The organism is Elioraea sp. (genome assembly GCF_022842375.1).
Classification (GTDB): Bacteria; Pseudomonadota; Alphaproteobacteria; order Acetobacterales; family Acetobacteraceae; genus Elioraea_A.
Window position 1 is genome coordinate 1 of sequence record NZ_JALHPR010000021.1, and the last position, 56817, is coordinate 56817.

Here is a 56817-nt window from a genome sequence, read left to right on the forward strand (position 1 = left end):
CTGGTGCTCCTTCAACACGCCAATGATCTGCTCCTGCGTGAACCGCGATCGCCGCATCGTCCGTCTCCCTTTCGACGGACCCTACTTCAAACCGAGGGCACCCCAGGGGGCAGGGTCACACGCCACTTTCCCTATTCCGCACAGTTCCATGAATTCGCTGCATGATTCGTCTTGTGCCTGCCGCGCCCGGGAATGCCGACAGCATCAAGCGGCGTGCGTGGGCTGACGCCGAGCGCTGCTTCATCGCTCGCGTGGGCGCTGCCCTAGGCCCCGGCCGGGCCGCGCATCCGCTCGAAGACCATGCGGTCCTTGTTCTCCTGCATCAGCATCCTGATGCTGGGGATCGCCTCGAGGCCGAGGCCGCGTGGAAGGCCCGTCTCCTCATCGGGCTCGACTGCGCCATACGGGGCACCGGCGACCTTCTCCCACTTCCCCGCCGGTTTCTTGACCTCGACGGTCACGACCGTCGCCTTGAACACCATGCGAACGATCGCCTCCTTCGGTGACGAAGGCTTGGTCAGGCTCGGGTGACCGGCGACGATCCGCCATCCGTTCGAGATCGCCCACGCGGCCAGCGCATCCTTGTCCATTCCTGATCCCTCTCTCACGCTGACAGGAGCCCCTGGGCCCGTCTCCGCTCCATATAGCCGGAACCCGGGACGGTGGCCCCAACGCGTTCGTTGGGCGTCGCGCCACGATCCTCGGCCGCGACGGTCGCCCACGGGCGGCGGAGGCGAGGATCGGCCACAGCGTGACCCGAACGTGCTATCAACGAGCCTGGACGCGCGTACGCCGTCCCACACAGCCGCGTGTCCGGTCCAGCGGGGGCTGCTCCAGGCTGCCGTATGGAGCGACCGTCATCCCCATCCTCGCCATCCGACACCTGACAATCTATCGCTACCGCCAGCCGGTCGCGTTCGGCGAACACCGCATGATGCTCCGCCCCCGCGAGGGCCACGACCAGCGCATCCTCGAGGAGCGGCTCGACATCGATCCAATGCCCGTGGACATGCGCTGGCTGCATGACGTGTTCGGCAACAGCGTTGGGATCGCCCGCTTCGAGGGCCGCGCGCGCGAGCTCCGCGTCGCCAGCACCATCAGGCTGGACCATACGCCGACCAATGCCCTCGAATACCCCATGGAGCGGGATGCCGAGACCTATCCCTTCTCCTACGATCTCGATGACCTGGCCGATCTGGCCCGCTCCATCGAGCGCCAATACCCTGATCCGGACCGCGAGGTGGATCGCTGGGCCAGGCAGTTCGTGAGGCGGGATGGCCCGACGGGCACGCGCGAGCTGTTGACCGGCATGACCAACGCCATTCGCCAGCGTTTCGCCTACATCGTCCGCCCGGAACGCGGCGTGCAGATGCCCGCGCAGACGCTGGCGATGAACAGCGGCACCTGCCGCGACTTCGCGGTGCTGATGATCGAGGCTGTTCGCTCGCTCGGCATCGCCGCCCGCTTCGTGTCGGGCTATCTGCACGTGCCGAGGGGGGGCTCGCGTCTCGGTGGTGGTGCAACCCATGCCTGGCTGCGCGTTTATCTTCCGGGTGCCGGCTGGGTCGAGCTTGATCCGACCAACGGCATCATCGGCAACCGCGACCTCATACGGGTGGCGGTCGCGCGCGACCATCGCCACGTCCTGCCGCTGCACGGCACCTGGATTGGTTTTCCGTCCGACAGCCTCGGCATGACCGTCGAGGTCGACGTCACGGCCGCCGAGTGACCGTGCAGCCGACCTCTACGTCAAGGAACTCGTCATGCTGATCACCGCCGGCTGCCAGATCATCTACGACTGCCCACAACCGACGCCGATGCTACTCGTGCTCAGCCCCCATCCCTCGCGCATGCCCGACCTCATCGGCCCGGCGGAGCTTGCCCTCGATCCGCCCATTCCCGTCCGCGGCTACACCGACGGCTTTGGCAACCACTGCTCCCGCATCGTCGCACCCGCCGGACGGGTGACCATCTCGACGCGGCTGACCGTGATGGACCCGGGCACCGTCGACGTGCAGGCGCCTGCCGCCTGGCAGCGCCCGGTCGAGGAACTGCCCGACGAGATGCTGATCTACCTGCTCGGCAGCCGCTACTGCGACACCGACCGGCTCTCCGACATGGCCTGGTCGCTGTTCGGCCAGGGGCCGAAGGGCTGGGCGATGGTGCAGGCAATCTGCGACTTCGTGCATGAGCGCATCGCGTTCGGCTACGAGCATGCGCGCGCGACGCGCACTGCATCGGAGGCGTTCGAGGAGCGGCGCGGCGTCTGCCGCGACTATGCGCACCTCGCCGTCACGCTCTGCCGCTGCCTCAACATCCCCGCGCGCTACTGCACCGGCTACCTCGGCGACATCGGCATGCCGCCGCCGTATGGCCCGATGGATTTCGCCGCCTGGTTCGAGGTCTATCTCGACGACCGCTGGCACACGTTCGACGCCCGCAACAACACGCCGCGCATCGGCCGCATCCTGATGGCGCGCGGGCGGGATGCGACCGATGTCGCGATCGTGACGACCTTCGGCCCCTGCACGCTGTCGGGCTTCAGCGTCTTCACCGACGAGGTGGTCGGCTGACGGTGATGCACCCGCCGCCCGTGACCGTGGTGAACGCGGGCGGGCGTTCGCCGGTCGTGCTGATCTGCGAGCACGCGTCCAACCACATCCCCGACAGCCATGCCGGGCTGGGCCTGGACCCGGCGGACCTGCTGCGCCACATCGCGTGGGACATCGGCGCGGCGGCGTTGGCGCGGCGGCTGTCGGCGCTGCTGGACGCGCCGCTCTTCCTGTCCGGCTATTCCAGGCTGCTGATCGACTGCAACCGGCCGCCAGGCGCTGCGACCAGCATCCCTTTGCGGAGCGAGGACACGTTGATTCCCGGCAACCAGGCGCTGTCGCGCGACGAGATCACGCGTCGGGAAGCCGCGTACTTCGCGCCGTTCCAGGACCGGATCGCCGGCTTCCTCGACGCGCGCGTCGCGGCGGGCCAGCGCACCACGATCCTCGGTGTGCACAGCTTCACGCCGGTGTTCCGCGGCGTGCGCCGAAGTTGGCACGCCGGCGTGCTTTATCGCGACGCCACCACGCTGGGAGCGCGCCTGCGCGACGCGCTGCGCGCCGACCCGGCCCTCGTGGTCGGAGACAATGAGCCCTACCGGATCGCGCTGGACGAGGACTACACCGTGCCGGTTCACGGGGACCAGCGCGGCATCCCGGCAGCGCTGATCGAGGTGCGGCAGGACCTGCTTGCCACCGGCGATGGTGTCGAGGCCTGGGCGGATCGTCTCGCTGCCATCCTCGGGCACGCCGACATGCCGTAGCGCGCCGCCCGCTCAAGCGTGCGGGCACTCTCGCCTCAGAACGTCACGTCGCGGTTCACGTCCTTGTACAGCAGGTATTCCACCGTCTCGGTGCCGGTCGCGTAGATCTGCTGCGGCAGGTAGGGCCCATCCAGACGAAATCGCCGGTCCAGAGCTCGTGCCAGTCTCGGCCGAGCAGCTGCAACGCCTGGCCCTGCAACATCACCATGCCGTGCTCCATGATGTGCGTCTCGATGCACCAGAAATGCGCGCCGGGCGCGTAGCACATGATGTTCATCTCGAAATCCATCGCCATGTCCTTGAAGCCGATCAGGAAATGGCGCCAGCGCGGGCCACTGTCCTCGCGCGGGGCCTGGTCGCGATGGCCGGTGCGAAGGCCGGGGCGTGCGACGCCTGGAACGCCGACATAGGGGCGCTTCACCCAGATCGCGCGCGCCTCGCCGCCCTCGGTTGCAGTGAGCGCATACGCCATGCCGGCGGGAATGTAGGCGAAGCTGCCTGGAATCAGTGCGGTCGTGGAACCATCGGCCGCCAGCGTGAAGCCACCTTGCTGCACATAGAAGAAGTGCTCGAGCCCATCATCGAGCGCTCCCGCGCTGCCGTGCCCCGCTGGCGCGATGAGCAGCGCCTGTGCGAAGCGTGCGCCCATGGCCGGCGAGGTCTGAAAGCGGATGATGCAGCCGGGCCACCCGGGCAGCAGGCTGTCCATGATGCCTTCGGGCGGGAACACGCAGTAATGCGGCGTCAGCATGGTGCGGTTGTGGCCGATGATACCGGGGGCCGGGTGGGCGGTGGGCGTGCGCATTCGGCAGGGTCCTGGGAAGGGGCGTTGAGCGGGCGGAAAGCGAGGCGTGGTCAGGCGGAGATGGTCTCGGGGAACGACACGCCCTCGCGCGTGTGCCACCAGCGGCCGCCGAGCACGACGGCATCGGAGATGATGCGCCGATCCCCCTCGAGATGCTCGCCGACGACGTCGACATAGTCGAACCGCCCCTCGGCGATCGTCAGGATCGTCGCGTCGCCCGGGCTGCCTGGCCTCAGGGAGCCGAGCTCGGTGCGCCTCAGCGCCTTCGCGGCATTCACCGTGGTGGCGGCGATGACCTCGGGAAGCGGCACGCCGAGGCAGAGGAACTTCGACAGCGTCGTCACCTGGTCGAAGGCAGGGCCGTTGATGCAGAGCGTGTGCACGTCCGACGAGATCGTATCGGCCATGAAACCGTTGGCCAGCATCGCGCGCGCCACCTTGAACGAGAACGAGCCCTTGCCGTGGCCGATGTCGAACAGCACGCCGCGGTCACGGGCCGCCAGCACCACCTGCTTCACCGTGCCCTGCGGCGTGACGGGCGCGTTGGGGAAGGGGCGGAACGCGTGCGTCAGGATGTCGCCGGGGCGAAGACGGCTCACGACCTCCTCGTAGGACGGCGGGGGATGGTCGATATGCGCCATCAGCGGCATGGCGACCTCCTCGGCGACCTGCAGCGCGATGTCGAGCGGCGCGACACCTGATGTGCCGGACGAGTGCTTGCCCACGCGCACCTTGATGCCAACGATGACGTCGCGGTTGGCATCTGCCACCTCGACCGCCTCGATCGGGTTCATCAGGCGCATCTCCTCGCTCTCGCCGACCATCACGCGCTCTGAGAAGCCGTAGATGCCGGCATGCGAGACGTGGAGATAGGCGAGGATGCGCGACTGGGCGTGCTCGATCACGTGCTTGCGGAAGCCGGCGAAGTTGCCCGGGCCGGCGCTGCCGGTATCGACCGCCGTGGTCACGCCGGAGGTCCGGCAGAACTCATCGGCGTCGATGCCGAGCGAGGTGCCGTGGACATAGACATGGGTGTGCAGATCGATCAGCCCGGGCGTGACGATGTGGCCCGTGACATCGCGGACGGAGGCCGCATTGGCGCGCTGCAGGTTGCGCCCGACCGCTGCCACCTTGCCGCCGGCGAAGGCGACGTCGGCGATGCCGTCGATGTTCTGCGAGGGGTCGATCACATGCCCGCCCGCGAGGATCAGATCAAACGCCATGGAAGTCCTTCCTGTTCTCGTGTCGTATCGATCCGACCAACGTGATCATGGCCGCACCGCGACGATCGCCTCGATTTCGACGCTGATGTTGTTCGGCAGCGAGGCCATGCCCACGGCGGAGCGCGCATGCATCCCCGCCTCGCCGAACACATCGGCGAAAAGGTCGGAGCAGCCGTTGATGACGGCTGGATGGTCGCGGAACCCGGGTGCTGCGTTCACCATGCCGAGAAGCTTCACGATCGCGGCGACATTGTCGAGCGAGCCGAGTGCGGCGCGCATGACGGCGAGCAGGTTGAGCCCCGTCAGGCGCGCATGCGCATAGGCCTCGGCGACCGTCACCTCGCTTCCGACCTGGCCTTCGTGGAACCTGCCGTCAGGCCCGAGCGGCCCCTGGCCCGAGAGGAACAGGAGATCACCGGCGCGGCGATGCGTCAGGAACCGGGCGATCGGCGGCGGCGGCGGCGGCAGCGCCAGCCCGAGGCGGGCAAGCCGTGCCTCGGCGCCTTCACGCGCGCTCACGCTGCCTGGTCCCTGGCCAGGGCGCGTGGGGAGGCGAACACCGGATGGTGCCAGCCCATGGCGAGCTCGACCTCCGACGCTGCACGCCGTACGGCCTCGGCCAGCGCATCGACACGCTCATCCGCCCGCGTACCGGGAACAACGATGCTGATCGTGGCCGGGCAGGCGCCGGCCGCATCGCGCACGGGTGCGGCGATGCAGGCGACGTCCTCGTCCGCCTCGCTGACCTGGATGGCGAGCCTGGTGCGCCAGGCAGCCTCCGCCGCCTCGCCAAGCCGTCTTGGGTCGGTCTCGGCCCTTCCGGTGGGCGAGGGGCGGGCGCGGGCGAGAAGGGCCGCACGCTCCGCCTCCCCGAGCGGGGCGAGCAGCAGCCTTCCCGATGCCGTCCAGTTCAGCGGCACGCGCGTGCCGATATCCGAGCCGATGCGGAATACCCGCGTGCCGGCCGCCATCATCTGCACCACCATCATGTCGCCATCGCGCACGCAGACCTGCACCGTTTCGCCCGTTTCACGGCTCAGCGCCCGGATCGCATCGGCGAGAACGCCGCTCAGGCTCAGTTCGCGTGCATAGGCGAGGCCGTAGAAATGCAGCCGAGGCCCGAGGAAGACGCGGCCGTCGTCATCGCCGCGCACCAGCGCCCCCTTGGCGAGCAGTGTGTCGATCACGTCGTACACGGTCGAGGTGGGCGCGCCGATGGCGCGCGCGATGTCATAGGCGGTGGCCGGAGCGCCGCACTGGGTCAGATGGTCGAGCACCTGGAAGGCGCGGTCGATGCCGCTCGTCCGCCTGCGCAGCGGCGCGTGGCCGGCTCTGGCAGCCATGGATCCCCTCCCCGATGCTTCCGCAGTTGCGGAATATGCTCCGCTATTGCGGGTGAGGCTAGTGGCATGTGAACATCGTCGCAACGACTGAACCGACAAACATGTGGCCGCGTCCATCGCGGCCCCGCAATGGACCGGGGCCAGAAGCAATTCAGTGATCATCGCGACGCGGGGGTAGGGCCGTTGCCATGGTGGCGCGGCCGGAACGGGAGCGGGGAAACAGGACATGACCGACAGCAACGATCGTATGGACGCCGCGGCACCGGGCGGAGAGGCAATTCCTGGCCGACGCGGCGCCTTCACGGCCCTCGGCGCGGCGACGCTTGGCGCTGCCGCCTTCGCCGGCATGGCAGCGACGGCGGAACGCGCCGCTGCGCAGGCCCCGCGCGAGAGCCTGCTGCGCACGGTGATCAGCCGCGGGCGACTGATCGTCGGCACGGGCAGCACGAATGCGCCCTGGCATTTCGAGGATGACAGGGGCCAGCTCAGCGGCATGGACATCGCCATGGCGCGCATCCTCGCCGCCGGCCTGTTCGACGATCCGGCGAAGGTCGAGTTCGTGCGGCAGGACCCTGCCCAGCGCATTCCCAACATCAACACCGGCCGCGTCGACATCGTCATCCAGTTCATGACGATGAACCCGCAGCGCGCGCAGCTCGTCGCCTTCAGCAGGCCCTACTACGCCGAAGGCGTTGCGCTGCTGACAAGCGCGCGCAGCCGCTTCAAGACCTTCGCCGAGCTTCGCGCCGCGGGCAGCACGGCGCGCGCAAGCGTGCTGCAGAATGCCGGCGCGGATGCGCTGGTGAAGGACGCACTGCCCCAGGCGCAGGTAATGCAGCTCGACACCCAGGCGAACGTGATCCAGGCGATGGAGGCAGGGCGCGCCGACACGGCGGTGGTCGATCTCTCCACCGTCCGCTGGCTCGTCAAGCGCACGCCCGATCGCTACATCGATGCCGGGCACTCGTTCCGCAGCCAGCTCTATGGGGCGGCGATGCGCCAGTCCGACCCCGACTGGCTGAACTTCGTCAATGCCGTGTTCAACGTGAACATGTTCGGCCATGTCAGCGAGGCCTACGACGCTGCGATGAGCGATTTCTTCGGCATCGAGCCGCGGCGCCGCACGCCCGGTTTCCCGCCGATCTAGCCTCGGGGCGCGGGACCAACCGGAGCAGTGGACTACCACTTCAATTTCACGATCGTGTGGCGGCATGCCTGGCGCCTCTGGTGGGGCCTTGGCCTGTCGCTGCAGATCGCACTGGCAAGCCTTGGCATCGGCATGCTCATCGGTGTCGTGCTCGCCGTCGCCTACACCGATGGGCGGCGCATCACGCGCATGGCGATCGCTGGCTATGTCGAGTTCATCCGCAACACGCCGCTCCTGCTGCTCGTCTATCTCGTGTTCTACGGAATCCCGTCCGTCGGCGGCTTCGCCTATGACGCGACGACGAGCTTCATCGGCACGCTCGCCCTCTATGCCGGTGCGCAGCTCGTCGAGGTGTTCCGCGCCGGCCTTGATGCCGTGCCGCCGGGCGTTGTCGATGCCGGCCGCGCGATCGGGCTCACGCCCATGCGCAACCTCATCCACGTGCGGTTGCCGACGGCATTCCGCGTCAGCCTTCCGGCCCTTTCCAACGCCTATGTCTCGCTGTTCAAGGACACGGCGCTGGGCAGCGTCATTGCCGTGCCGGAACTGACGCACGGGGCGCAGTGGATCAACTTCAACACCTTCCGCATCCTCGAGATCTACGCACTGCTGACGCCGATCTATCTCGTCACCGGCTGGATCATCCTTGCCGCCCTCAGGCTGGTCGAACGGCGCTATGCCATCGTGAGGCCGAATTGATGGAGCTGGCCCGATGATCGCGGCGATGGTCTACGCGCTGCCGTTCCTCTGGCAGGGCTTCGTGCTGACGCTCGCCGTCTCCGGCCTCGTGGTTGCCGGGTCCCTCGTCATTGGCCTGCTGCTCGGCACGGCACTCGCCTTCGGACCGCGCTGGCTCGGCCTGCCGATCCGTGTCTTCGCCGATACCGCGCGCGCCATCCCGCTCATCGTCCTGATCTTCACCGTGTACTACGGCCTGCCGGCGCTCGGCCTCTCCCTCTCGCCGTTCTGGGCGGCCGTCGCGGCGCTCACGCTGTTCAAGACGGGGCACGTGATCGAGATCGTGCGCGGGGCGATCGGCTCGATCCATCCGGGCCAGATGGAAGCGGCCAAGACGATCGGGCTCACCTTCGCCAACCGCCTCCGCTACGTGATCTTTCCCCAGGCGGTACGACGCTTCCTGCCGCCCTGGATCAACGCCGTGACCGACAGCGTGAAGGGAAGCGCGCTCGTCAGCCTCGTCGGCGTGGTTGACCTCATGATGGCGATCCAGCAGGTGATCGGACGGACCTTCGAGCCCATGCCCCTCTACATCCTCGGTGCGGCGATCTACATCGCCGTCAACGCCACGCTCTCGATCGCGAGCCGCAGGCTCGAGGCGCGCTTCGCCGCCACGGTGGCGGCATGAGCCCCCCCGTCGAGGCACCGCCCGTCCTCGCGATCCGCGGCCTCGTCAAGCGCTTCGGTGAAACAACCGTGCTTGACGGCATCGACCTCGATGTCGCGCGTGGCGAGGTGCTTGTCGTCATCGGTGCGTCGGGATCGGGCAAGACGACGCTGCTGCGCTGCGTCAACGCACTCGTGCCGTACGAGACGGGCTCGATCGTGCTCGACGGCACTGAGGTCGCGTACACCGCGCCGAACAGTGGCGTGCGGCGGTCCGATCACGCGCTGTCGGCGATCCGCGCCGACATCGGCATGGTGTTCCAGCTGTTCAACCTGTTCCCGCACCTGACGGCGCGCGAGAACGTCGCCCTCGGGCTTCGCGTCACGCGCGGGCTGGGCAAGCAGGAGGCGCGGGCAAGGGCCGAACACTGGCTCACGCGCGTCGGCCTCGCCGACAGGATGGACCATCTGCCGAGCCAGCTTTCCGGCGGGCAGCAGCAGCGCGTCGGCATCGCCCGCGCCGTGGCGATGGAGCCGAAGCTGCTGCTGCTCGACGAGATCACCTCGGCACTCGACCCGGAGCTCGTGGGCGAGGTTCTCGATGTCGTCCGCGGCTTGGCGCGCGAGGGGATGACGATGTTGATGGTCACCCACGAGATGAGCTTCGCGCGTGATGCCGGACACCGCGTGGTGTTCATGGATGCCGGGCGGATCGCCGAATCCGGCAATCCACGCGAGGTGCTCGCCAACCCGCAATCGGATCGCCTGCGGCGCTTCCTGCGCCGGATCGAGCTCAGAACGGAGTAGCCCATGAACGAGATCGCGCCGCGCAGCGGCATCCGCGAACGCATCGGGCTGCGCCCGATCATCAACGTCTCGGGGACCATGACGGCGCTCGGCGCCTCCATCGTCGTGCCGGAGGCGGTGGCCGCGACCACCGCGATCCTGCCCGAGTTCGTCGAGATCAACGACCTGCACCGCCACGCCTCGCGCGCGATCGCGCGGCTCACGGGCGCCGAGGCAGGCTTCGTCACCGCAAGCTGCTCGGCCGGCGTCTCGCTCACGGTCGCCGCGGCGATGACGGGGGCCGATCTGGCGCGCATCGAGCAGCTGCCGAACCCAGCCGGCATGCGCCACCGCGTGCCGATCATGCTCGGCCACATGGTGGGTTACGGCGCGCCGGTGGAGCAGGCGATCAGGCTCGCTGGCGCCACGGTGGTTCCCTTCGGCCAGGCGACGGATGTGCGCCCCTACCAGCTCCGCGCCGCGCTCGACGATGCCACCGCCGCGGCGATGTTTGTCGTGAGCCACCATTGCGTCGGCTACGGCCAGCTGCCGCTCGCCGAGTTCGCGGCAATCTGCCATGAGCGGAACGTTCCGGTGATCGTCGATGCCGCGAGCGAGTATGACCTGCGCGGCTTCCTCGCCGCCGGCGCCGATCTCGTCTGCTATTCGGCGCACAAGTTCATGGGCGGGCCGACGGCGGGCATCGTCGCCGGCCGGAAGGACCTGGTGCGCGCGACGTTCCTGCAGAACATGGGAATCGGCCGCGGCATGAAGGTGGGCAAGGAGAGCATCCTCGGTACCATCGCCGCCCTCGAGGCGTGGGAACGGCGCGACCATGCCGGCGTGCGGCGGACCGAGCAGGCAGCGCTCGATCATTGGCGCGCGCGGTTCGGCGCGCTGCCGGGCGTGCATGTCGCGCTCGAACCAGACCCGACGCACAACCCGCTCGACCGCCTGAAGCTGTCCGTCGATCCGTCCACGGCGCGCATCACTGCCTGGGAACTCGCCGACCGCTTGGCCTCCGGTGCGCCCCCGGTGATCGTGCGCGACCATGAGGTCGAGCACGGCTACTTCTTCCTCGATCCGTGCAACCTGCACCCTGGCGAGGCGGCGGTCGTGGCGGACAGGATCGTGGCGGAACTCGATGCCGCGCGCTCGGGGCCAGGCAGCAACCGCGAGCCTGCCTCCGCGCGCCGCGAGCGTCGCTTCTCGCGCCTGCTCTCCTGGCCAGACTAGACACGGTCTAGTCGCCGAGCGCGACGCCCTCGCGGCGGGGGTCCGCCCCGCCGATCCAGCCCGTTGGCGTGCGGGCGATCGCCTGCAGGCCGCTCGTCATCTCGCGGACCGCAACGCGGTGGCCACGTGCGGCGAGGGCGGGTGCGAGGGCGGCCGCGTCGGTGCCGGCCTCGAGCTCGGTGTCGCCACCGACCGTGCCGATGCGCGGCAGGGCGATCGCCGCCTGCGGGTCCATCCGCCAGTCGAGGATGGCGATGAGCGTCTGGGCGACATAGCCGATGATCCTCGCCCCGCCGGGCGAGCCGACGATGGCCACGAGTGCGCCCGATGCATCGAACACCAGCGTCGGCGCCATCGAGCTCCGTGGTCGCTTGCCCGGTGCGACCCGGTTGGCGACGGGCCTGCCGTCGATCTCGGGGCGGAACGAGAAATCGGTGAGCTGGTTGTTCAGCAGGAACCCGGCTGCCATCACCCGCGCGCCGAAGGCATCCTCCACCGTCGTGGTCATCGACACGGCGTTGCCGGCAGCGTCGACGATGGCGATGTGGCTCGTGCCATGCGCGCTGACCTGCGCATCGGGTGCGGCGTGCCCGGCATCGCGCCAGGGTGGGTTGCCGGCGGCAGGCGCCATCGTCGCACGATCACGGTCGATGCCCTGGGCGCGGGCGGTGAGGTAGGCAGGGTCGAGCAGCCCGCGCACCGGCACGCGCACGTGATCAGCATCGGCGACGTAGTGGTTGCGGTCGGCGAAGGCACGGCGCGAGGCTTCGGCGATCAGGTGCGCGGCATCGGCGCCGCGTGGATCGAGGCTTGCCATATCGAAATGACCCAGCAGGCCCAGGATCTGCCCGACCGCGATGCCGCCCGAGGATGGCGGCCCCATGCCGCAGATGCGCCACACGCGGTAGGCGTGGCACACCGCTTCGCGCCGCACCGCGCGATAGGCGGCAAGATCGGCATCAGACATCACGCCCGGGTTCCACGCAGCACCCTGCACGGCCGTGATGATCGCGAGGGCGACGGGACCGGACGACAGCGCCGCGGCGCCGCGCGCCGCGATCGCCTCCAGCGTCTCGGCGTAGGCCGGGTTGCGCAGGACATGCCCCGGCGGCCAGGGCGCGCCGGCGGGATCGAGGAAGTATGCCCGCGCTGCGGTATCGCGCGACAGGCGCTCGCGGTCAGCCGCGATCGCCGCAGCAAGTCGCGGCGAGACGGGGAAGCCGACGGTGGCGAGCGCAATGGCATCGCGAAAAAGATCGGCCCACGGCAACCGTCCATGCGCGCGATGCGCTGCTTCCAGTGCCGCGACGGCCCCTGGTACACCGACCGCACGGCCGCCGACGGCAGCCTCGTGGAACGCCATGACGGTTCCATCGGGGCGGAGGAACAGGCCAGGCGTGGCGAGGGCAGGTGCGGTCTCCCGCCCGTCCCATGCCGCGATGTCCCGCGTCGCTGCCGTCCAGTGCAGGATGAACGCCCCGCCACCGATGCCGGACGATTGCGGCTCGACAAGTCCTAGCACCGCCTGTGCCGCGACGGCGGCGTCGATGGCAGAGCCACCCTGGCGCAGCACCGCGCGGCCAGCCTCGGCCGCAAGCGGGTGGGCGGCAGCGACCATCTGCCGCGCTGCGTGAACAGGCTCGCGCGCACCGGATGGCGCGGCAAGGAGGAGCGTTAGGAGCAGGATGAGGATGCGCACGCGGTCATGCTGCGCCCTGGCGCACCCGCTTGCCAAGCGGCACGGCGATACGGGAAGGCTCGACCGCACGGGCGATCGCGTGGCATGAGGGAGGGGGTGACGCGCGTCGCCCCTCTCGCCACAGCGGAGTTGAGGCCCGCGATGCCGCTCGACCTCGAGGAGACCGACCAGGCCACGGCCGCGCAGAAACTCGGCGCCGTCGGCCAGAAGCTGCGCTGGCGGCGTAAGATCCGCGCCTTCTCGTTGCAGCGCGTGGCGGAACGTTCCGGAATCTCGATCGGCCTGCTCAGCGAGATCGAGCGCGGACTCTCCACACCCTCGCCGCAGGTGCTGAAGCAGATCTGCCGTGCGCTCGAGATGCCGATCGGCTGGCTGTTCGATGGCGAGGCGAGCGGGGATGGGGAGGAGGGGCCGATCGTGCGCGCCGGTGCGCGGCGCGGGCTCGATTTCGGCGCCAAGGGCATGTCGAAGGAGCTGATGACGCCCGACAGCGTTCCCGGCATCCAGATGATGCGCATCGTGCTTGAGCCCGGTGGCGGCTCCGGCCCGCTCGGGACAGATGCGCCAGACGGGGCAAAATGCGGCACGGTGCTCGCTGGCCGCTTCGGGTTGTCGCTCGGGGGGCGCGAGCATGAACTCGGCCCCGGCGACAGTTTCGCATTCCACTCGCGCGCGCCGCATCGCTTTTGGTGCATCGGCGATGCACCGTGCGAGGTGCTCTGGGTCGTCACGCCAGCCGTCTACTGACCGGGGACGGCCTGAAAATCCTTGCACGCGTTTTCACGCCCCGTCAGACTTGCCACGCGCGGCCGGAACGGTCCGCGCGGGGGCAATGCAACGGGAGACGTGGGATGCGGAAGCTCATGGGCGCGGCGCTGGTTGCCGCTGGATTGTTCTCAGCCGCCGGCCCCGCCGCGGCGCAGACAGAGATCATCGGATCGATCTGGTTCCCCGACAGCCACCCGCTGACGCGCCAGGGCTATCTCGACCTCGTCAAGCCGCTCGAGGCCGCTTCGAACGGCCAGCTCAGGCTTCGCGTCTTCACCGGCACGGCGCTGCTGCCGCCCGGCGCGCATCTCTCCGGCCTGCGCGACGGCATCGCGCAGATGACCTACCACGCCGGCACCTACACGCCGTCCGACCTGCCGGAGGACAATGTCCTCGCCGTCCTCGGCATCGCGCTGCAGGACAACATGGTGATCTCGGCAGCGGTGAGCGATTTCTACCTGAACGATCCGGCGATGAAGGAGATGTTCAAGCGCCACCGCATCGTGTTCCTCGGCGGCTATGCCACGCCTCCCTACATCCTGATGTGCCGCACCAAGGTGGAAAGCCTCGCCGACATCCGCGGCAAGCGCATCCGCATGCCCGGCGCGATCCATGCCGAGTGGGCGCGCAGCGTCGGCGCGGTGCCGGTGAACGTTCCCTCGACAGAGATGTTCACGGGGCTGGAGAAGGGCCAGCTCGACTGCGCGGCCAATGCGGGCAACGACCTCCGCTCACGCTCGCTCTGGGATGTCGCCAAGCACGTGACGATGATCGACCTCGGCTCGTACTTCGCCGGCTGGCAGTATGCGATGAACGGCCAGGCGTGGCAGAGGCTGAGCGCTGCCAACCGCCGCGCGCTGCTCGACAGCATCTCGGATGCGATCGTCGACACCGCCATCGCCTACCAGACCGAGAGCGACGGGGCGATCGCCGAGGCCCCGGCCAAGGGCGTTGCCGTCATCCGCCCGGGCGCGGACCTGCAGCAGCACCTCACCACCTTCAACACCACGATCGCGCGCGACACCGCGATCCGCGAGGGAACGGAACGCTTCCGCCTGCGCGATCCGCAGGGCCTCGTGCAGCGCTTCGAGGCGACGGTTGCGAAGTGGCAGGGCCTGATGCAGGGCGTTGACCGGAAGGACGCCGCCGCGCTCAAGCGCATCCTGCGCGAGAACCTCTACAGCCGCGTCGACGTCGCGACCCACGGGTCGTGACGGCGATCAGCTCCTGAGGCGCAGCCCCTCGGGGTCGTGGAAGGGGCGGGGCGAGGTCGCGGCGCGCACGGGCACGCAGGCGACCTCGACCGCCCAGCCTTCGCCGCCGAGTGCTGACTCCGTCTCCGCCGTCCAGTCGATCCAGCCGAGTGCCGCGGCAGCACCCAGCGTGTGGCCATAGGCGCCTGAGCTGACCCGTCCGACGATCCGATCACGCAACAGGATCGGTTCGTCGTGGTAGAGCAGCGGTGCTGCATCGGCCAGGCGGAGGTGGATCAGCTTCCGCTGCGGCCTCTCGCCCTTGCGTGCGAGCAACGCCTCGCGCCCGATGAATCCCCCAGGCTTGGCGAAGCGGCAGAGCATGCCCAGACCGGCTTCGGCCGGCGTGTCGAGCGGCCCCATGTCGGCGCCTGCGTGGCGGAAGCCCTTCTCCAGCCGCAACGAATCGAGGGCGTGGAACCCTGCGAGCCGCAGCCCGTGCGGCGCGCCTGCCTCGCGCAGCGCGGCGAGCAGGGAGGGCGCATCGGCGGGGGCGGCATAGAGCTCCCAGCCGAGCTCTCCGGTGTAGCTGAGCCGCGCCGCCAGCGCGGGCCTGTTGGCGACGGTGATGGTGCGGCAGGCCCCGAAGGGGAAGGCGGGCGCCGTGAGGTCGGCATCTGTCAGCGCGCCGAGGATCGCGCGGCTCGCGGGTCCCGCGAGGCCGAGGACGGCGTGAGCATCGGTTTCATCAGTGACCGTCACGCGCGCGCCCTCGGGCATGTGCCGGCGCAGCCAGGCGGTGTCGCGCACCCGATGCGCGGCGGCGGTGATGACCAGGAACGCATCCTCCGCCAGCCGCATGATGGTGAGGTCAGTCTCGATGCCGCCGCGTTCGTTGAGCCAAAGCGTGTAGCGCGACGTGCCGATGGGTCCTGCGATGTCGGCGCTCGACACATGTTGCAGCAGCGCGCAGGCGTCGGGGCCGGCGACGCGAAGCTTGGTGAAGGAGGAGAGGTCGAACAACGCTGCCGCCTCGCGCGCGGCGCGATGCTCCTCCGCCGCGCGGGGGAACCAGTTCTGCCGCCCCCAGGAATAGGCGTAGGCCGGGTTCTCGCCAGGTGCTGCGAACCAGTTGGGCCGCTCCCACAACGCCACCTCGCCGAAGCAGGCCCCCGCCGCGCCCAACGCATCGTGCAGGGCGGAGCGCCGGAGGCCGCGCATCGTCTCGGCCTGCCGGAACGGCCAGTGCATGTCGTAGAGCCAGCCGAGGGATTCCGACACCCGCGCGCGAAGGTAGGGGAGGGAGGCCTGTTCCGGCATCGCGCGGCGGATGTCGACATCGCCGATGTCCATGCTCGGCGCGCCATCGAGGATCAGTTCTGCGAGCAGCTTGCCGGCCCCTGCACCTGACTGGATGCCCGTCGAGTTGAATCCGGCGATGACGTAGTAGCCTCCCACCTCCGGCGCCTCGCCGAGGTAATAGCGGTTGTCGGGCGTGAAGCTTTCCGGCCCGTTGAAGAAGGTGCGTATGCCGACGCCATCGAGCGCCGGGATACGATGCAGCGCCCGTTCCACGGCGGGCATGAAATGGTCGAGGTCGGGCGGCAGCTCGTCGAAGCAGAAATCCTCGGGGATTCCATCGAGCCCCCAGGGCTTGGCGGTCTCCTCGAAGCAGCCGAACAGGATCTTGCCGGCCTCCTCCTTCACGTAGAGGCGGCCGTCGAGGTCACGCAGCACGGGCAGCGAGCCGGGAAGGCCCGGTACCTGTTCCGTCACCGCATAGAAATGCTCGCACGCCATCAGCGGCAGCGCGACGCCCGCACGCTCGGCAAGCGTGCGCGCCCACATGCCCGCGGCATTGACGATCGCTGGCGTAGCGATCGTTCCCACATCGGTCTCGACGCCGGTCACGCGGCCACCCTCGACGCGCACGCCGCGCACCGTGACACCTTCGATGATCCGCGCCCCATGCTTCCGCGCACCCGCCGCAAGCGCGCGGGTGGTGTCGACCGGGTTGGTCTGCCCATCCTTCGGCAGGTGGACGCCGCCGGCCACGTCATCGCGGTTCAGGATCGGGTAGAGGCGGGCGATGTCATCGGCTGTCACCACCTCGATCGCGACACCGAAGGCGCGGGCGGAGGAGGCGCCGCGCTTGAGTTCCTCAAGCCGCTCGGCATTGGTGGCGATGCTGATCGAGCCGTTCTGGCGGAACCCCGTCGCCTGGCCCGTCTCATCCTCGAGCAGCGGCAGCAGGCCCGCGGTGTACTGCGCGATGCGCGTCATCGTCAGCGTGGCGCGAAGCTGGCCGACGAGGCCCGCTGCGTGCCAGGTGGTGCCGCATGTCAGCTCCCGCCGCTCCAGCAGCACGACGTTGCGGCAGCCCGCCTTCGCGAGGTGATAGGCGACGGAGCATCCCGCGATGCCGCCGCCGATGATGACGACGTCGGCGGCAGCCGGGAGCGTCGTCGTCACGCGCGACCGCCGAGCACCGAATAAAGCTCCGGCCGGCGCTGGCGCATCAGCGGATAGCGCTCGCGCACCGTCTCGATGTAGCCGAGGTCGATCTCCGCTGTCACCACGCCTTCGTCGTCGGATGCGGTGGCGACGATCACCCCCCACGGGTCGACGATCATCGACCGGCCGACGAAGGCGAGGCCGGATTTCGGCTCCTTGCCGTACTGGCCCGAGGCGACGACGAAGCACTGGTTCTCGGTCGCGCGCGCACGCAGGAAGAACTCCCAGTGATCGTAGCGCGGCGACAGGAACGCCGAGGCACAGACGAGGATCTCGGCCCCCTTGAGCGCCATCTCGCGATACACCTCCGGGAAGCGCAGGTCGGAACACACCGAGAGGCCGATGCGCGCGAGGTTCGTGCCGTACACGTCGAGCCTGTCGCCGGCAGCGACCTTCTTCGATTCGACGATGCCTGGCGGAATGTCGGGCCGGTTCGGTGCGTCGAAGAGATGCGTCTTGCGGTAGAGGCCGAGGATGTCGCCAGCCGGCCCGATCAGCGGCACGGCGTTGTGGTAGCGGCCATCGGGGGCTGCCTCGTACATCGAGCCTGCGATGCACATGCCGTATGCGCGCGCCTTCTCGGCCAGCAGCGACGTGACGGGGCCGGGGATCGGCTCGGCGATGTCGCGATAGCCCGTCTCGTCGGAGAAGCCCAAGCCCGTCCAGAGCTCGGGCAGGACCACGAGCGTGCTGCCGCGACGTCCGGCCGTGTCGATGAAGCCCAGCATCTTCTCGACGGTGCGGTCCTTCTCGCCATCGACGGCCGTGATCTGCACGGCGGAGACGACCACGGGGCGTTGCGTCATCGTATCATCCCATCATGCCAGGGAGGAGGAGGGAGATGATCGGGAAGGCGATCAGGATCACCAGCGTGACAACATCGGTCGCGACGAACCAGGTGACGCCGCGGAAGATCGTCGGCAGCGACACGAGGTTGCCCAGTGCGCCCTTCATCACATAGACGTTGAGGCCGACCGGCGGGGTGACCAGCCCGATCTCCAGCAGCTTCACGAGGATGATTCCGAAATAGATGAGGTCGATCCCCGCCTGTCGTGCGACCGGCAGGACGATCGGCAGCGTCAGCAGCAGGATGCCGATCGAATCGAGGAAGCAGCCGAGGATGAGGTAGAGCACCGAGACCATCAGGATGACGGTGAGCTGGCTGCCGCCCAGCGCCATCAGCCCGCCGGCGATATGGCCGGGAACGCCCGAGAGCGCCATGAGGCGCGCGAGCAGCACGGTGCCGATCACCACCATGAAGATACCGGCCGTGCCGGTGAGCGTGTTCAGCACCCCGTCCTTCAGCGCGGCGAGGCTGAGCATCCCCCGCGCCCAGGCGAGCACGATGGCGAGGAACGCGCCGACCGCGCCTGCCTCTGTCGGCGTGAAGATGCCAACGAAGATGCCGACGAGAACGGCGATGATGAGCACGGGCAGCGGCCAGATCTCGGCCAGCGCCTCGAGCTTCTCCTCGCGCGTGAAGCTCTCGTCGACCGGCGGCGCGAGTGAGGGCTTCAGCATCACGCGCACGATGATCATCGCGGCGAACATGCCGGCGGTCAGGAATCCCGGCAGGAACCCTGCCATGAACAGTTTCGCGATCGAGACTTCCGCGACGTAGCCGTAGAGCACCATCAGGATCGAGGGTGGGATCATCGACCCCAGCGTTCCGGCAGCGGCGACCACGCCGCTCGCCAGCCCCGGGTCGTAGCGGTAGCGGAGCATTTCGGGTGTGGCGATCCGCGCGAAGGCAGAGGACGTGGCGACCGAGCTTCCGGAGGCCGCCGAGAGCAGCGCGCAGGCACCGACGGAGGCGACCGCGAGCCCCCCGGGCAATCGCGACAGGGCGATGCGCATGGCGCGGAACAACCCGCGCGAAAGCCCAGTCGATGCCGCGACATAGCCCATCAGCAGGAACATCGGGATGGCGGTGAGATTCCAGTCACCGACGAAGTTGAATGGCACGGCGGTCACGATGCCCCACGCCGCCGTCATGTTCAGGATCGCGGCGATGCCGAAGAACGAGACGACGCCGAGCGCGACGCCGATCGGCACGCGCAGCGCGATCAGCCCAAGCCCCGCGGTGATCGCCAGATAGCCGATCGCGACCCTGTCCATGCGCGGCTCAGGCTGGATCGTCGGCGGTGGTGGGATTGGCCGGCACGGGATTGAAGTCCCTGTCGGTCGCTGCCTTCCAGGCGTGCAGCAGCACCATCAGCAGGATCGCGCCAAACCCCGCGGGCAGCGCGAATTTCGCCGGCCAGATGGTGACGTAGATTGCCCCCATCGTGATCTCGCCGATCCGCCAGGAGGCGAGCGCGTCGAGCAGCGTCTGGTAGAACAGGATGCCGAAGAACCCGGCGCAAACGAGATAGCTGCCGACGAGGATCACCCGCTGCGCCGCGCGCGGCAGCAGCCGCACCACGAGATCGACCGAGATATGCTCATGCCGCATCTCGACGAAGGCGAGCGGCAGGAAAACCAGCGCCACCATGTGGTAGAGCGAGATGATCTCGAGATTGCCGGGGATCGGCTGTCCGGCGAAGTTCGACATCGCAACGTCTGCCACGGTCTGCAGCAGCATCAGCAGCACCACGACGCCGCCGAACAAGGCGAGCACGATCGCAAGGCCACGCACGGCGCGCTCGATCATGCAGAGCCCTCCAGGACGATCTTGCCGTTTGCCGCATCCTCATCCCGCCGTGCCGAATCGCGCCGCGCAGCCTCGCCCCAGCCACCGCCGCCTGCCGTCTCGACCACCACGCGGTCGCCCGCCGCGAGTGTCGTCACGCGCTTGGACGCAATCGTCTCGGTCGTGCCATCGGCGCGGGTGATGACGGAGACCGCGCGTGCCCCGGGCCCACCGCCCGCGAGGCCCGAGGCCGCGATCGCATGCCGCTCGCCCCGATGGGAGAAGGAGAGGGGGGCGGCGATCGTCGACAGCACTTCGTACTCCTTCACCTGGCCGAGCCCGCCGCGGAATGTGCCGTCGCCGCCGGAGCCGCGGCGGAGCGACCATCGCCGCACGCGGATCGGGGCCTCGAGCTCCATCGCCTCTGCCGGCAGATTCATGCAGTTGGTCGCATCCGTCTCGATCGCATCGACGCCGTCATAGCCTGGACCGGCGCCGCTGCCGCCGGCAAGCAGTTCGCCGGTGACGAAGGCGCTGCCATCCGCCCAATGCCCGCCGAAGGCCATGACGAGCAGCTCACCTGCCGAGGGGGCAGGCATGCGGTCGGGCACCGCACCGGCGAGTGCGGCAAGCATGCAGCCGGTGATGCGCTTGATCGTGGCCGAGCGTGCGTTGACCGGCGCCGGCATGCGCGGGTTGACGATCGAGCCTTCGGGCAGCGTGAGCGAGATCGGGCGGAAGCAGCCGCCATTGTTCGGGATCGCCGGATCGGTCACGGCGCGGACGGCGAAGCACGCAGCGGCCAGGCTGCCCGAGGGAACCGCGTTCACCGGCCCGCGTGCCTGCGGGCTCGAGCCGGTGAGGTCGAAATGGATCGTGCCGTCGCGTACCGTCGCCGTCACGGCGATGCGCAAGGGAACGTCGAGCGCGATGCCGTCATTGTCGAGCCAGTCCTCCGCCTGCCACGTGCCCTCGGGCATGGCGCGCAGCGCTGCGCGCGTCATCGCCTCGGAGCGGTCGATCAGCAGGCCGAAGGCGGTGAGCAGCGTGTTGTCGCCATGCCGCGCGGCGGCTTCCGCCAACCGCGCCGCCCCGAGGCGGCAGGCAGCGACCTGGGCATGAAGGTCGCCGATGAACACATCGGGGATGCGCACGTTGGCCCGCAGCACCGACGTCAACGTCTCGTCGAACACGCCGGCCCTTGCCCAGGGAACCGCGGGAAGGCGAAGCCCTTCCTGGAAGATCTCGGTCGCGTTCGTCGGCACAGAGCCTGCCGCGAGGCCGCCGACGTCCTGGTGGTGCGTCATGGTCGCGGCCAGCGCGATGATCCGCCCGGCCGTGAACACCGGAACGACGAGCGCGATGTCGGGCAGGTGCGTGCCGCCGGCATAGGGATCGTTCAGCAGGTAGATGTCGCCCTCGCGCATCGCCTCGGTCGGGAAGCGGCGGGTGATCTCGGCGACGGCGGGGATCAGCGTGGCGAGATGGATCGGGATCGCGCAGGCCTGCGCCAGCGTCACGCCATCGACGGTGAACAGGCTCGCCGAGGCATCGAGCCCTTCCTTCACGATCGGCGAGCAGGAGGAGCGCAGCAGGGTGAGCTGCATCTCCTCCGCGATCATGTCGAGGCGGTTGCGGATGACCTCGAGCGTGACGGGGTCGAACCGTTCCATGTTCATCACGGCTCTCCGTGCACGAGGAGAAGTGCGCCTGAGGCGAGCGCGCGTGCGGTCCAGCCAGGCGGAACGAGGGTGGTCGTATCCTCCTGCGCGATGACGGCGGGGCCGGCGATCGCCGCACCTTCTGCGATCCTCGCGCGGGCGTGCACCGGTACCGGTGCGGCGCGGTCCATGCCGGGAAGCCGCGCCTGCCGCTCCGCCACCAGCGAGGGTCCCGGTTCCGGCGCGGCGGTAGGGACGACGATCGGCGCCGTCGCCTCGTGCACGGTGCGGAGATTGACGATCTTCACCGCGGCCCCCGTGGCGTGGCCGTTGATGCGCGCGTGCGCCGCCTCGAACCGCGCCGCAAGGCCGGCAAGCGGTGCGGCGGTATCGACCGGCACGGCGAGGGTGTGGCTCTGCCCGACATAGGCCATGTCGGCCTCGTGGCGGATCGTGGCGTCGGACGGGGTGACGCCGTCGGCCGCCATCAGCGCCGCCGCGCGCGCATCGAGTGTCGCGAGAACGCCGCTGACGTCCTCTGCGTTCACTGCCGCTAGCGGCGCGTGGAAGGCAGCCGAGACCTCGTGCGCGACGGGTGCGACGAGCAGCCCGGCAGCGGCCAGCACGCCGGGAAAGCGCGGCACGAGAACGCGCGTGATGCCAAGCTCCTCCGCGAGTGCCGCGGCATGGATGCCACCTGCGCCGCCGAGCGGCACAAGCGTGAAGCCACGCGGATCGATGCCGCGCCGGATCGACACGAGGCGGATGCCATCGGCCATCTGCGCGTTCACCACGCGGTGGATGCCGAGTGCCGCCTGCTCGGGCGTGAGCCCGACACGGCCGGCGACATCCGCCACCGCCTGGGCTGCCCTTGCCGGGGAGAGCATGATGCGCCCGCCCGCGAACCCGTCCGGGTCGAGCAGGCCGAGGGCGAGTGACGCATCCGTCACGGTCGCGTCCGTCCCGCCGCGGCCGTAGCAGGCGGGCCCGGGCTCGGCACCGGCCGAGCGCGGGCCGACGCGCAGGCCGCCGGAGCCATCGACCCAGGCGATCGACCCGCCGCCCGCACCGATCGAGACGACGTCGAGCGTCGGCACGCGGATGGCGTATCCGTCGACCGACATCTCCTGCCGCACGGAAGGCCTGCCGCCCTCGACGAGCGCGATGTCGCTCGAGGTGCCGCCGACATCGATGGCGATGATGTCGCCGATGCCAACCGCTGCCGCAACGGACGCGGCACCGAGAAGCCCCGCGGCAGGGCCCGAGAGGAACAGCCGCACGGGCCGGCGCAGCGCCGTCTCGGTGCCGGCGAGCCCGCCGCGCGACTGCATCACGGCAAGCGTGCACGGCGCGCCGCGCGCGGCGAGCGCATCGGCGATGCCGGCGAGATAGTGGGCCACGCGCGGCTTCACATAGGCATCGAACCCCGTCACCACGGTGCGCTCATACTCGCGGAAGGCGGGGTCGACCTCGGAAGAGAGCGAGACCGGAAGCCCGGGAGCAATCTCGCCGATCAGCGCGCGCAGGCGGTGCTCGTGGGCATCATTGACGAAGGAAAACAGCAGCGACACGGCGATCGCCTCGACGCCGTCGGCGACAAGCCGCGTGATCGCCGCGCGTGCGCTGTCCTCGTCGAGCGGCGTGACGATGCTGCCATCGGCGGCGACGCGCTCGCGCACCTCGACGCGCCGCGCGCCAGGGGCGAGCCACGATGGCGTCTCGGGCTTCAGCGCGAGGTCGTACATCTGCCGCCGCATCTGCCGGCCGAGTTCGAGGATGTCGGCGAAGCCTTCGGTGGCGATCAGCCCGACCGTCGCCCCTTTGCGCTCGAGCACCGCGTTCGTCGCAACGGTGGTGCCGTGGCAGAAACGGGTGATCGCGGATGAAGCGATGCCATGCTCATCGGCCAGCCGTGCGAGTGCGGCAGCGACGGCACGGCTCGGGTCATCACGCGTCGATGGCAGCTTGAAGATCGTGCTGCGCGCGCCGTCGGTGCAGACGACATCGGTGAAGGTGCCGCCGATATCGATGCCGACAGCGAAGCCCCCGCCCGCTTTCGTCACGGGCGTCAGCCGGTCCTGCCATAGGCCGCGCGCGCGGCCGCCTCGGTCACGTAGCCCTGCGCGATGTCGGCCGCGATCGCCTCGCCGCTGCGCTCCGCCGCGGGGCCGTAGCCGCCGCCGCCTGCCGTGTAGAGCGTGAGGATATCGCCCTTCATGAGTTCGAGCGTGTCCTTGCTGCGCACGGTGATGACGCGGCCGTCCCGCACCACCTCGCAGCGCGCACGCTCTCCCTCCGTGCCGCCGAACAGGCCGTAGGGGGCGAGGCGGAAACGATCGGCGTAGATCGCGAAGTTCACGCCATCCTTCAGGATCTCGAAGCGGCGGTAGAGGCCGAGCCCGCCACGCTGGCGGCCATGGCCGCAGCTGTCGGGGATGAGGCCGTAGCCGACGATGCGGAAATGGTCGAAGTCCATGTCGGTCGCCTCGACCGGCGTGTTGGTGCAGTTCGACAGCGCCGAATCGATCCCGTCGCCGCCATCGCGCCCGACCGTCGCACCCCAGCCACCGCCGTAGATCTCGAGGTACACCTTGTAGCGGTTATCCTCGAGATGCGAGACGGAGGTGACATGCGTCGTGTCGTTGCCGCCGGCGATCACCTTCTCGGGGACCACCTGCGCAAGCGCCTTCAGCACGGCGTTGTAGGCGCGGTAGCCGGCCTCCATCCGTGCGCGAACCGGCGCCGGATAATGCGGGTTGAGCAGCGAGCCCTTCGGCGCGGTGATGCGGATCGGTCGCTTCAGCCCCTCGTTGAAGGGAATGTCGGCACTTGTCAGCGCAGACTTGATGGCGGAGAGGGCGGCGGAGATCGTCGAGGCGAACGGGCAGTTGAGGTTGCGCCGCACCTGCGCGCAGGTGCCGGTATAGTCGACCGAGATCGTATCGCCCGCGACGGTCACGGTCGCGCGCACGGCAAGCGGCGTGTCGGAGAGCCCATCGTCATCCACCGCATCCTCGCCGGTGTAGACGCCATCGGGGATCGCGGTGATCGCTGCGCGGGCGCGGCGTTCGGAATAGTCGAGCAGCTCGGCCATCGAGCGGCGCACGGTCGCGGTGCCGTAGCGGCGGAAGAGCTCGCGCAGCCTGTCGGCCCCGATCGCGTTCGCGGCGAACTGTGCGTTGAAATCGCCGATCGTCTGGTGCGGCACGCGGATGTTGGCCGCCACCAGCCGCTGCAGCCCGCCGCCATCGTCCCAGTCGCGCGCGAAGCTGTAGCGAGTCGGCGGAATGATCAGCCCCTCGGCGTGCACGTCCGCCGCATCCGGCGTGAGGCCCGGGTTGCCGCCGCCAAGGTCGAGATGGTGCGCGACAGTGCCGGAAAAGCCGATCAGCACGCCATCGAGAAAGATGGGCGAGTAGATGAACACGTCCTGCAGGTGCTGGCCGCCGGAGTAGGGATCGTTCGTGATGTAGAAGTCGCCGTCGACCAGCCGCTCGACCGGGAAGGCCGCCGCACAGGAGCGGAAGATCTCCGACATCGGGCCGAGCTGCATCGGGATCAGCTCGGCCTGCGCGACGACATTTCCTTCAGCGTCGAACAGGCAGGCGGAGGCATCCTGCGCCTCGCGGATGATGGTCGAGTAGGCGGAGCGGACGAGCTTCACCCCCATCTCGCGCGCCGCGGCGATCAGCGCCTGGCTGATCACCGCATGGTCGACGGGGTCGAGCGCCTCACCCGTTGCGCTGGTGCCGAGTCGCTCAAGCATCGCGTGTCTCCCGCGTGAGGATGAGGTTGTCGGCAGCGTCGCGCTCCGCCCGCCAGGCGTCGGGAAGCAGCAGCGTCGAGGTTGAATCGTCAAGCAGCGCGGGGCCCGTGACGCTGCGGCCAGGCACGAGCGAGCCGCGCGAGAGGAGCGTTCCCTGCCGCCAGGCGCGGTCGGTGTAGAGCTCGATCGCGCGGTCCTCTCCCGCAGTACCCGATGGTTCGGAAAGCCGTGGGGCATCCTCCTGCGGCGCGATCAGGCCGAGGCGGAACGAGACGATCTCGACCGGGCGATCCGATGCGGCGCCAAAATGGTACACCTTCTGGTGCGCCGCGCCGAACCGCGCGCGGAGATCGGCCGCCGTGAGGGTCGCGAGGCTGTCGAGCGGCAGCGGCACCGGCACCTCGAAGGCCTGGCCCACGAACCGCATGTCGGCGGTGAATTCGAGCGCGAGCTCACCGTCGAGGCCGAGGGAGCGGGCGCGGGCAACAGCACGTTCGCGCATCGCGTCGAAGGTCTCGCGCACGACCGCAGGTGCCGTGTCGTCCACCGCCGCGCGCAGCGTGCGGCTGTCGAACTGCGAGAAATCCGACGCGAGCAGCCCGTAGGCCGAGATGATGCCGGCCGAGGGCGGCACGACGATGGTGCGGATACCGAGATCGCGCGCCACGTCCGCCGCGTGCAGCGGCCCGGCCCCGCCATAGGGAACGAGAACGTAGTCGCGCGGATCATGCCCACGCTCCGTCGAGATGAGCTGGATCGCGCGCACGATGTTGGCGGTCGCGACCCTGACGGCAGCGTCGGCGGCCTCCTCGATGCTCATGCCGAAGCGTTCCGCGATCGGGGCGAGGGCGGTGCGCGCGGCGTCCGCATCGATCCGCATCCGCCCGCCGAGGAAGGCATCAGCCCGCATCGTTCGCCGCACCACGTGCGCATCCGTGATGGTCGGCACGGTGCCGCCGCGGCCGTAGCAGGCAGGGCCCGGATCGGCGCCGGCGGAGTGCGGCCCGACGCGAAGCATGCCGCCCTCGTCCACCCAGATGATCGAGCCGCCGCCCGCCCCCACCGTGTTGATATCGACGACCGGGATGCGCACCGGCAGGCCATCGATCATGAATTCATTGGTCAGCTGGGGCCGACCGTCAGCGACGACGCAGACATCGGTCGATGTGCCGCCGATGTCGAGGGTGATCAGGTTGCCGTAGCCCGATCGCGCCACCTGGCGCGCCGCACCCGTGACGCCAGCGGCAGGACCGGAGAGAAGTGCCGTGACGGCGTTCTCGCGCATCGCCTCGCCCGGCACGCGCCCGCCATTCGATTGCATCACGCTGAACCGCCCGGCGAAGCCGTGCTCCTTCAGCCGCTCGGCGAAGCGGGCGATGTAGCCGTCCATCACCGGCTGGACGTAGGCCGACAGCGTCACGGTCGAGGCACGCTCGAACTCGCGGAACTCGCGGGTGACATCCGACGAGACCGTGACGTGCACGCCAGGCAGGTGCGCGCGGATCAGTGCCTTCAGCGCCTGCTCATGCGCGGGGTTTACGTAGGCGTTGAGCAGGCAGATCGCGATGGCACGATAGCCCCCGGCGGCGAGCGCGGGAACGAGGTCACGCTCCGCCGCGGCGAGGTCGAGGGCTGTGAGAACGCTGCCGTCGGCGAGGATGCGCCCGCTCACCTCGAAACTCGAACGCCGATCCACGACTGCCGGTGGCTGGTGGTACGCCAGGTCGTAAATGCGCGACCGGCCGTGGCGCTGCAATGCGAGGATGTCGCGGAAGCCAGCGGTGGTGACGAAGGCGGTGGGAAACCCCTTCCGTTCCAGAACCGCATTGGTCGCGACAGTCGAGCCGTGCGCGAGCTCGGTGATCGAGGGGATGGGGATGCCGCTTTCGGCGAGTGCGTTGAACGCGCCGATATCGGGGCTTTTCGGCGTCGACGGCACTTTCAGCACCGTCACGCGCCCATCCGCGATCGCCACCAGGTCCGTGAACGTGCCGCCAACCTCGATCCCGACGCGCATGCTGTCTCCGCCATCCCCGCTGCTTCACGGGAGCTTACAAGCCGCGTGAAAATGTTCCATCATTTTTTCGCCGCCGTTCTGGCGGCCGCTGGAGGATGCAGGTGTCGCGAGCAGCGGAGAAAGGCGGGGGGATCGGCGCGATGCCTGCCGCCAACCTTGCGTTCGTCGTGTTCGCCTGGGGCGGCAACTACACCTGGGTGAAGCTTGGCCTCGACGACATGGGGCCGTGGAGCTTCAACGCCGCGCGTTACGGGCTCGCAGCGATCGCCCTCGGCCTCTGGCTCGCGCTTCGCCGTGGGCCGGCAGCGCTGTTGCCGGTGAGGGGCGAGCGTGCGGCCATCGCCGTCACCGGGCTGCTTCAGGTCGGCGTGATGACGGCGTGCAGCACGCTCTCCCTCACCCGTGTCGAGGCGAGCCGGACGGTTCTGATCGCCTACACGATGCCGGTGTGGAGCATGCTGTTCGGCGCGGCCATTGCGGGGGAGCGTGCTGGCCGCCCGGCGCTGCTGCCTGCCGTGCTTGGGCTTGCGGGGCTTGCGGTGCTGTTCTCACCCTGGGCGATGGATTGGACGACGCGGGCCGCCCTGGAAGGCTCCGCCCTCGCACTGGTCGGCACCTGGGCGTGGGCTGCCGGCGCGCTGCTTTACCGCCGCCGCGTCTGGCGGAGCGGGATGTGGAGCCAGGTCTCCGGCCAGCTCGGCCCCTCCGCGATCGTGATGGTGGTGCTTGCGGCGCTCCTCGAGACGCGCACCACCGCGCCGACCGCGCAGCTTGCCGCGATCCTCGCCTGGAACGCGCTGGTGCCGACCATCCTCGGCTTCCGTGCCTGGGCCAATGCGCTCGAGCGCCTGCCAGTGTCGACCGCAAGCCAGGTTCTCCTGCTCTCGCCCGTGCTCGGCGTCGCACTCAGCGCCGCGGTGCTGGGCGAGCCGATCACGCTAGCCCTTCTGCTCGCTGCCTTGCTGACGCTCGCGGGCTCGCTGCTCGCGCTTCGCAACTGACCGGATCTGAGAGGACGTCCGATGCCAGACCCCTTTCCACTTGCCCCGTCGCTGTGGGCCGCGACGGCACCGCCGCCGCCGGAGACAGTGCCGCTCACCGCCGACGTCGAGGCCGATGCCTGCATCATCGGCGGCGGTTATACCGGCCTCTCGGCGGCGCTGCATCTCGCCGAACGGGGCAAGCGAGCCGTCGTGCTCGAGGCGCGCGAGATCGGCTTCGGCGGGTCGGGCCGGAATGGCGGGCAGGTGATCCCCGGCATCAAGGAGGACCCTGACGCGATCGAGGCACGCTATGGCCGCGAGGCTGGCCGCGCTCTCGCCGCCTTCGTCGGCGGCACGGCCGATCGTGTGTTCGATCTGATCACGAAACACGGGATGGACGTGCCGCATCGCCGCAGCGGCTGGATCCAGGGCGCGCACACCGAGGCGATGGTCGAGACGGTGCGACGCAGGGCTGGGGAGTGGGAAGCGCGCGGCGCCGATGTCGCGGTGCTCGACCGAGCGGCGATGGTCGACCACCTCGGCTCGGAGAAGTACCTCGGCGGCTGGCTCGATCGCCGCGCGGGAGCCGTGCAGCCGCTCGCCTATGTGCGGGGCCTCGCGCGTGCCGCCATTGCCGCAGGGGCTGCCGTGCACACCGACAGCCCCGTGTCGGAAATCACGCGGGCGGGGACCGCCTGGCGCATCACGTCCCGCACGGGTGGGCGCGTCACGGCACCCACGGTGATGGTCGCCACCGGCGGCTATCCGGGTGGCCTGGTGCCGGGCCTGCGCCAGACCGCGGTGTTCCCGAACACGTTCCAGATCGCGACCGAACCGCTGTCGGACAATCTCCGCAAGTCCATCCTGCCTTATGGGCAGGTGACGTCGGATACGCGGAAGCTGCTGCTCTACTTCAGGCTCGATCATGAGGGGCGGTTCCTGATGGGCGGCCGCGGCCCCTATCGCGAGCCCACGGGGCCTGGCGACTGGGCACATCTCGAGCGCGTCGTCGGCAAGCTCTATCCGCAACTCGCCGGAACGCCGATCGCCTATCGCTGGTGCGGCCGCGTCTCGGTCACGCGCGACTTCCTGCCGCATGTGCATGAGCCCGAGCCGGGGCTGCTCGCGCTGATTGGTTGCATGGGCCGCGGCATCGGGCTGCAGACGGCGATGGGAGCTGCGGTCGCGGAGGCGATCGCCTCAGGCAACCGCGCGGCGATCCCCTTCCCGGTAACGCCGATCCGCAGGCTGCCGCTGCATGCGCTGCATGAGCTCTATGTCGCGGCGATCATCGCCTGGTACCGGATGACCGATGCTGGTGTGAAATGATGCGTAATCAGAACACCGTCCATCCCCCATCGACGACGAGCACCTGGCCAATGATGTAGCGCCCGGCATCGGAGACGAGCAGCAGGATCGGCCCGACCATGTCATCCGGCACGCCCATGCGGCCGGCAGGGATGTGGGCAAGCGCGCGCTCGATCCGCCCCGGCACGTCATGCATCGAGGCGATGAAGGGCGTGTCGGATAGGCCAGGGGCGATCGCATTCACGCGCACGCCATGGGGGATCCAGTCACGCGCGAGCGATTTCGACAGCTGGATCACCGCTGCCTTGCTCGCGCAGTAGGCTGGCCTGCCCTCGAGCGGGATGATGCCGCCCTGCGAGGCGACGTTGACGATCGCCCCGCCACCTGCCGCGATCATGTGGCGCCCGAACGCCTGGTTCCAGAAGAAGATGCTGCGGACGTTCACGCCCATCATCGCATCGAATTCCTCGGGCGTCGTCTCGAGCGCATCCTTCCTCAGCGCCACGCCTGCGGAACACAGCAGGATGTCGACGCGGCCCGACGCCGTGGTGCGCGCTACCACCTCGTCACGGAAGCCCAGATCGGCGACATCGCCAACGAAGCTCTCGGAACCGATCGCGGCGGCGAGAGAGGCGAGGCCCGCGGCGTCACGATCGATGGCGGCGATCCGCGCGCCGCAGGCAGCCATCGCGATGGCCATCGCGCGGCCAAGCCCGCTCGCAGCACCGGTAACGACGGCGGTGCGGCCTGTGAGGTCGAAGGCGCCGGCGCCCTTCTCGGCGAGCGTTGCCATGCTGCGTGTCCCTGGTGTGTGTGTCAGTGGGCCTTGGTGCCGCGCACGCGCGCGAGCAACGGCAGGATGACCGTCTGCACGATCGGAATGAGTGCCGCGCCGACCGCGAGGCCAACGACGCCCGCACCCGCCGCGGCGACGATCCACGTGACCACCCCGCCGAGGGCCGGCACGGCAGCGCCGGCGGCGTGCGCGATGGCATGGACCAGGTGCCCCGGCTGCGTCACGCCGTAGCCTTCGAGCCCGTGCAGGATGATGCCGCCACCGACCCAGATCATCGCCGCCGTGCCGACGATGCTGAGCGCGGTGAGGAAGTACGGCATTCCCTTCACGAGGCCGCGCCCAAGTGCCGCGATCGCCGCGGACGGGCTCAGCGACATCGCGAGGCCGGCATCGTCCGCCTTCACGATCAGCGCCACCGCCCCGTACACGACGACGGTGATGCCGATGCCGACGGTGGCGAGGATGGCGGCCTGCGAGGCGAGCGAGGCTTCCGGGATGGTCGCGAGGGCGATCGCCATGATCTCGGCCGAGAGGATGAAATCTGTGCCGATCGCCGCGCGCACCTTGGCATCCTCCGCGGCCTGCGGATCTGGCGCCGCCACGCCGATCGCCGCCTCGTGGGCGTGCGCGGCGTGCGGGAACAGCACCTCCAGGACCTTCTCCGTCCCCTCATAGGAAAGATAGGCGCCGCCGAGCATGAGCAGCGGCGTGATCGCCCAGGGCGCGAACAGGCTGAGGGCAAGGGCCGCCGGCAGCAGGAAGATCAGCTTGTTCTTCAGCGAGCCGATGGCGATGCGGCGGACGATCGGGATCTCGCGCGCCGCGGCGAAGCCGACGACGTAGCGTGGCGTGACGGCGGCATCGTCGATCACGACGCCGGCTGCCTTCGCACCGGCCTTCGTCGCCTGTGCGGCGACGTCATCGAGCGTCACCGCCGCCTTGCGGGCGATGAGCGCGATATCGTCGAGAAGCGCAATCAGGCCTGTACTCACGGGGGGGCATCCGGCAGGGGAGGGGAGGGGCAGCATAGACGGGTGCAACCGCGACGACGATGCCTCCCACCGACCCTCCCTGACGGGTCGCCAACTGCCAAAGCCAGGCGACGAGCCTAAGCGGCCAGGAGCGTTGGCAGTGTCGGGCCGTGGTCGAGCACGTCCATCGTCGCACTGCCGAACACGAGATTGTGCAGCGGCGCGTGCCGGACGGCTCCCATCACCATCATGTCGGCATCGGCCTCGCGCGCGACGTCCAGGATGGCGCGGGTCACGCCGCCGCGGCCGCGCTGCACTGGCCTGAACGAGGCATTGGCCCCGTGGCGTGCCAGAAGGTGGGCCAGCTCGACCCCCGACTGGCCCGGCCGGAACTCCTTGTCGTCGGTCACGCTCACGATGGTGACCGTGTTCGCCCGCTTCACGAAGGGCAGCGCGCCGTGCACCGCGCGCACGGCTGCCGGGGTCGCGTCCCAGGCCACGATGATCCGCGAGGGATGCGCGCGCACGCCCCAGTTCTCCGGCACGAGCAGCAGGGGACGTCCCGACGAGAAGACGCCCCCCGACGCCACGAAGCGCCGACCGAGCTGAGCTCCCGACGCGAAGGACATGATGCCGACATCGCTGACGCGCATCTGGTCCGCGAAATTCTGTCCGACCCCGTAGGCAAAGCTGCTTCGGCCGCGAAGCTCGAGGCGCACGCCGCGCGCTTCGCACGCATGGCGGACCTGCTCCGCGACGGCATCCTCCTGCGCCGCGTGGTCGCCATCGGATGGTTCGGCCTCGCCTGCCACCGCGTCCACCTGGGTTGCCGTTGTCGAGAAGACGAGGGCGGTCACGTGCGCGGCATGCGCCTCCGCGATCGCAAGCGGCATCGCGAGGTGCGCGTCGATCCTCTCGCGTGCCTGCGGTTCCACATGCAACGCAATCGTCGTCAAGCCCATGGTGCATCCTCCCTGTCGTTCAATGCGGGCGTGACGCGTCTGCGGCGTTGGCGAACACCGCGTGGGCCACGCACGGTTCCTGTCGCGCGTCATCATCCCGGACATCGCGCGCATGGATGCTACCAACGATGCCGCGCAGAAATCCACACCTCGCGGGGGGTTATTCGAACTGGGGCGTCGTCAACCGGGTTTCCCTGCGAGGCAGCGGATGCGCGCCGAGGCGAGACACGACGATGTTGCGCCTGGTCGTCGCGCAGCGCGATCAGGCCTGTGCTCGCCCGGGCGGGTGGGCAGGGGTGTCCTGCCGGGGAAGAAGGAGAGTTTGGCCTGAATCGGGATGTTTTGCGCAGCCGTGCCGGTGGGATAACGTTCTAGGATGGATGCGCAGTCATTACGACCACCTGTCCCGGGCACGTTCGGCGAGGCGAGGCAAGCGGACATCTCGCTGTCAACGCGGACGGCGGTTTCGTTCGCGGCCGCCCTTGCGCTGACAAGGAGGGAGAGGTTCGGACAGGCTCGCCCAATCGGCCTGAGTGACATCATCGCGGGGATTGTTGTCGCGGGTGCGCAGAACCGTGGAACGTTCAGCGTTGTAGCCGATGAGCTTGAGACGCTCGTCGGCCGATCACGCATCGAGCAGGCAATGGACGACGCCAATGCGCGGAGCGACGCCCCCACTACACTGCCCCTGTCACCTCTCCTTCAGGAAGCCTTTGCGGTCGCTCGAGGCCTTGCCTCGGTCACTGTCGCACGGTCGCGCATTGACGCACGGCACCTGCTCGCTGCGCTGATTGCCGCCCCCAACACGTCGATGCTCACTGCCGCCCTCCGCCGCGTGTGGTGGCGCGACTGGTCGATCAGCCCCGATTCGCTCCGCGCGCCAGTTCTCGCCGCGATCGAGCGGAACCCCGAGAGTGGCGAGAACCTCGGAGCCTGGCGGCGCATCCTTGCAGTCCCTACCGTCGCGCCGGCCGCCTTCGCCGCCGATGCACCCAGGGTGCAGGACGACGCGCTCGGTCGCCGCGGTGATGCGAAGCGGCTCGCCGAGCTCGCCTGCCTCGCCGACAACGCGCCACCGCTTGCCATCGGCCTGTTCGGTGACTGGGGCAGCGGCAAGTCGACCTTCATGGCGATGATGCAGGGCGAGGTCGCGCGCATCGGCGCCGCCTGGAAGGACGATCCGGCGAGCCCGTTCGCCACGCGCGTCGCGCAGATCCGCTTCAACGCGTGGAGCTTCGCCGATGCGAATCTCTGGGCGAGCCTGGCGGTCGAGATCTTCGAGGGGTTGCGTGACGAACTTGCGCGCATCGAGGGCACGGGCGATGAGGCGAGCCATCGTGCGAGCACGCTTCTGGCCGAGATCAGCGCGCGCACCGACGCGGCGAAGCTGGCGCGGAAGGGGGCCGACGATGCCGTCCGCGAGGCGCAGACGACGCTCGCGGGCATCGACACCAAGCTGAAGGCGATCGACGAGAAGCTGATGCGCCCGGTCGCCGCCCTGGCCGAGCGGTCATCGTCCATCCTGCTGGCGCGACATGAGGATGTGTCGGCGCTGCTGCGCGATCTTGGCGCGCTGAAGCCCGGTGAGACGGCCACCGCGCAGCGCCTTGCCGAGGAGGCGTTGACGCTCGCCGCAAGCGGTCGTGGCAGTTTGGCGATCCTTCGCCGCGTCGTGAAGCTCGCTTCCACGCGGCTTGCGATGACGCTTGGCGCAGCGGCGGCACTCGCCGTCGCCGTTGCCTGGTTCGTGCCACCCGGAGCGCTTCAGGCGGTGGCCGCATTCGTCGCGTTCGCCGCACCCTTTGTCGGCCGCGTGGTGGCTGCCCTCAATCGCCTTTCGCCGCTGCTCGATGCGGTGGAGGCGGAGGAGAAGGCGGAGGCCGACCTCAGGCGCGAGCGTGCGGCGCTGGCGGACGCACGCAGTGCCGCGGCACAGGCGCTGGTCGAACGCGAGGCGGCGGCGGCAAAGGCGTTGACGGGGCTCGACGCGATCGAGAAGGCAGCGGCGACGCCGCAGGCGATGCTGCGTTTCTTCCTGAACGAGAGCGACGAGCTGCGCGGCTACCAGCAGGAGATCGGCCTCGTTGGCCGCCTGCGGCGGAGCTTCCAGCGGCTGGATGACCTGATGGCCGCGCAGCGCGATCCCCGGCGCACGACGCGGACGGACCTGCCCGTGCTCGATCGCATCATCCTCTACATCGATGACCTCGACCGGCTGCGCGAGGACCAGGTGGTGAAGGTGCTGGAGGCCGTCGCGCTGCTGTTGCAGTTCCGCCTCTTCGTCGTCGTCGTCGCGGTCGATGCGCGGTGGCTCGAAGGCGCGCTGCGCCGGTACTACGCGGGACAGCTGGGTGGCGAGGGGCAGGCGGGGCCGGGGGACTATCTCGAGAAGATCTTCCAGGTGCCGTTCTGGCTGCCGCGCCTCGCGCCGGGCGGTGATGGGTTCGCCGGCCTCGCGCGCGTCTTGCTGCCTGAGGGAATGGAGGTGCCGCAGGAGCCGACGCTGTCCAGCTCATCGCCGAAGGTCGAGGCGGTCCAGGGCGAGTTCACGATCGACCCTGACGAGCTGCCGCAGCCGGGCGACGAGACGCCTGTCGAGATGCGTGCGGCAGAGGTCAAGCGCGTGACGCTGACGAAACCGGAAGCCGAGGTGCTCGCAGCGCTGATGCCGCTCGCTGCGACTGGCCCGCGGGGGGCCAAGCGGTTCGTGAACCTCTACCGGCTCGCGCGGGCGAGCAGGAGCGATGAGGAGCTGCGGCGATTCCTGGGCGAAGATTCGGCTCGTGCTGCCTTCCCTGGTCTCGCATTTGCGCTCGCCCTCTCGTGCAGCTGCACCGCTGAAGAGTGGCAGGAAGTCGTGACCTGGTATCGCCGGCCGATCCTCGGGGTGGAGGAACAGGTCGATGATGCGAAGCTCGCAGTCGCATGGTCGGACGTGCTCCTCAGGCCGGATGCATGGCGTGACGACAGCATCAGGCTATTGAATCGACTGACGTGGAACCGTCTCGGCGCACTTCGCGACCTGCCGGATGGGCTTGCGGTCCTTACGTTTGGTATGGTCAGGGACGCCCTTGCCGAAGCGGCACGCTACTCCTTCCACGCACCCCGCCTTGACCGGGTCGTCACTCCCCATGAGTCTCCCGCTGAACAACCCGGAGGGCCAGCATGAACGCCGCACCGACTGAAGCCGCCATCACGGCCTGGCTCGCCACGCAGGAGAGCGCGATGATCGCGATGCTCCAGCGCATGGTCGACACCGACAGCGGCAGCGCCGACAAGGCGGGCGTCGATGCGGTGGGAGAGCAGATCAAGGCGTTCTTCGCCGAACGCAACATCCCCGTCGAGGTCAAGCCAGGCACGAAGCAGGGCGACGTGCTGCGCGCCGTGCTTGCCGGGCCCGACGAGGGCGCGGGCGGGGCCAACGCAGGCCGCAACATCGTGCTGATGGGCCATCGCGACACGGTGTTCCCGAAGGGCGAGGCACGCCGCCGGCCGTTCCGGATCGAGAACGGCCTCGCCTATGGGCCGGGGGTGGCCGACATGAAGGCAGGGCTGGTGATGAACTGCTTCGTCATCGCCGCGTTCCAGAAACTCGGCGGGCACCCGGCACCCCTCGTCGGCCTCTTCACAGGTGACGAGGAGATCGCCTCTCCCGAAGGCCGGCCGCTGATCGAGGCGGAGGGCCGCTCCGCGCGCGCGGTGTTCAACAGCGAACCAGGCCGCCCCTCGGGCAATGTCGTCACCGGCCGCAAGGGGGGCGTGTTCTCGACCATGATGATCGAGGGCAAGGCAGCGCATTCGGGCGGGAATTTCGAGGCTGGCATCTCGGCGATCGAGGAGCTCGCCCGCAAGGTGCAGGCAATCCATGCGCTGACCGACCTCTCGCGCGGCATCACGCTCAATGTCGGCGTGGTGCGTGGTGGGCAGAGCGTGAACACCGTCGCCCCCTCAGCCGAGGGCGACATCGATTTCCGCTATGTCGAGCCCGCGCAGCGCGACGAGATCCTGGAGCGGATCGCCACCATCGTGCGCACCGCGCATGTTCCGGGAACGAAAGGGACATGGCGGATCAACGGCGAGTTCCTGCCCGTCACGCAGGGCTCTGGCTCCGCGGCGCTGTTCGAGCTCTACCGCGATGCCTCCAGCAAGGCCGATCTCCAGGGCGAGTTCTCTGGCGGCTGCGCCGACAGCGGCTTCACGGCGGCGATGGGCGCGCCGACGATCTGCGGCGTTGGGCCCGTCGGCGGCAAGGCCCATACGCCGGAGGAGTATCTCGAGGTGGCGTCGATCGTGCCGCGCGCGCAGGCGGTGGCGCGTGCGATCTGCCGGATGGCCCAGTCGGGGCTGTGAACAGTCGGGCCTCTGAGATCACCCGCGCGGCGTGATCCCGCTTCCGGTCCTCGCCCCGTTCTTCGCGCTGATCCTGCTTGGCTGGCTGCTCGGGCGCGGTCCGCTCGCGTTGCCGGCGGCACAGGCGGGCCTGCGCGCCTTCGTGCTCTACGCTGCCCTGCCGGCCTTCGTGTTCCGCTTCGTGGCCGAAGCGGCCCCGCCGCCCCCGGCAGCCCTGCTCGCCCCGCTCGCCTACACGCTGGCCAGCGGCGTGACGGGGTCGGTCGCGGCGCTGCTCGCGCGGCCGGGGCTCAGGCGTGTCGCGTTCATGGCCGCGATCAGCGCGAACCTCGGCTATATCGGGCTTCCGGCGATCGCCGTCTCGCCGCTCGGCACCGACCCTGCGGCGGTGGGGGCGGCGATCGCGATCCTCGTGCTCGATGTTCTCGGCACGCTGAACCTCGGCATGGTGATGCTCACCAAGGGGGGAATTCGCGCCGGGATCACGGCCCTCGTGCGCGCGCCGATCGCCTGGGCGATGCTGGCAGCCCTCGCGATGCGGGGCCTGGGCCTCGCGCTGCCCGGCCCTGTCGCCACCCTTGCGGGGATGCTCTCGGGCGGTGCCGTGCCGGGCGCGCTGATCAGCCTCGGCGCGGCGCTCGCGGCCGGCAGGGCGGGGCTGTCGCTGCGGCCGCTCGCGGGTGTTGCCTGGGCCGTGCCGGCTAAGCTGCTCCTCCAGCCCGCTGCCTACGTGGCGGCGGCGGTGGCACTCGGCCTGCCGGAGGGGGCGGTGGTGGCCGGCGCGCTGATGGCCGCCTGTCCGGTCAGCCTCGGCTTCTTCCTCGTCGCCGCCTCGGGCGGGCAGGACATGCGCACCGCGGCCTCGCTCTGCCTCTGGACGACGATCGCAGCGGCTCCGGGCTTCGCGCTCTGGAACCTGCTCCTGGGCTGAGGCCTATTCGTAGTGGCGGCGCACGTCCTTGCTGTCGACGGCGCGCTTGATGCTCTGCAGGATCAGCCGCTCCGCCACCTCAGGACCGCCCCAGTCGCCGAGGCTGACGATCTTGCCCTTCTCCAGGTCCTTGTAGTGCTTGAAGAAATGGGCGATCTGCTCGATCAGGATCGAGGGCAGGTCGGTGTAGCTCTTCACGCCCGTGTAGAACGGGTGCAGCTTGTCGACAGGCACGGCAAGCACCTTCTCGTCCGCCCCCGCCTCGTCATGCATCTGGAGCACGCCCACCGGCCGGCAGCGGACGATGCAGCCAGGCACGAGCTGCGCCTGTGTCACGATCATCACGTCCATCGGGTCGCCGTCCTCGGCGAGCGTGTGCGGCACGAAGCCGTAATTGCCCGGGTAGTACATGGCGGTGTGGAGGAAACGGTCGACCATCAGGGCGCCGCTGTCCTTGTCGAGCTCGTACTTCACCGGAACGCCGCCCTGCGGGATCTCGACGATCACGTTGATGTCGGAGGGCGGGTTCTTGCCGATCGGGATCTGGCTGAGGTCCATCGGTCTCTGTCACCTGTTGGCGTGTCGAAGGGTGGCGGACCATAGCGGCACCGGGCGGCTTTCGCCATGGGGAGCAGCCGGTGATTGCACCGGCATAAGCGGTGCGTGCAGCATGGACCCGCCGGATCTGGCCAACGGGAGAGAAACGATGCTGAGACGCCACCTGCTGGCAGCCCTTGCCGCGTTGCCGCTTCTCGCCGGACCGCTCGCGCCCCAGGCGGCGGCGCAGGAACTGATCGTCGAGAAGAAGAGCTTCGAGATCCCACGCTTCGTGACGCAGAACGGTCAGCCCATCCCGGCCCTGCGCATCGGCTACCAGACGGCGGGAACGCTGAACGGGGCTGGCGACAATGCCGTGCTGGTCGCGCATTTCTTCTCCGGCAACAGCCACGCCTTCGGTCGCTACACGGCCGGTGGCCCGCCCGGCTACTGGGACGCGATCATCGGCCCCGGCAGGCCGATCGACACGAACAAGTACTTCGTGATCGCCGCCGACACGCCGTTGAACATCAACACGCGTGACCCGAACACGATCACGACAGGCCCAGCGACCACCAACCCCGAGACGGGCCGCCCCTGGGGCATGGGCTTCCCGGTGATGACGATCCGTGATTTCGTCGAGACGCAGAAGAAGCTGCTCGACAGCCTCGGCGTGCGCCGGCTCGCTCTGGTCGCCGGCGCCTCGATGGGCGCGCTCCAGACGATCGAGTGGGCAGCGGCCTATCCCGATATGGTGCAGCGCGCGATGTCGGTGATCGGCACCGACCGGGTGGATGGCTGGATCATCGGCTGGCTCGAGCTCTGGGCAGCGCCGATCAGGCTCGACCCAGCCTGGAACGCGGGCAGGTACCATGGCAGCACGACCGAGCCGGTCGCAGGGCTCGCGGAGAGCCTGAAGCTCGTCACGCTGCATGCGCGCGACCACCCCTGGGCCACCGCTCTCGGCACCCGCTTCGCCGAGGGGCAGGACCCGCGGCGGAGCGTGACCGAGCGGTTCGCGATGGAGAAGTGGCTCGACGATGCCGCGATGGCTCGTGCGCGGGTGTCGGACGCGAACCACTTCCTCTACCTGATCCGCGCCAACCAGCTGTTCCTCTCAGGCTACGACAGCCCCGAGGCGGCGCTCTCGCGCAGCAGGGCGAAATGGCTGATCGTTCCCTCGGTGAGCGACCGCGTGTTCCCCATCGAATACAACCGCAGGCTCGCCGAGACGCTGCGCCAGCAGGGGCGGGAGGTGGACGTTGTCGATCTCGAAGGGCCGCTCGGGCATCTCGAAGGCGTGGTGAGCATGGCCAAGGCAGGTGACGCGATCAGGCGGTTGCTGGCGAACTGACCGGCTACGACCGGGGCTTGGCGGAACGTTCCGGACCGCTACCATGCGGTGCGCGGCGGGGAGCCAACCCCGCCGTCTAGAAACCGGAGGACGTTCCGATGCACCGTCGTTCCCTCATGGCGCTGCCGCCGCTGCTCGCGGTCGCATTCGCCATCCCCCTCGCCCATGCCCAGCCGCTCCCCGCCGCCAAGCCGGAGGAGGTCGGGCTCGACCCTGCCCGACTTGCCCGCATCGGCCAGCTTCTCTCGGCCGAGGTCGATGCCGGAAGGCTGCCTGGCGGCGTCATCATGGTCGCGCGCCGCGGCAAGCTCGTGCACACCGAGGCCGTCGGCTTCCGCGACAAGGCGACGCGCGCCACCCTCGCGCCCGATGCCGTGTTCCGCATCTACTCGATGACCAAGCCGCTGGTATCGGTCGCGGCGATGATCCTGGTCGAGGAAGGCAAGCTCCAGCTGACCGACCCCGTCTCGCGCCACCTGCCGGGCTTCGACCGGATGGTGGTGAGCGAGCCGCGGATCGACCCGCTGACGGCATCCGTCTCCTATGTGCAGGTGCCGGCGGCACGGCCGATGACGGTGCAGGACCTGCTGCGCCACACCTCGGGCCTGGCGTATGGCGAGATCACCCAGAACGCGCAGGTGCGGACTGCCTACACGCAGGGCGGTGTGTTCCGTGGCACCGATCCGTTCGATGCGCGGCAACTGACGCCGCAGCAATTCACCGCCGCGGTCGCCGCAGCCCCGCTTGCCAAGCAGCCGGGCACCACCTGGGAGTACAGCCTCTCCTCCGACGTTCTCGGCCGCGTGGTCGAGGCAGCTTCCGGCCAGCGGCTGGAAGTGTTCCTCGAGGAGCGGCTCTTCAAGCCGCTTGGGATGGCCGACACGGCGTTCTTCGTTCCCGAGCCAAAGGCGGGGCGGCTCGCGCAGGGGCTCGGCGTCGACCCGGCGGCGAACAACACCCCCGTGGGGCTGATCGATGTCAGCCGCGCGCCGGGCAATGCCTCTGGCGGGGCAGGGGCCGTCTCGACGGCGGCCGACTATCTCCGCTTCACGCAGATGATGGCCAATGGCGGGTCGCTCGGCGGCGTGAGGATCCTCTCGCCCGCGACGGTGCGGCTCATGACGTCCGACCATCTGGGCAGCGGGATCGCCCAGCCGGTGCAGCCTGGTGAGCTGCTGCTCGGCACGAGGGGCTATGGCTTCGGGCTTGGCTTCGCCGTGCGGCTTGCCGATGGCGTGGCGGGCGTTCCGGGGCAGCAGGGCCAGTTCATGTGGGCTGGCTATGGCGGCACATATTTCTGGGCCGACCCGAAGGAGGAACTGGCGGTGGTGTTCATGTCGGCCGCGCCGAGCGTTGGCCGGGCCGCCTATCGTCGCCTGATGATGCAGATGGTGTATGCCGCCATCACCGGCTGAAAGACCGCACGATAGTTACTGCCGTGGCCGTCTGGCTTTGGTGTCCTGCGCTTCCGGTGCTCACGGCCCATCAGGCCGCTGCGCGCCGGTTCTCGGACACCGCGCCATCCGGCTCACGGCAGCGAACTCTCGCACGTTCTTTGGGCGTGCGGAGTGGGGCTTGCGGGGAGCCCCACCGCTTCGCATGAATGCGCGTGGTGGGCCGGTAGCTCAATGGTCAGAGCTGGCCGCTCATAACGGCCTGGTTGCAGGTTCGAGCCCTGCCCGGCCCACCAGCGCGATCGCCACCCCCCGATTCGTCACGACTGAGGCAAGCCCAGGCCCGGGTCGGGATCCACTTCGTCGAGCGCATGCTGGGCCAAGTCGACGAAGTTTCCGAAGGCGCAGGCATTGAGCCTGGACCTGTCGATGAAGCCCACTCCCTCACAACAACCGGCCGGATCATCGATTGTTTGGTTTTCGATATCAACTGTGGTGCGCCCGTTAGCCTCGCCGACGGCCGCACCGGCAATCCCGCGTGCGTCAACTCACCGGGGCGTTCCCGGCAGGCTCGATCATGGTGCGGACGAAGGTGATGAGGTGATCGGCGTCGTCGAAGTGAACATCGTCCGACTCGAGACTTGTCGTAACGCGCGGAAACTCATCGATGAACGAGAGCTGATCGACGATCGCAAGGCCGTGGTCCTCGATGACGGCGAGGAACCGCTGCCGGTCGTTCAGCCAGACTGTGAGGTGCTTCGACGGCGCCACGAACACCTCGTCCACCATATCGCCGCGCAAGCTGACGAGGCCGAACTGGAGGTATCCGTCGTGAGCGAGCTGGTAGGCGTACAGGTCGAGCAGATCGAGCAGGCCATCGCGCCCCGCTGCACCGACCGTGACGACCTCGCCATCCTTCGCCCCAGCGACGAAGCGAGCTTCAGGCCCGAGCAGCGCCTCGCAGAGGGCGCGGAACAGCAGCCAGAGCTTCGGCGCGTCGACGTTGATTTCAGCATACCAGGTGTAGCGAGGGTCATCGGAGGGCTTCAGCACCACGCCCGGTTCGATCCTTGCGGTGCGGAGTTGCTTCCGCCCTGTCGCCCGGCTGGACTCGGGCAACTCCTCTGGTCGCGCGAGCCTGACGCCATCGGGGAAGACGAGAGTGTTCTGCATGGGCACTGCCGGCGCTGGTTGATCGGCGGAAGCGTCCATGCGCCCAGCCGGCGCAGCAAGGAGAAACCCGTTTGCTGGTGCGATCCGCCTGGGGGCCACTCCTGCATAGGCGTTCACCTTTGCGTAATCGCTGCCATGCACCACTCCCTGTCAGCCCTCGAGGAGGCGCAGGATGTTCGGCATGGGTGGGGGAACGAGTCTGGCACCCGAGGTGCTCCGGGGGCCGGAAACCTTGGCAGCCTGGGCGCTTGAAGCGCCGGACGATGAAGCGCAAGGCCTGCGCGCCGTGCTCGCACTTGCCGACGCGCCCGTCGGCCCACCCGCCCGTGCCGCGGCACGGCTGATCAGCACGCACCACCGGGTCGAGACCGTCCGCCGCCTCGCCGCACGGGTTGCAGCCACGCTCGTGCAGGTGCGCTGAGCAGAGGCCCTGGCGCCGCGGCGGTTGCCGCAGGGGGGCGCGTTCGGTAGAACCCGCTCTCCCAAACACGCCAGCGCCGCGAGGGCCCGCCCATGCCCGCCTATCAATACGTCTATGTCATGAAGAACGTCACCAAGGCCTTCCCGGGCGGGCGTGAGGTCTTCAAGGGCATCACCCTCTCCTTCCTCCCCGGCGTGAAGATCGGCGTTCTCGGCGTCAACGGCGCCGGCAAGTCGACGCTGCTCAAGATCATGGCCGGCATCGAGAAGGACTATGGCGGCGAGGCCTGGGCGGCCGAGGGCGTGCGCGTCGGCTACCTGCCGCAGGAACCGCAGCTCGACCCCACCAAGACGGTGGCCGAGAACGTGCGCGATGCGCTGGGCGATGTCGTCACCGCGCTTGACCGGTTCAACGCCATCTCCGCCCTCTTCGGCGAGGAGATGACCGACGAGAAGATGAACGAGCTTCTGGCCGAGCAGGCCGAGCTCCAGGAGAAGATCGACGCCGCCAACGGCTGGGAGATCGACCGGCAGATCGAGATCGCGCTCGACGCGCTCCGCTGCCCTCCGCCCGACAGCCCGGTGACCAACCTCTCCGGCGGCGAGAAGCGGCGCGTCGCACTCTGCAAGCTGCTGCTCGAGAAGCCCGAACTGCTGCTGCTCGACGAACCGACCAACCATCTCGATGCCGAGAGCGTGGCCTGGCTCGAGACGACGCTGCGCGACTACCCCGGCACCGTCATGGTCGTCACCCATGACCGCTACTTCCTCGAGAACGTGACGAGCTGGATCCTCGAGATCGAGCGCGGCCGCGGCATCCCGTTCGAGGGCAACTACACCTCCTGGCTCGACCAGAAGCGCAAGCGCCTGGCGCAGGAGGAGAAGGAGGAAACCGCCCGCATGCGCGCGTTGGCGGCCGAAGCCGAGTGGATCGCCGCGACCCCGAAGGCACGCCAGACCAAGAGCAAGGCCCGCATCCAGAAATACGAGGACATGCTGGCGAGGAGCCAGGAGATGGCCGGCGGCGTGGCCGAGATCGTCATCCCGCCCGGGCCCCGCCTCGGCGGCACGGTGATCGAGGCGCAGGCCCTCTCGAAGGGGTATGGCGACCGGCTGCTGATCGATAATCTCGACTTCAAGCTGCCGCCTGGCGGCATCGTCGGCGTGATCGGGCCGAACGGGGCGGGCAAGACCACGCTGTTCCGCATGATCACCGGCAAGGAGCAGCCCGACGCCGGCACGCTCCGTGTCGGCGAGACGGTGAAACTCGGCTACGTGGATCAGAGCCGCGACAGCCTCGACGCGAACAAGACGGTCTGGGAGGAAATCTCGGGCGGCACCGACGTGATCCATCTCGGCAAGCGTGCCGTGCCCTCGCGCGCCTATGTGGGGGCCTTCAACTTCAAGGGCTCCGACCAACAGAAGAAGGTCGGCATCCTCTCGGGCGGTGAGCGGAACCGCGTGCATCTCGCCAAGATGCTCAAGGCGGAAGCCAACGTGCTGCTGCTCGACGAGCCGACGAACGACCTCGACGTCGATACGCTGCGCGCGCTCGAGGATGCGCTCGCCGATTTCGCCGGCTGCGCGGTGGTAATCAGCCATGATCGCTGGTTCCTCGACCGGCTCTGCACCCACATCCTCGCCTTCGAGGGCGAAAGCCACGTCGAGTGGTTCGAGGGGAACTTCGAGGCCTACGAGGAAGACAAGCGCCGCCGCCTCGGCGACCATGCGACCGACCCGCACCGCATCAAGTACAAGCCGCTCATCCGCGTCTGATCCCCAGGCCATCAGGTCCTGGGGCCGATTGTTCCTCAGCCCGTTTGTTGGTCAGGGAAGCCGCGCGAGCAGGGCGGCGAGTTCGACCTGCCTGCGGCAGCCGGTGCGCGCCATCACGGCCTTGAGCCGAGAGCGCGCCGTCTCCATCGGGATCGCCGCCTGCCGCGCGTGGGCTGCGAGCGACAGCCCGGACGCGATCGCACGCGCGACGGCTGCCTGCGGCTCGCTCAGCCCGAACAGGGCGGAGAGCGCGCCGTTGCCGGGCGCCGCGCCGGCCGCCGGGTCGGTCACGACGAGCAGCACGCGGGGGGCGTCCGGCACGGCGATCGCCTCCGCGATGTAGGGGATCGCCGCTTCGGTGCGGCTGATCGCGAAGCGGCCGGCAGCGTTGGGGTTGCGGATCGCCTCGGCGATCCCGGAGGCAACGGGGCCGTTCGGGCCGAGAATGATGCCGTCGCCACGCGCTGCGAGCCGCCGCAACGCCGCATTTGCCGTCAGGAAACGGCCATCGTCCGTGTAGCGGGCAACCGCGAGGTCGAGCGTTGCGAAGACATCTGCCGCCAGCGCGCCGGTGCTGCGCATCAATGCCGCCTTGTCCTGCGGCGATGGCTCATCCTGGCCGAGGAGGTGGATGCGGGCAGCGCGGCGCAGATGCGGCGCGAGCGCGGCGAGCCGTGCACCCGTGGAGGCGGGGAACGGCCCGCTCGCCTCCGTCCGCCCGAGCCCGAGCCGCGCCTGCAGACCAGCGATCGGCGTCACGGCAAGGCCGAGCGCATGCAGCATCGGCACATGTTCGCGCATGAAGCCGCGCCAGGCGGTGGACATCGCGAACACGTCCGCCGGCACAACGGCATCGAAATCGACGACCGCCCCGTCCGGCAATTCAGGCCAGACGCGCTGGCGCGGATTCTGCGAGGCCCAGCGATCGGTGTAGTCGTCGAGCCTTTCCGCCGCGATCGCCCCGCCGACATGGTGGTCCTGGCGCGTGCCGTCGGCGAGCCGCGCCACGTAATAGAACACCGTGTCGGCGCCGAGGCTCTTCGTTACGAGGGCGAGCGCATCGTCGAAGCTGCCCGTGCCGGCATTGGCTGCGTAGAAGGCGAGGGCGACGGGTGCGAGCCACGCCTCCTCGCGGTCGGCCGTGGCAATGGCTTTCACAGCTTCTCGTCCGTGCCGAGGCGGGAGAGCAGTCGGGCTAGCTCCGCCTGGCCGGCGCAGCCTGCCTTCCCGAGAACGGCTTTCAGCTGCGTGCGCGCCGTCTCGATGCCGATGCCGCGCCGCATCGCTGCCGCCGTGAGCGTCACGCCGGTTGCAAGCTCCGTCGCGAGCGCCGCCTCGGCTGGCGTGAGGCCGAGCAGGCGCTGCAGCAGCGCTGCATCCGGTGTGCCGACCGTCGGGTCGGTGACGACCAGGAGCACCCCGCGCGCATGCACCTCCACCCCGCCGACGGCGATGGCCTGCACGAGATAGGGCGCGCCGCCACCGCGGCGGGGCACGGCGATGGTCCGCATCGCCGGCTTGCCCGAGGCGCGCATCAGCGGGAGTTCTGCGATGGCGCGGGCAAGGGCTGCATCCGTCCTCGGATCGACGGCGGCCAGCCGCTCATGCCCGACGACGAGGCCGTCGCGCCGCCGGGCGAGCCGGCGCAGTGCAGCATTGGCGTTCAGCATCTGGGGCGCGCCATGGGCGACGGCGAGCGGTTGTGGCAGCGCCTCGATGTCGCCGAGGCCCGCCTGCTCGCCAAGCCCGTCGGCCGCGGCGGTGCGGGTCGTGGCCATGTGCGCGGCGATCATCATTCTGGCCCGCAGCGCCACCACGAGATGCGGCGCGATGGCCAATATCGCGCTCAACGTCTCCCCCCCGAACGGACCGCGCAGGTCGTTCCGCCCGATCGAGAACCGCGCCTCGATCCCGGGCGCCGGGCTGAGCCGCACGCCGCAGATATGGCGTGCTGGAAAACCGGTGCGACGCATGATCGGGCCCAGCGGTCCGTTCGCGAGGCTGTCGGGTGGCACCAGGGTATCGAAGGTGACCGGCACGCCGAAGGGTGCTGCCGCCCAGACGGCGCGGCGTGGATTGTGCGGGGCGACGGTGCGGTATTCGGCGAGCACGGCAGGTGCGGCGCGCATCGCCTGGACATCGGACCAGTGATCGTCCGCCCCGACGAAGAAGACGAGTGCCTCCTCCGCACCGAGGGCATGCGACAGCTCCGTCAGCGGTCCGCGGAGCGATGCCCCGTCGAAGGCGGCCTCGGTGAGCTTCAACGTTCTTGCGAGAAGCGATGCCCTGTCCACCGCCTGAGGGTGACGAGAGACACCGGGGAATTCAACACGATCTCACCCGAACGGGTGATGGCAATGTGATGGCGGTCACACATTCTCACTTTAGCGCGAGCGAGGGCCCTCGTTTCCTGCCTGCTGGGGCGCCCGCCGATCGCGCGAGGGGAGGGCTGATGCGCAATTGGGGGAGATTCCTCGGAACGACACCGGAGCCGGCTGGGCTCATGGCCCGGGCCGATGCCTGGGCCGACCAAATCCGCGACCCGACGGGTGCCTACCGCGTCGTGGCGGAAATGGTCTCGGACCTCGCAGCGATGGCGGAGGTCTGCGACAACGCCGAGTGGGGGCTGCTGCGTAGTGCGCTGCTTGCCCATCCGCTCTCCCAGCTTCTCCGCCGCGACCCCCTGCTTGCGCGGGCCTGGCGGCGCTGTGACGCGCTCGGGCAGATGGGTGTCGGACAGCAGGATGCCGTGCTGGTCGACCTCATGCTGCGCCACCCGGAGAGCGAGGTCCTGCTCCGTCGCGCCGATGACATCGGCCGCAACGTCTATGAGGCGACGTCGGCGCTGCCCGGCTGCGAAGCGATGCGCGATTGTCGCCGCCTGCTAGCCCGGCTTGGCGATTCGGTGGCCGAACGCCGCTGGGGGGCCGAGATCCTTGGCATCGGTCCCGCATACATGCGCGAGGCAGCACTTTCGTTGTCCGGCCCGGCGGGCGGCATCCGCCGGTGGGTCGGCCTCGTCCCGTACCAGGACGATGCGACGGTGATCGCCCGCTCCATGCCGGTTCCGTGGGTGATCCCCTATGTCGCGCGAACGCTGCCAACCCTGCTGCGGCCCGACCTGCTGGGATCGTTCGACCTCGTCTACTGCACTGGGCTCGACCAGCTCCCGGATCAATCGGCCGAGCTTCTGATGGTCGCGGCCTTCGCCCGTGTCAGGCCCGGTGGGCGGCTGCTGCTCGCGGGCCACGATGGCGGCGGCGGCGATGCCGCGTTCTGGCGACTTGCTGCCGCCACGGTGCTCCACCAGCGCGACGAAGCGCGATTCGCAGGGCTCGCGGCCGCCTTGCCGCCGCGGGATATTGCCGCGCGCAGGGTCTTCCGCAGCATCAATGACGCGATGGTCTATCTCGAGGTGGAGAAGGCCTGAGGGTGCCGACCTGATTCGGACAGCCCTCGTTCCGGCCTGCACGATCGACGCCTGAAACGCCGCAGCCTGCAGCGTCGCATCAATTGGCCTGTTCGCGCTGCTCCATCTGGGCCAATTGCTGGCGCATCGCGCGCAGAAGCCCATCCATCCCGCCGCTGCGCTGCACGACCGCGCCATACTCGGAGCGTTGCGTGATGCGGAGGCTCGTTCCCTCAGCTACCAGGTCGATCACGAGCGGCTTGCCGTTGGTGGCGGAAACGCGCCAGTCGAGGTTCACCGCGGGGTTGTTCGGGCGGTTGACTGTCGTCGCCACGACAGCCTCGTCATCGGACGCCATCTGGGAGCGGCCGATCGCGAAGGTGACGCCGCGGAGTTCGCCGAACCGCGACGAGAGGTTGCGGACCAGGGTTTCCTCGAACAACCGGAGGTACTCGCCCCGCTGCTGCTCGGTGGCCGTGCGCCAGTGTCGGCCGAGCACGAACTGGGCGACGCCGCGCACGTCGACGCTGTCGCGCAGGATGTCGGAGACGGCCTCGCGCTTGGCATCGGTGCTGGAATTGCCGTTCAGCACGTTGATCACGTCGTTGCCGCGCTTCTCGATGAAGCTCGCCGCAGTCGTGGCCAAGTCGGCCGCCGAGCAGGGCTTGGCCTGCAAGCCAAGAACCGACGCTGCGCCGATCAGCGCAAGGACGTGACGCCGCCTGATCATCGGGGGCCGCGGTTGGCGCCGCTCCAGTCGAAGTAGCGGACCTGGCCGGTGCCCTCGTTGCGGATGTCACGGGCGCGCTGCTGCACATAGGCGCTGCGCAGCGCGGCGTAGTAGTCGAGGCTGCCGGCGCGCAGCGCATCCAGCGGCTCGATCAGCGATTCGCGCGTGTCGACCGCCTGCACCGCGATTCGCGCGACGCGCAACGCCTCGACCGTGTCGCCCTGGCCGAGATACATCCATGGGTCGGTGAAGAAGTCGACCGCGCGGCCCGTCACGTCACGCAGGTTGGATGGCCCGAGGAGCGGCAGCACGATGTAGGGGCCGCCATTGGTTGTGCCGGCCCAGACCGCCAGGTTCTGGCCCATGTCCTCGAACATCGGCGGATAGCCCATGTCGGTCGCGAAGTCGAAGACGCCGAACAGGCCGATGGTGGAGTTGATCGCGAACCGTGTCGCGGCTGAACCGGCCCGGTCGGGCGTGCCCTGGACCAGGCTGTACACGGCCGTGCGCGGCAGCAGCAGGTTATCGAGGAAGTTGGCAACGCCCGTGCGCACCGGCTGCGGGATGAAGATGCGATAGGCCTCGGCCGCGGGGCGAAGCAACAGCGTATCCACAGCGTCGTTGAACGTGTGCGTCACCCGGTTCAGGGGCTCGAGCGGATCGTTCGTCTCGAAGTACTCGGCCCGCGCCTCTGGATCCGACTCCGGCGGCGGCAGGTTGCAGCCGCTCACCAGGCCGATAAGACCGATGGCCGCAGCAAGGCGAAGGGGCAGACGATGCATCACGGAAAAGCCACCCATGGTCGATGTGTTTCGCCGCAGTCACAGCATTCAAGTCACACAAGCCGCTATCCGCTCGGGCAAGTCACCGCGAGTGGGCGCCGATGCCAGCTGCCACGCCGCCGCACCATACCTGCGCCCTCGTATCGTCGCAAATACATGTTTGCGATCGGTTTACATGGGGCATCGGCAATACTGCATGCCTCGGCGTGCCGGCATTCGCCACTCACGTCGACTTGCGCTGGTGGCGTGCCGAGGCCATTCATCATGCGAGGCCGCCGCATGCGGCGCGGTCCCTGGTGGAAGACGGACGGGTGATGACGATGGCTGGGCATGGCACGGAACATGGGCATGACACCGAAAGCGCTTCCGTCCTGGCACGTTGGGCGGCAGGACCGCGCTTCGCTGCCCTTCCCGGCAGGCCCGACGGGCTTGCCCCGCCGAAGCTGTCCTTCGAGTTCTTTCCGCCGAAGACCGATGCGCTCGAGGCCCAGCTCTGGTCCTGCATCCGACGGCTCGAGCCGCTGGCCCCGCGATTCGTCTCCGTGACCTACGGCGCTGGCGGCACCACGCGCGAACGGACACACGCAACGGTTGCGCGGATCGCCCAGGACAGTTCGCTCACGCCGGCAGCGCATCTCACCTGCGTCGGCGCCAGCCGTGCCGAGGTCGATGCCGTCGCCCGCGCCTACTGGGAGGCCGGCGTACGGCACATCGTCGCACTCCGCGGTGATCCGCCGGCGGGGGTGACGCAGTACACTCCCCATCCTGAAGGCTATGCCTTTGCGGCCGATCTCGTCGCCGGGCTGAACGCGATCGCGCCGTTCGAGATCTCGGTTGCCGCCTACCCGGAGACGCATCCCGGCGCGCTGTCGCCCGATGCCGACCTCGACAACCTCAAGCGCAAGATCGATGCAGGCGCTACGCGCGCGATCACGCAGTATTTCTTCGAGGCCGACAGCTATCTCCGCTTCCTCGACCGCTCACTCGCTGCGGGCATCACGGTGCCGATCGTGCCTGGCATCCTGCCGGTCACGAACTTCTCCCAGGTCGTGAAGTTCAGCGCGATGTGCGGCGCCTCGGTTCCCGCCTGGCTCGCGCGCATGTTCGAGGGGCTGGATGACGATCCCGAGACTCGGCGGATGGTCGCGGCCGTTGCTGCTGCCGAGCAGGTGCGCCTGCTGCAGGCTGCCGGCGTCGACGAGTTCCATTTCTACACGCTGAACCGGCCTGACCTGACCTACGCGATCGCCCATCTGCTTGGCGTGCGGCCGACGCGGGCTGCCGTCACGGCGACCGCTGCGGCGTGACCAGGCGGCGATAGACAGGCGCCAGCAGGAACGGGCTCAGGAACAGCGGGAACTGGCAGAGGGCAAAGAACAGCAGCAGGTCAGGCTCGCTGTCCGACGGCATCACTGCAAGATAGAGCGCCATGTTGCGATTGCCCGACATCAACCCCGAGGCAAGCGCGATCCGCTGGCCGAACGGGGCGAACGCAAGCGCCGTCAGCGCATTCAGCCCGTAATTGCAGAGAAAGCCGAGCGCCGTTGCCAGCGCGACGAAACCCGGGCGCGCAATGGCGGTGGCCAGGATGCCATCCATCACGCCGACGCCGTAGAGCACGACAAGCAGCACCGCCGCACCGTCGATCGCGCCCGCATGGGGTTTCAGGCGCGCCTCGCCGAACGCGCGGCGCACAGCGAGGCTGACGACGAGCGGCAGGCCGACGACGAGCAGAAGCCGTGCCGAGAGGCCCGCCACCGTGATCGGCAGCGCGATGCCGAGCAGGCCAAGCGCCAGCGGCGGTGCCGTGAACGGCACGATCAGCGTCGACAGCACCGATCCCACCAGGGAAATCTGCGCATCGAGCCCGACGAGTCGCGCGAAGGCAGGCGCGGAGGTCGTCGCACACCCGGTCGCGACGATGACGAAGGCAGCGCCGAGCGGGCCCGAGAACCCAACCTGTTCGGCAAGCCACACGCCGGCAAAGGCCACGAGCGGTGCACCGACCATCAACCAGGCGAGCAGCCAGAGAACGAGGCCTGGCCTCCGCAGATAGGCGAACACCGCCGCGAAATCGACGCGCAGCAGCACAAGCGTCATCAACCCGACGACCGTCGGCGTGACGATGAAGCGCATCGCACGCGCAAGTGGTGGCACGAACAACCCGACGAAGATCGACAGCGCCAGCAGGATTGCGCCACGCCGGGAGAAAAACTCAAGGAATCGACCGATCATCATCCGCGCGACGGCTTTCACGTCTGATCGGCCCTTTGCGTGGCCGCGCGGGTGTTCTATATGCCCCGCCATGCACACGCTACCTGTCCTGGTCGCGGCGCTCGTCATGCTCGGCGCTGCTCCGTCCTTCGCTGCCTGCAACTCTCCAGCCGCACCGGGTGCGGACTGGCGGCGCTGTCTGCTCGACAGGCGCGATCTCACGGGGGCCGATCTCACCGGCGCGGTCCTCCGGGACGCGTCGCTGCAGCGCGCGACGCTCGCGGGCACGAAACTCGTGAACGTCGAAGGGCCGGATGCCCGCTTCGTATCGGCCGACCTGAAGAAGGCCGATCTCTCCGGGTCGAACTTCCGCGGCGCCGATTTCACGCGTGCCGACATGCGCGAGGCCGTGCTGAAGCAGACCGACCTGCGCGGGGCGCGCTTCTTCGGTGCCGACCTGCGTGGCGCTGACCTCACCGGGGCCGATCTCGGCGGCGTCGATCTGAACAACGCACGCCTTGGCGGCGCGCGCTGGGTCGATGGTGAGCGGGTCTGCGCCGAAAACTCGATGGGCATCTGCCAATAGGCGCCGTTGCCAAGCGACATTGCAGTGACTGCTGCGGCTGATCATGCTGCGGCGATGGATCCCCATCCCTATCTCGCCCGCCTGAATCCGGAGCAGCGCGAGGCCGTCGAGACGCTCGATGGCCCGCTGCTCGTGCTGGCCGGCGCAGGGACCGGGAAAACGCGGGTCCTGACCGCCCGATTCGCGCACCTGCTGCTGACCGGCCGTGCCGCGCCCGGCGAGGTGCTCGCGGTCACCTTCACCAACAAGGCCGCGCGCGAGATGCGCGAGCGTGTTGCCGCGATGCTCGGCCGCACGGTCGAGGGCCTCTGGCTCGGCACGTTCCACGCGCTTTGCGTGCGCATGCTCCGCCGCCACGCCGAGCGGGTCGGCCTCAAGTCCAACTTCACCATCCTCGATACCGATGACCAGCTGCGGCTCCTGAAGCAGGTGATGGAGGCGGCCAACCTCGACACCAAGCGCTGGCCGCCGCCCGGCATGATGTCGGTGATCCAGCGCTGGAAGGACCGCGGGCTCGCGCCATCGGCCGTGACGCCTGTGGAGGACAGTGAGTTCGGCGGCGGCCGCGCGCGCGCGATCTACGCCGACTACCAGGCCCGGCTTCTCGCGCTGAACGCCGCCGATTTCGGCGACCTGCTGCTCCACGCCGTCACGCTGCTGCAGCGAGAGCCCGAGGTGCTGGCCGAGTACCACCGACGCTTCCGCTACATCCTGGTCGACGAGTACCAGGACACGAACACGGTGCAGTATCTCTGGCTGCGCCTGCTCGCGCAGAAGCACCGCAACATCTGCTGCGTCGGCGACGATGACCAGTCGATCTACTCCTGGCGCGGGGCGGAGGTGGAGAACATCCTCCGCTTCGAGCGTGATTTCCCCGGTGCCGTGATCGTCAGGCTCGAGCGCAACTACCGCTCGACGCGCCCGATCCTCGCCGCTGCCTCGGCGCTGATCGCGCAGAACGAGGGGCGGCTGGGCAAGACGCTGCGGCCCGGCCGCGAGGATGCGGAGGGCGACAATGTCGAGGTGCACGCGCTCTGGGACAGCGAGGAGGAGGCGCGCATGGTTGGCGGGCGCATCGAGGCGCTCCGCCACGACGGGCATTCGCTCGCCGAGATCGCCGTTCTCGTCCGCGCCGGCTTCCAGACGCGCGCCTTCGAGGAGCGGATGATCACCCTCGGCATTCCCTACCGCGTCGTCGGCGGCTTGCGCTTCTATGAGCGCGCCGAGATCCGCGATGCGATGGCCTATCTCCGCCTGCTGACGCAGCCTGCCGATGACCTGGCATTCGAGCGCATCGTGAACACGCCGCGCCGCGGCGTCGGCGACACGGCGCTGCGCGCGATCCACGAGGCAGCGCGGCGTGACCAGGTGCCGCTGTCGATCGCGGCGGAGGCGCTCGTCGGCACCGATGTGCTGAAGGGCAAGGCACGGCCCGCACTTGCGCAGTTCTTCCGCGACCTCTCGCGCTGGCGCGCGATGCTCGACCGCGAGGGGCATGTCGCGACGGTCGCGACCGTGCTGGACGAGAGCGGCTATACCGACATGTGGCGGAACGACCCGTCACCGGAAGCACCGGGGCGGCTCGAGAACCTGCGCGAGCTCCTGCGCGCCATCGCCGATTTCGAAACCCTCGGCGGCTTTCTCGAGCATGTCGCCCTGGTGATGGAGAACGACGAGGCGGCGGAAGCGGACCGCGTGACGCTGATGACGCTGCACGCCGCCAAGGGCCTCGAGTTCGACACGGTGTTCCTGCCTGGCTGGGAGGAGGGCGTGTTCCCGAACCAGCGCTCGCTCGACGAAGGTGGTGCGAAATCGCTCGAGGAGGAGCGGCGCCTCGCCTATGTCGGACTCACCCGCGCACGGCGCCGTGCCATCGTCTCGTGGGCCGCGAACCGGCGCATCTACGCCAACTGGCAGAGCTCGATCCCCTCGCGTTTCGTCGCCGAACTGCCCGAGGCGCATGTGACGCGCAGTGCCGTGTCCGGCCTGCAGGCGGCGCGCAACATCGACACGGCGTCCTCCATGTTCCCTGCCATCGGCTTCGGCGGGCCGCGGCGTGGCCGCGTGATCGAGGCCGGCGCCTGGGAGGTGACGCCACGGCCCGCGCGCGAAGGGGCCATTCCCGTGGGCTCGCGCGTGTTCCACCAGAAATTCGGGTACGGCACGGTGCGCGGCGTCGATGACGACAAGCTCGATGTCGAGTTCGCCACGGGCACCAAGCGCATCCTCGACCGGTTCGTGGAGAAGGCATGAAGGCCGTTGATCTCCCGCGGCTTTTCGTCACGGTTCCGGAGCATGCCGTGCCGGCTTTCGCCGCCGCATTCGAGAGCGCGTGCGAGAGCGTCTCGTTCTTCCGGATGCACGACCAGGGCCACCCGACGTCGGACGACTGGACGGTGGAGGGGCTGCTGCGGGACCCCGCCGCGCGCGGCGCTCTCGACGGCGCCCTGGCGCTGGCCGCCGCGGTTGCCGGCATCGCCCCGCCCGCCCTGGCGGAGGAGAGCGTCGAGGCGGAAGGCTGGCTCGCGCGGACCCGCGAGGCCTTTCCGCCCCAGCCCATCGGCAGCCGCTTCCTGATCCGCGGGACGCATGACGCCGACGTGACGATGCCTGGCCGCATCGCGCTCACCATCGACGCAGGGCTTGCCTTCGGCTCAGGCGAGCATGCGACGACGCGCGGCTGCCTCATGGCGCTCGAACGCCTGCCGCGGCCGAAGGGGCGGATGGCCGATATCGGCACCGGCTCAGGCGTGCTGGCGCTCGCCGCCGTCGCGCTCTGGCACGTCAAGGCGATCGGGGTGGAGATCGAGCCCTGGGCCGCGCGCGTGGCGGCCGAGAATGCGCGGATGAACCGGCTGCATCTGCTGGCCACGCTCGTGCACGGCAATGGCTGGCACGCGCCGGCCATCCGCCGCCACGCGCCCTACGGCCTCGTCACCGCCAACATCCTCGCGAGGCCGCTGTGCGCCATGGCGGCCGACCTTGCCCGTAACCTCAAGCGCGGTGGGCATGCGGTGCTGTCGGGGTTGCTGGTGGAGCAGGCGCCGATGGTGCTTGCCGCCCATCGCCGCGTCGGCCTCTCGCTCGCCGGGCAGATCGACATCGGCCCCTGGGCGACACTGATCCTCCACAAGCGCTGAGCCAAGAAACGAGAAGGGCGGGGCCCGTTGCCGGACCCCGCCCCTGATCGTCGTCAGTCAAGCCGGTGGGTCAGGCAGCAGCCTTGGCCATCGTCGGCACGTTGCCGTTCGCGGCCAAGGGCCGTGCCGCAACCGCGGCGCGGCGCGGGCTGGTGCGGGCGACTGCGAAATCCTCGTCGAACACGCGGGCAAGGTCGGCCCGCTCGAGCCCGATGTCGGCGAGCTCACGCTCGTTCATCGCGTTGAGCTGGTCGAACACCGCGCGGCGGTCGGGGTAGCGCGCGAGGAACAGCAGGGCGGCGCGGATGCCGCGATAGGTGGCGGTGACCGCGCGCGCGAGGCCCCGGCCGATCGCCTCGTCGCGGGCGCGCATGGCGGCAAGCCGGATGGCCTCCACATCGCGTGCGTGGCGGCTCGGGGCCAGGTTCAGGAGGAGGGCCGTCTCCTCCTTGGTGATGCGGGCGTCCATGGTCTAGGGTCCTTCGGGTGCGAGGGGGCAGCTCTCGGCCGTCGCCGTCAGTGGCGCCGGCTGCCACCCCGTGTTCGCCTTACCAACATGGGATTCCGCGGCTCTTCGCACATGCGAGATGATCCCCGAGCCGCTATGCGTCCAGCGCATGGATTTTGCGGAGCTATGAAATCGCTGTGAAACACTCGGTTAATCTTCGTGTGGTGGGCCTCCGCGCCGAACTCGCGCGCCGTGGGCTCGACGGGTTCGTCGTGCCGCGCGCCGACGAGCACCTCAACGAGTACATCCCCGCGTCGGCCGACCGGCTGCGCTGGCTCACGGGTTTCACCGGCTCGGCCGGGCTTGCCATCGTGCTGGCGGATGCAGCGGCGATGTTCACCGACGGGCGTTACCTGCTGCAGGTCGGCGCCGAGGTCGATGGCACGACGTTTACCATCCGCCACATCATCGAGGCCTCGCCCGAGGCCTGGCTGCGCGAGAGCCTGAAGCCGGGCCAGCGCGTGGGCTATGACCCGTGGCTGCATGGCGAGGAGGGGCTGGCGCGGCTGACGGCCGCTGCTGCTGCCGTCGGCGCATCGCTCGTGCCGGTCGCTGACAACCCGGTCGATGCGGTGTGGGACGATCGGCCCGCACCGCCTGCCGGGCGACCCGTGCCGCACCCCGTCGCCTTTGCCGGCGAGGAGGCGGGGGAGAAGCGCGCGCGCATTGCCGCTGCGATCGGCAAGGCAGGGGGGAAGGCAGCGCTGCTGACGGCACCCGAGAGCATCGCCTGGCTGCTGAACATCCGGGGCGACGATGTGCCCTACAACCCCATCGCACTCGCCTTCGCGCTCGCGCGCGATGACGGGCGCGTCACCCTGTTCATCGACCCCGCGCGCGTCGACGCCGCGCTGCGCGTGCATCTCGGCAACGCGGTGGCGGTCGAGCCGCCGTCCTCCCTCGGCGCCGCGCTCGATGCGCTCGGTGCTGCCAAGGCCACCGTGATGGTCGATCCGCGCGGGACGCCATCGTGGTTCCCCGCACGGCTGCGTGACGCGGGTGCTGCGGTGCTCGCAGAGCCTGATCCCGTTTTGTTGCCGAAA

General features: G+C 69.2%; 50 protein-coding genes and 1 tRNA gene (1 of these 51 only partly in view). 26 read left to right on the forward strand and 25 right to left on the reverse strand.

Annotated features, from left to right (window positions below; all coding sequences use genetic code 11):
• Nucleotides 1–263 precede the first annotated feature (263 nt).
• A complete protein-coding gene (locus tag Q0C38_RS16370) occupies nucleotides 264–590 on the reverse strand; it encodes a hypothetical protein (RefSeq protein WP_291298185.1) in 327 nt (108 codons plus the stop codon).
• A 284-nt stretch (nucleotides 591–874) separates the two neighbouring features.
• Between Q0C38_RS16370 and Q0C38_RS16375 the strand changes: the two genes are divergently transcribed.
• The 3 genes from Q0C38_RS16375 to Q0C38_RS16385 are packed head-to-tail and all read left to right on the forward strand — an operon-like array spanning nucleotide 875 to nucleotide 3316.
• Nucleotides 875–1729 carry a transglutaminase family protein gene (locus tag Q0C38_RS16375; protein ID WP_291298253.1) on the forward strand — a complete coding sequence of 285 codons (855 nt, stop codon included), beginning with the start codon at nucleotides 875–877 and terminating at the stop codon, nucleotides 1727–1729.
• A gap of 34 nt (nucleotides 1730–1763) precedes the next feature.
• A complete protein-coding gene (locus Q0C38_RS16380) occupies nucleotides 1764–2573 on the forward strand; it encodes a transglutaminase family protein (RefSeq protein WP_291298186.1) in 810 nt (269 codons plus the stop codon).
• Nucleotides 2574–2578: 5 nt separating this feature from the next.
• A complete protein-coding gene (locus Q0C38_RS16385; protein WP_291298187.1) occupies nucleotides 2579–3316 on the forward strand; it encodes an N-formylglutamate amidohydrolase in 738 nt (245 codons plus the stop codon).
• Between the two features lie 55 nt (nucleotides 3317–3371).
• Here Q0C38_RS16385 and allE read toward each other — a convergent pair whose 3' ends face one another.
• From allE to Q0C38_RS16405, 4 genes are read right to left on the reverse strand one after another with little or no spacing between them, the layout of a single operon-like run.
• Entirely contained in the window at nucleotides 3372–4121 is a 750-nt protein-coding gene (gene allE / locus Q0C38_RS16390; protein ID WP_291298188.1) for a (S)-ureidoglycine aminohydrolase, read from the reverse strand.
• Nucleotides 4122–4171: 50 nt separating this feature from the next.
• Nucleotides 4172–5344, reverse strand: a complete 1173-nt coding sequence (locus Q0C38_RS16395) for an amidohydrolase/deacetylase family metallohydrolase (protein WP_291298189.1) — start codon at nucleotides 5342–5344, stop codon at nucleotides 4172–4174.
• 45 nt (nucleotides 5345–5389) lie between these two features.
• Nucleotides 5390–5863 (reverse strand): RidA family protein, encoded by a 474-nt coding sequence (locus tag Q0C38_RS16400; protein WP_291298190.1) that lies wholly within the window; start codon nucleotides 5861–5863, stop codon nucleotides 5390–5392.
• Nucleotides 5860–6687: an IclR family transcriptional regulator gene (locus tag Q0C38_RS16405; protein WP_291298191.1), complete on the reverse strand. Its 828-nt coding sequence runs from the start codon at nucleotides 6685–6687 to the stop codon at nucleotides 5860–5862. Before Q0C38_RS16405 ends, Q0C38_RS16400 begins: the two co-directional genes overlap by 4 nt.
• Nucleotides 6688–6913: 226 nt before the next feature.
• Between Q0C38_RS16405 and Q0C38_RS16410 the strand changes: the two genes are divergently transcribed.
• The 5 genes from Q0C38_RS16410 to Q0C38_RS16430 are packed head-to-tail and all read left to right on the forward strand — an operon-like array spanning nucleotide 6914 to nucleotide 11200.
• A complete protein-coding gene (locus Q0C38_RS16410; protein ID WP_291298192.1) occupies nucleotides 6914–7834 on the forward strand; it encodes a transporter substrate-binding domain-containing protein in 921 nt (306 codons plus the stop codon).
• A gap of 27 nt (nucleotides 7835–7861) precedes the next feature.
• Nucleotides 7862–8533 (forward strand): amino acid ABC transporter permease, encoded by a 672-nt coding sequence (locus Q0C38_RS16415; RefSeq protein WP_291298193.1) that lies wholly within the window; start codon nucleotides 7862–7864, stop codon nucleotides 8531–8533.
• A 13-nt stretch (nucleotides 8534–8546) separates the two neighbouring features.
• On the forward strand, nucleotides 8547–9200 hold the full coding sequence (locus Q0C38_RS16420; RefSeq protein WP_291298194.1) for an amino acid ABC transporter permease: 654 nt from the start codon (nucleotides 8547–8549) through the stop codon (nucleotides 9198–9200).
• Nucleotides 9197–9985: an amino acid ABC transporter ATP-binding protein gene (locus Q0C38_RS16425; RefSeq protein WP_291298195.1), complete on the forward strand. Its 789-nt coding sequence runs from the start codon at nucleotides 9197–9199 to the stop codon at nucleotides 9983–9985. The genes Q0C38_RS16420 and Q0C38_RS16425 overlap by 4 nt, the downstream gene beginning before the upstream one ends.
• Before the next feature lie 3 nt (nucleotides 9986–9988).
• The gene (locus tag Q0C38_RS16430) at nucleotides 9989–11200 is read left to right on the forward strand and encodes an aminotransferase class V-fold PLP-dependent enzyme (RefSeq protein WP_291298196.1); all 1212 of its coding nucleotides are present in this window, start codon (nucleotides 9989–9991) and stop codon (nucleotides 11198–11200) included.
• A gap of 7 nt (nucleotides 11201–11207) precedes the next feature.
• On the opposite strand, the gene ggt is transcribed toward Q0C38_RS16430, so the two are convergent.
• Complete coding sequence (ggt, locus tag Q0C38_RS16435; RefSeq protein WP_291298197.1) at nucleotides 11208–12899, reverse strand: gamma-glutamyltransferase; 1692 nt, start codon at nucleotides 12897–12899, stop codon at nucleotides 11208–11210.
• Between the two features lie 96 nt (nucleotides 12900–12995).
• Here ggt and Q0C38_RS16440 point away from each other — a divergent pair, with 96 nt between their 5' ends.
• Entirely contained in the window at nucleotides 12996–13646 is a 651-nt protein-coding gene (locus Q0C38_RS16440; RefSeq protein WP_291298198.1) for a helix-turn-helix domain-containing protein, read from the forward strand.
• Between the two features lie 104 nt (nucleotides 13647–13750).
• Nucleotides 13751–14881 carry a C4-dicarboxylate TRAP transporter substrate-binding protein gene (locus Q0C38_RS16445; protein ID WP_291298199.1) on the forward strand — a complete coding sequence of 377 codons (1131 nt, stop codon included), beginning with the start codon at nucleotides 13751–13753 and terminating at the stop codon, nucleotides 14879–14881.
• Nucleotides 14882–14887: 6 nt separating this feature from the next.
• On the opposite strand, the gene Q0C38_RS16450 is transcribed toward Q0C38_RS16445, so the two are convergent.
• From Q0C38_RS16450 to Q0C38_RS16485, 8 genes are read right to left on the reverse strand one after another with little or no spacing between them, the layout of a single operon-like run.
• Nucleotides 14888–17332 carry an FAD-dependent oxidoreductase gene (locus Q0C38_RS16450; protein ID WP_291298200.1) on the reverse strand — a complete coding sequence of 815 codons (2445 nt, stop codon included), beginning with the start codon at nucleotides 17330–17332 and terminating at the stop codon, nucleotides 14888–14890.
• Complete coding sequence (locus Q0C38_RS16455) at nucleotides 17329–18180, reverse strand: carbon-nitrogen hydrolase family protein (protein WP_291298201.1); 852 nt, start codon at nucleotides 18178–18180, stop codon at nucleotides 17329–17331. The genes Q0C38_RS16450 and Q0C38_RS16455 overlap by 4 nt, the downstream gene beginning before the upstream one ends.
• 4 nt (nucleotides 18181–18184) lie before the next feature.
• A complete protein-coding gene (locus Q0C38_RS16460) occupies nucleotides 18185–19492 on the reverse strand; it encodes a TRAP transporter large permease (RefSeq protein ID WP_291298202.1) in 1308 nt (435 codons plus the stop codon).
• A 7-nt stretch (nucleotides 19493–19499) separates the two neighbouring features.
• Complete coding sequence (locus Q0C38_RS16465; RefSeq protein ID WP_291298203.1) at nucleotides 19500–20027, reverse strand: TRAP transporter small permease; 528 nt, start codon at nucleotides 20025–20027, stop codon at nucleotides 19500–19502.
• Nucleotides 20024–21685 (reverse strand): hydantoinase B/oxoprolinase family protein, encoded by a 1662-nt coding sequence (locus Q0C38_RS16470; RefSeq protein WP_291298204.1) that lies wholly within the window; start codon nucleotides 21683–21685, stop codon nucleotides 20024–20026. The genes Q0C38_RS16465 and Q0C38_RS16470 overlap by 4 nt, the downstream gene beginning before the upstream one ends.
• Nucleotides 21685–23730 (reverse strand): hydantoinase/oxoprolinase family protein, encoded by a 2046-nt coding sequence (locus Q0C38_RS16475; RefSeq protein WP_291298205.1) that lies wholly within the window; start codon nucleotides 23728–23730, stop codon nucleotides 21685–21687. Before Q0C38_RS16475 ends, Q0C38_RS16470 begins: the two co-directional genes overlap by 1 nt.
• Before the next feature lie 5 nt (nucleotides 23731–23735).
• Nucleotides 23736–25433, reverse strand: a complete 1698-nt coding sequence (locus tag Q0C38_RS16480; protein ID WP_291298206.1) for a hydantoinase B/oxoprolinase family protein — start codon at nucleotides 25431–25433, stop codon at nucleotides 23736–23738.
• On the reverse strand, nucleotides 25426–27450 hold the full coding sequence (locus tag Q0C38_RS16485) for a hydantoinase/oxoprolinase family protein (RefSeq protein ID WP_291298207.1): 2025 nt from the start codon (nucleotides 27448–27450) through the stop codon (nucleotides 25426–25428). Before Q0C38_RS16485 ends, Q0C38_RS16480 begins: the two co-directional genes overlap by 8 nt.
• Nucleotides 27451–27590: 140 nt before the next feature.
• Here Q0C38_RS16485 and Q0C38_RS16490 point away from each other — a divergent pair, with 140 nt between their 5' ends.
• The gene (locus Q0C38_RS16490) at nucleotides 27591–28451 is read left to right on the forward strand and encodes a DMT family transporter (protein WP_291298208.1); all 861 of its coding nucleotides are present in this window, start codon (nucleotides 27591–27593) and stop codon (nucleotides 28449–28451) included.
• Between the two features lie 21 nt (nucleotides 28452–28472).
• Entirely contained in the window at nucleotides 28473–29762 is a 1290-nt protein-coding gene (locus Q0C38_RS16495; RefSeq protein ID WP_291298209.1) for an FAD-binding oxidoreductase, read from the forward strand.
• A gap of 7 nt (nucleotides 29763–29769) precedes the next feature.
• Here Q0C38_RS16495 and Q0C38_RS16500 read toward each other — a convergent pair whose 3' ends face one another.
• The 3 genes from Q0C38_RS16500 to Q0C38_RS16510 form a co-directional block, all read right to left on the reverse strand.
• Nucleotides 29770–30534, reverse strand: coding sequence for an SDR family NAD(P)-dependent oxidoreductase (locus tag Q0C38_RS16500; RefSeq protein WP_291298210.1), 765 nt, complete (start codon nucleotides 30532–30534; stop codon nucleotides 29770–29772).
• A 23-nt stretch (nucleotides 30535–30557) separates the two neighbouring features.
• Entirely contained in the window at nucleotides 30558–31529 is a 972-nt protein-coding gene (locus Q0C38_RS16505; RefSeq protein ID WP_291298211.1) for a DUF808 domain-containing protein, read from the reverse strand.
• A 116-nt stretch (nucleotides 31530–31645) separates the two neighbouring features.
• Nucleotides 31646–32470: a universal stress protein gene (locus tag Q0C38_RS16510; RefSeq protein WP_291298212.1), complete on the reverse strand. Its 825-nt coding sequence runs from the start codon at nucleotides 32468–32470 to the stop codon at nucleotides 31646–31648.
• An 811-nt stretch (nucleotides 32471–33281) separates the two neighbouring features.
• On the opposite strand from Q0C38_RS16510, the gene Q0C38_RS16515 reads away from it, so the two are divergent.
• The 3 genes from Q0C38_RS16515 to Q0C38_RS16525 are packed head-to-tail and all read left to right on the forward strand — an operon-like array spanning nucleotide 33282 to nucleotide 37751.
• Entirely contained in the window at nucleotides 33282–35639 is a 2358-nt protein-coding gene (locus Q0C38_RS16515) for a P-loop NTPase fold protein (protein ID WP_291298213.1), read from the forward strand.
• Nucleotides 35636–36820 (forward strand): M20 family metallopeptidase, encoded by a 1185-nt coding sequence (locus tag Q0C38_RS16520; RefSeq protein ID WP_291298214.1) that lies wholly within the window; start codon nucleotides 35636–35638, stop codon nucleotides 36818–36820. The genes Q0C38_RS16515 and Q0C38_RS16520 overlap by 4 nt, the downstream gene beginning before the upstream one ends.
• Before the next feature lie 31 nt (nucleotides 36821–36851).
• Nucleotides 36852–37751, forward strand: a complete 900-nt coding sequence (locus tag Q0C38_RS16525; protein ID WP_291298215.1) for an AEC family transporter — start codon at nucleotides 36852–36854, stop codon at nucleotides 37749–37751.
• 3 nt (nucleotides 37752–37754) lie between these two features.
• On the opposite strand, the gene ppa is transcribed toward Q0C38_RS16525, so the two are convergent.
• Nucleotides 37755–38309: an inorganic diphosphatase gene (gene ppa / locus Q0C38_RS16530; RefSeq protein WP_291298216.1), complete on the reverse strand. Its 555-nt coding sequence runs from the start codon at nucleotides 38307–38309 to the stop codon at nucleotides 37755–37757.
• Between the two features lie 148 nt (nucleotides 38310–38457).
• On the opposite strand from ppa, the gene Q0C38_RS16535 reads away from it, so the two are divergent.
• The 3 genes from Q0C38_RS16535 to Q0C38_RS16545 all read left to right on the forward strand — a co-directional run bounded on the left by Q0C38_RS16535 (nucleotide 38458) and on the right by Q0C38_RS16545 (nucleotide 41332).
• Nucleotides 38458–39642 (forward strand): homoserine O-acetyltransferase, encoded by a 1185-nt coding sequence (locus Q0C38_RS16535; RefSeq protein ID WP_291298217.1) that lies wholly within the window; start codon nucleotides 38458–38460, stop codon nucleotides 39640–39642.
• Nucleotides 39643–39740: 98 nt separating this feature from the next.
• A complete protein-coding gene (locus tag Q0C38_RS16540) occupies nucleotides 39741–41057 on the forward strand; it encodes a serine hydrolase (RefSeq protein WP_291298218.1) in 1317 nt (438 codons plus the stop codon).
• Between the two features lie 199 nt (nucleotides 41058–41256).
• Nucleotides 41257–41332: transfer RNA gene (locus tag Q0C38_RS16545), tRNA-Ile, on the forward strand.
• A 247-nt stretch (nucleotides 41333–41579) separates the two neighbouring features.
• Here the strand turns inward: Q0C38_RS16545 and Q0C38_RS16550 are convergent.
• On the reverse strand, nucleotides 41580–42209 hold the full coding sequence (locus Q0C38_RS16550; RefSeq protein WP_291298219.1) for a hypothetical protein: 630 nt from the start codon (nucleotides 42207–42209) through the stop codon (nucleotides 41580–41582).
• Between the two features lie 172 nt (nucleotides 42210–42381).
• On the opposite strand from Q0C38_RS16550, the gene Q0C38_RS16555 reads away from it, so the two are divergent.
• Nucleotides 42382–42630, forward strand: coding sequence for a hypothetical protein (locus Q0C38_RS16555; protein WP_291298220.1), 249 nt, complete (start codon nucleotides 42382–42384; stop codon nucleotides 42628–42630).
• Between the two features lie 92 nt (nucleotides 42631–42722).
• On the forward strand, nucleotides 42723–44405 hold the full coding sequence (gene ettA, locus Q0C38_RS16560; RefSeq protein WP_291298221.1) for an energy-dependent translational throttle protein EttA: 1683 nt from the start codon (nucleotides 42723–42725) through the stop codon (nucleotides 44403–44405).
• Nucleotides 44406–44456: 51 nt separating this feature from the next.
• Here the strand turns inward: ettA and Q0C38_RS16565 are convergent, their stop codons facing one another.
• Both Q0C38_RS16565 and Q0C38_RS16570 read right to left on the reverse strand, forming a co-directional pair.
• Nucleotides 44457–45563, reverse strand: a complete 1107-nt coding sequence (locus tag Q0C38_RS16565; RefSeq protein WP_291298222.1) for a hypothetical protein — start codon at nucleotides 45561–45563, stop codon at nucleotides 44457–44459.
• Nucleotides 45560–46699, reverse strand: a complete 1140-nt coding sequence (locus tag Q0C38_RS16570) for a hypothetical protein (protein WP_291298223.1) — start codon at nucleotides 46697–46699, stop codon at nucleotides 45560–45562. Before Q0C38_RS16570 ends, Q0C38_RS16565 begins: the two co-directional genes overlap by 4 nt.
• A gap of 209 nt (nucleotides 46700–46908) precedes the next feature.
• On the opposite strand from Q0C38_RS16570, the gene Q0C38_RS16575 reads away from it, so the two are divergent.
• On the forward strand, nucleotides 46909–47835 hold the full coding sequence (locus Q0C38_RS16575) for a hypothetical protein (RefSeq protein ID WP_291298224.1): 927 nt from the start codon (nucleotides 46909–46911) through the stop codon (nucleotides 47833–47835).
• Between the two features lie 79 nt (nucleotides 47836–47914).
• On the opposite strand, the gene Q0C38_RS16580 is transcribed toward Q0C38_RS16575, so the two are convergent.
• Together Q0C38_RS16580 and Q0C38_RS16585 are read right to left on the reverse strand one after the other, a co-directional pair.
• Nucleotides 47915–48460, reverse strand: coding sequence for a phospholipid-binding protein MlaC (locus tag Q0C38_RS16580; RefSeq protein WP_291298225.1), 546 nt, complete (start codon nucleotides 48458–48460; stop codon nucleotides 47915–47917).
• Nucleotides 48461–48540: 80 nt separating this feature from the next.
• Nucleotides 48541–49326 (reverse strand): VacJ family lipoprotein, encoded by a 786-nt coding sequence (locus Q0C38_RS16585; RefSeq protein ID WP_291298226.1) that lies wholly within the window; start codon nucleotides 49324–49326, stop codon nucleotides 48541–48543.
• 314 nt (nucleotides 49327–49640) lie between these two features.
• Here Q0C38_RS16585 and metF point away from each other — a divergent pair, with 314 nt between their 5' ends.
• A complete protein-coding gene (gene metF, locus Q0C38_RS16590) occupies nucleotides 49641–50633 on the forward strand; it encodes a methylenetetrahydrofolate reductase [NAD(P)H] (RefSeq protein ID WP_291298227.1) in 993 nt (330 codons plus the stop codon).
• Here the strand turns inward: metF and Q0C38_RS16595 are convergent.
• Nucleotides 50611–51462 (reverse strand): hypothetical protein, encoded by an 852-nt coding sequence (locus tag Q0C38_RS16595; RefSeq protein ID WP_291298228.1) that lies wholly within the window; start codon nucleotides 51460–51462, stop codon nucleotides 50611–50613. The two genes, metF and Q0C38_RS16595, sit on opposite strands and share 23 nt — an antisense overlap.
• On the opposite strand from Q0C38_RS16595, the gene Q0C38_RS16600 reads away from it, so the two are divergent.
• From Q0C38_RS16600 to Q0C38_RS16610, 3 genes are read left to right on the forward strand one after another with little or no spacing between them, the layout of a single operon-like run.
• Nucleotides 51452–52126 (forward strand): pentapeptide repeat-containing protein, encoded by a 675-nt coding sequence (locus Q0C38_RS16600; RefSeq protein ID WP_291298229.1) that lies wholly within the window; start codon nucleotides 51452–51454, stop codon nucleotides 52124–52126. The genes Q0C38_RS16595 and Q0C38_RS16600 overlap by 11 nt on opposite strands.
• Before the next feature lie 54 nt (nucleotides 52127–52180).
• A complete protein-coding gene (locus Q0C38_RS16605; RefSeq protein WP_291298230.1) occupies nucleotides 52181–54379 on the forward strand; it encodes an ATP-dependent helicase in 2199 nt (732 codons plus the stop codon).
• Nucleotides 54376–55266 (forward strand): 50S ribosomal protein L11 methyltransferase, encoded by an 891-nt coding sequence (locus tag Q0C38_RS16610; protein WP_291298231.1) that lies wholly within the window; start codon nucleotides 54376–54378, stop codon nucleotides 55264–55266. Before Q0C38_RS16605 ends, Q0C38_RS16610 begins: the two co-directional genes overlap by 4 nt.
• A 70-nt stretch (nucleotides 55267–55336) precedes the next feature.
• Here the strand turns inward: Q0C38_RS16610 and Q0C38_RS16615 are convergent, their stop codons facing one another.
• Nucleotides 55337–55735, reverse strand: coding sequence for a DUF1127 domain-containing protein (locus Q0C38_RS16615; RefSeq protein WP_291298232.1), 399 nt, complete (start codon nucleotides 55733–55735; stop codon nucleotides 55337–55339).
• 203 nt (nucleotides 55736–55938) lie between these two features.
• On the opposite strand from Q0C38_RS16615, the gene Q0C38_RS16620 reads away from it, so the two are divergent.
• Nucleotides 55939–56817: the beginning of an aminopeptidase P family protein gene (locus Q0C38_RS16620; RefSeq protein ID WP_291298233.1), read on the forward strand. 891 nt of this gene lie beyond the right edge of the window; only the first 879 of its 1770 coding nucleotides appear in the window; it begins with the start codon at nucleotides 55939–55941; the stop codon falls past the right edge of the window.

Bases quoted from the DNA above. Each gene is read 5' to 3' on its own strand.
- Q0C38_RS16370 (WP_291298185.1), bottom strand. From the start codon at position 590: ATGGACAAGGATGCGCTGGCCGCGTGGGCGATCTCGAACGGATGGCGG.
- Q0C38_RS16380 (WP_291298186.1), top strand. From the start codon at position 1,764: ATGCTGATCACCGCCGGCTGCCAGATCATCTACGACTGCCCACAACCG.
- Q0C38_RS16385 (WP_291298187.1), top strand. From the start codon at position 2,579: ATGCACCCGCCGCCCGTGACCGTGGTGAACGCGGGCGGGCGTTCGCCG.
- allE (WP_291298188.1), bottom strand. From the start codon at position 4,121: ATGCGCACGCCCACCGCCCACCCGGCCCCCGGTATCATCGGCCACAAC.
- Q0C38_RS16395 (WP_291298189.1), bottom strand. From the start codon at position 5,344: ATGGCGTTTGATCTGATCCTCGCGGGCGGGCATGTGATCGACCCCTCG.
- Q0C38_RS16405 (WP_291298191.1), bottom strand. From the start codon at position 6,687: ATGGCTGCCAGAGCCGGCCACGCGCCGCTGCGCAGGCGGACGAGCGGC.
- Q0C38_RS16410 (WP_291298192.1), top strand. From the start codon at position 6,914: ATGACCGACAGCAACGATCGTATGGACGCCGCGGCACCGGGCGGAGAG.
- Q0C38_RS16420 (WP_291298194.1), top strand. From the start codon at position 8,547: ATGATCGCGGCGATGGTCTACGCGCTGCCGTTCCTCTGGCAGGGCTTC.
- Q0C38_RS16425 (WP_291298195.1), top strand. From the start codon at position 9,197: ATGAGCCCCCCCGTCGAGGCACCGCCCGTCCTCGCGATCCGCGGCCTC.
- Q0C38_RS16430 (WP_291298196.1), top strand. From the start codon at position 9,989: ATGAACGAGATCGCGCCGCGCAGCGGCATCCGCGAACGCATCGGGCTG.
- Q0C38_RS16445 (WP_291298199.1), top strand. From the start codon at position 13,751: ATGCGGAAGCTCATGGGCGCGGCGCTGGTTGCCGCTGGATTGTTCTCA.
- Q0C38_RS16455 (WP_291298201.1), bottom strand. From the start codon at position 18,180: ATGACGCAACGCCCCGTGGTCGTCTCCGCCGTGCAGATCACGGCCGTC.
- Q0C38_RS16460 (WP_291298202.1), bottom strand. From the start codon at position 19,492: ATGGACAGGGTCGCGATCGGCTATCTGGCGATCACCGCGGGGCTTGGG.
- Q0C38_RS16465 (WP_291298203.1), bottom strand. From the start codon at position 20,027: ATGATCGAGCGCGCCGTGCGTGGCCTTGCGATCGTGCTCGCCTTGTTC.
- Q0C38_RS16470 (WP_291298204.1), bottom strand. From the start codon at position 21,685: ATGAACATGGAACGGTTCGACCCCGTCACGCTCGAGGTCATCCGCAAC.
- Q0C38_RS16480 (WP_291298206.1), bottom strand. From the start codon at position 25,433: ATGCTTGAGCGACTCGGCACCAGCGCAACGGGTGAGGCGCTCGACCCC.
- Q0C38_RS16485 (WP_291298207.1), bottom strand. From the start codon at position 27,450: ATGCGCGTCGGGATCGAGGTTGGCGGCACGTTCACGGACCTGGTGGCG.
- Q0C38_RS16490 (WP_291298208.1), top strand. From the start codon at position 27,591: ATGCCTGCCGCCAACCTTGCGTTCGTCGTGTTCGCCTGGGGCGGCAAC.
- Q0C38_RS16495 (WP_291298209.1), top strand. From the start codon at position 28,473: ATGCCAGACCCCTTTCCACTTGCCCCGTCGCTGTGGGCCGCGACGGCA.
- Q0C38_RS16500 (WP_291298210.1), bottom strand. From the start codon at position 30,534: ATGGCAACGCTCGCCGAGAAGGGCGCCGGCGCCTTCGACCTCACAGGC.
- Q0C38_RS16510 (WP_291298212.1), bottom strand. From the start codon at position 32,470: ATGGGCTTGACGACGATTGCGTTGCATGTGGAACCGCAGGCACGCGAG.
- Q0C38_RS16515 (WP_291298213.1), top strand. From the start codon at position 33,282: ATGCTCACTGCCGCCCTCCGCCGCGTGTGGTGGCGCGACTGGTCGATC.
- Q0C38_RS16520 (WP_291298214.1), top strand. From the start codon at position 35,636: ATGAACGCCGCACCGACTGAAGCCGCCATCACGGCCTGGCTCGCCACG.
- ppa (WP_291298216.1), bottom strand. From the start codon at position 38,309: ATGGACCTCAGCCAGATCCCGATCGGCAAGAACCCGCCCTCCGACATC.
- Q0C38_RS16535 (WP_291298217.1), top strand. From the start codon at position 38,458: ATGCTGAGACGCCACCTGCTGGCAGCCCTTGCCGCGTTGCCGCTTCTC.
- Q0C38_RS16540 (WP_291298218.1), top strand. From the start codon at position 39,741: ATGCACCGTCGTTCCCTCATGGCGCTGCCGCCGCTGCTCGCGGTCGCA.
- Q0C38_RS16550 (WP_291298219.1), bottom strand. From the start codon at position 42,209: ATGCAGAACACTCTCGTCTTCCCCGATGGCGTCAGGCTCGCGCGACCA.
- Q0C38_RS16555 (WP_291298220.1), top strand. From the start codon at position 42,382: ATGTTCGGCATGGGTGGGGGAACGAGTCTGGCACCCGAGGTGCTCCGG.
- ettA (WP_291298221.1), top strand. From the start codon at position 42,723: ATGCCCGCCTATCAATACGTCTATGTCATGAAGAACGTCACCAAGGCC.
- Q0C38_RS16575 (WP_291298224.1), top strand. From the start codon at position 46,909: ATGGCCCGGGCCGATGCCTGGGCCGACCAAATCCGCGACCCGACGGGT.
- Q0C38_RS16585 (WP_291298226.1), bottom strand. From the start codon at position 49,326: ATGCATCGTCTGCCCCTTCGCCTTGCTGCGGCCATCGGTCTTATCGGC.
- metF (WP_291298227.1), top strand. From the start codon at position 49,641: ATGACGATGGCTGGGCATGGCACGGAACATGGGCATGACACCGAAAGC.
- Q0C38_RS16600 (WP_291298229.1), top strand. From the start codon at position 51,452: ATGAAGCGCATCGCACGCGCAAGTGGTGGCACGAACAACCCGACGAAG.
- Q0C38_RS16595 (WP_291298228.1), bottom strand. From the start codon at position 51,462: ATGCGCTTCATCGTCACGCCGACGGTCGTCGGGTTGATGACGCTTGTG.
- Q0C38_RS16605 (WP_291298230.1), top strand. From the start codon at position 52,181: ATGGATCCCCATCCCTATCTCGCCCGCCTGAATCCGGAGCAGCGCGAG.
- Q0C38_RS16610 (WP_291298231.1), top strand. From the start codon at position 54,376: ATGAAGGCCGTTGATCTCCCGCGGCTTTTCGTCACGGTTCCGGAGCAT.
- Q0C38_RS16615 (WP_291298232.1), bottom strand. From the start codon at position 55,735: ATGGACGCCCGCATCACCAAGGAGGAGACGGCCCTCCTCCTGAACCTG.